58 protein-coding genes and 1 riboswitch (1 of these 59 cut by a window edge) are annotated in these 55543 nt (G+C 66.5%); of the genes, 35 read left to right on the top strand and 23 right to left on the bottom strand.

Features of this window, described 5'->3' with window-relative positions:
* The 3 genes from B2585_RS00550 to B2585_RS00540 all read right to left on the bottom strand — a co-directional run.
* Window positions 1-856: the beginning of a TRAP transporter permease gene (locus B2585_RS00550; RefSeq protein ID WP_292019047.1), read on the bottom strand. 1760 nt of this gene lie to the left of the window's left edge; 856 of the gene's 2616 nt are visible here — the first part of the coding sequence; it begins with the start codon at window positions 854-856; its stop codon lies off the left edge, out of view.
* 99 nt (window positions 857-955) lie between these two features.
* Window positions 956-1921: a TAXI family TRAP transporter solute-binding subunit gene (locus B2585_RS00545; RefSeq protein WP_414674023.1), complete on the bottom strand. Its 966-nt coding sequence runs from the start codon at window positions 1919-1921 to the stop codon at window positions 956-958.
* 34 nt (window positions 1922-1955) lie between these two features.
* Window positions 1956-2819 (bottom strand): MurR/RpiR family transcriptional regulator, encoded by an 864-nt coding sequence (locus B2585_RS00540; protein ID WP_292019045.1) that lies wholly within the window; start codon window positions 2817-2819, stop codon window positions 1956-1958.
* Between the two features lie 132 nt (window positions 2820-2951).
* On the opposite strand from B2585_RS00540, the gene B2585_RS00535 reads away from it, so the two are divergent.
* Together B2585_RS00535 and B2585_RS00530 are read left to right on the top strand one after the other, a co-directional pair.
* A complete protein-coding gene (locus tag B2585_RS00535; RefSeq protein WP_292019847.1) occupies window positions 2952-4271 on the top strand; it encodes an aspartate aminotransferase family protein in 1320 nt (439 codons plus the stop codon).
* The gene (locus B2585_RS00530) at window positions 4271-5020 is read left to right on the top strand and encodes a 3-keto-5-aminohexanoate cleavage protein (RefSeq protein ID WP_292019044.1); all 750 of its coding nucleotides are present in this window, start codon (window positions 4271-4273) and stop codon (window positions 5018-5020) included. The genes B2585_RS00535 and B2585_RS00530 overlap by 1 nt, the downstream gene beginning before the upstream one ends.
* Here the strand turns inward: B2585_RS00530 and B2585_RS00525 are convergent.
* Window positions 5017-5406 carry a response regulator gene (locus tag B2585_RS00525; protein WP_292019043.1) on the bottom strand — a complete coding sequence of 130 codons (390 nt, stop codon included), beginning with the start codon at window positions 5404-5406 and terminating at the stop codon, window positions 5017-5019. The two genes, B2585_RS00530 and B2585_RS00525, sit on opposite strands and share 4 nt — an antisense overlap.
* Window positions 5407-5572: 166 nt before the next feature.
* On the opposite strand from B2585_RS00525, the gene B2585_RS00520 reads away from it, so the two are divergent.
* The 4 genes from B2585_RS00520 to B2585_RS00505 are packed head-to-tail and all read left to right on the top strand — an operon-like array spanning window position 5573 to window position 9037.
* Window positions 5573-5947 (top strand): DUF1636 domain-containing protein, encoded by a 375-nt coding sequence (locus B2585_RS00520; RefSeq protein WP_292019042.1) that lies wholly within the window; start codon window positions 5573-5575, stop codon window positions 5945-5947.
* A complete protein-coding gene (locus B2585_RS00515) occupies window positions 5944-6888 on the top strand; it encodes a threonine-phosphate decarboxylase (protein ID WP_292019041.1) in 945 nt (314 codons plus the stop codon). Before B2585_RS00520 ends, B2585_RS00515 begins: the two co-directional genes overlap by 4 nt.
* A complete protein-coding gene (gene cbiB / locus B2585_RS00510) occupies window positions 6885-7796 on the top strand; it encodes an adenosylcobinamide-phosphate synthase CbiB (protein WP_292019040.1) in 912 nt (303 codons plus the stop codon). Before B2585_RS00515 ends, cbiB begins: the two co-directional genes overlap by 4 nt.
* Window positions 7797-7843: 47 nt before the next feature.
* Window positions 7844-9037, top strand: coding sequence for a lytic murein transglycosylase (locus B2585_RS00505; protein ID WP_292019039.1), 1194 nt, complete (start codon window positions 7844-7846; stop codon window positions 9035-9037).
* A gap of 300 nt (window positions 9038-9337) precedes the next feature.
* Here the strand turns inward: B2585_RS00505 and B2585_RS00500 are convergent, their stop codons facing one another.
* Together B2585_RS00500 and smc are read right to left on the bottom strand one after the other, a co-directional pair.
* Window positions 9338-9835, bottom strand: coding sequence for a YbjN domain-containing protein (locus tag B2585_RS00500; protein ID WP_292019038.1), 498 nt, complete (start codon window positions 9833-9835; stop codon window positions 9338-9340).
* Between the two features lie 59 nt (window positions 9836-9894).
* Window positions 9895-13350, bottom strand: coding sequence for a chromosome segregation protein SMC (gene smc / locus B2585_RS00495; protein ID WP_292019037.1), 3456 nt, complete (start codon window positions 13348-13350; stop codon window positions 9895-9897).
* Between the two features lie 271 nt (window positions 13351-13621).
* Window positions 13622-13838: riboswitch (cobalamin riboswitch) on the top strand.
* 34 nt (window positions 13839-13872) lie between these two features.
* Between smc and B2585_RS00490 the strand changes: the two genes are divergently transcribed.
* Both B2585_RS00490 and B2585_RS00485 read left to right on the top strand, forming a co-directional pair.
* Window positions 13873-14049 (top strand): CbtB domain-containing protein, encoded by a 177-nt coding sequence (locus B2585_RS00490; protein ID WP_292019036.1) that lies wholly within the window; start codon window positions 13873-13875, stop codon window positions 14047-14049.
* A 15-nt stretch (window positions 14050-14064) separates the two neighbouring features.
* Window positions 14065-14742 (top strand): CbtA family protein, encoded by a 678-nt coding sequence (locus B2585_RS00485; protein WP_292019035.1) that lies wholly within the window; start codon window positions 14065-14067, stop codon window positions 14740-14742.
* Here B2585_RS00485 and B2585_RS00480 read toward each other — a convergent pair.
* Window positions 14739-15038, bottom strand: a complete 300-nt coding sequence (locus B2585_RS00480) for a DUF1636 family protein (RefSeq protein ID WP_292019034.1) — start codon at window positions 15036-15038, stop codon at window positions 14739-14741. The genes B2585_RS00485 and B2585_RS00480 overlap by 4 nt on opposite strands.
* 61 nt (window positions 15039-15099) lie before the next feature.
* Here B2585_RS00480 and cobW point away from each other — a divergent pair, with 61 nt between their 5' ends.
* The 4 genes from cobW to B2585_RS20655 are packed head-to-tail and all read left to right on the top strand — an operon-like array spanning window position 15100 to window position 21210.
* Entirely contained in the window at window positions 15100-16167 is a 1068-nt protein-coding gene (gene cobW, locus B2585_RS00475; protein WP_292019033.1) for a cobalamin biosynthesis protein CobW, read from the top strand.
* Window positions 16167-16619 (top strand): GNAT family N-acetyltransferase, encoded by a 453-nt coding sequence (locus B2585_RS00470; RefSeq protein ID WP_292019032.1) that lies wholly within the window; start codon window positions 16167-16169, stop codon window positions 16617-16619. Before cobW ends, B2585_RS00470 begins: the two co-directional genes overlap by 1 nt.
* The gene (gene cobN, locus B2585_RS00465) at window positions 16619-20308 is read left to right on the top strand and encodes a cobaltochelatase subunit CobN (protein WP_292019031.1); all 3690 of its coding nucleotides are present in this window, start codon (window positions 16619-16621) and stop codon (window positions 20306-20308) included. The genes B2585_RS00470 and cobN overlap by 1 nt, the downstream gene beginning before the upstream one ends.
* Window positions 20305-21210 (top strand): GNAT family N-acetyltransferase, encoded by a 906-nt coding sequence (locus tag B2585_RS20655; RefSeq protein WP_339718146.1) that lies wholly within the window; start codon window positions 20305-20307, stop codon window positions 21208-21210. Before cobN ends, B2585_RS20655 begins: the two co-directional genes overlap by 4 nt.
* A 108-nt stretch (window positions 21211-21318) precedes the next feature.
* On the opposite strand, the gene B2585_RS00450 is transcribed toward B2585_RS20655, so the two are convergent.
* Window positions 21319-21612, bottom strand: a complete 294-nt coding sequence (locus tag B2585_RS00450) for a hypothetical protein (RefSeq protein ID WP_292019030.1) — start codon at window positions 21610-21612, stop codon at window positions 21319-21321.
* Between the two features lie 129 nt (window positions 21613-21741).
* Between B2585_RS00450 and B2585_RS00445 the strand changes: the two genes are divergently transcribed.
* From B2585_RS00445 to B2585_RS00425, 5 genes are all read left to right on the top strand, one after another.
* Window positions 21742-22947, top strand: coding sequence for a TsoY family (seleno)protein (locus B2585_RS00445; protein WP_292019029.1), 1206 nt, complete (start codon window positions 21742-21744; stop codon window positions 22945-22947).
* A gap of 113 nt (window positions 22948-23060) precedes the next feature.
* Window positions 23061-23405 carry a CidA/LrgA family protein gene (locus tag B2585_RS00440; RefSeq protein WP_292019028.1) on the top strand — a complete coding sequence of 115 codons (345 nt, stop codon included), beginning with the start codon at window positions 23061-23063 and terminating at the stop codon, window positions 23403-23405.
* Entirely contained in the window at window positions 23402-24118 is a 717-nt protein-coding gene (locus B2585_RS00435) for an LrgB family protein (RefSeq protein WP_292019027.1), read from the top strand. The genes B2585_RS00440 and B2585_RS00435 overlap by 4 nt, the downstream gene beginning before the upstream one ends.
* Window positions 24119-24129: 11 nt before the next feature.
* The gene (gene cobO, locus B2585_RS00430; protein WP_292019026.1) at window positions 24130-24738 is read left to right on the top strand and encodes a cob(I)yrinic acid a,c-diamide adenosyltransferase; all 609 of its coding nucleotides are present in this window, start codon (window positions 24130-24132) and stop codon (window positions 24736-24738) included.
* 315 nt (window positions 24739-25053) lie between these two features.
* Window positions 25054-27081 (top strand): NADPH-dependent 2,4-dienoyl-CoA reductase, encoded by a 2028-nt coding sequence (locus B2585_RS00425; RefSeq protein ID WP_292019025.1) that lies wholly within the window; start codon window positions 25054-25056, stop codon window positions 27079-27081.
* Here the strand turns inward: B2585_RS00425 and B2585_RS00420 are convergent.
* Complete coding sequence (locus tag B2585_RS00420) at window positions 27078-27392, bottom strand: DUF2834 domain-containing protein (RefSeq protein ID WP_292019024.1); 315 nt, start codon at window positions 27390-27392, stop codon at window positions 27078-27080. The genes B2585_RS00425 and B2585_RS00420 overlap by 4 nt on opposite strands.
* A gap of 57 nt (window positions 27393-27449) precedes the next feature.
* Window positions 27450-28850 (bottom strand): argininosuccinate lyase, encoded by a 1401-nt coding sequence (gene argH, locus B2585_RS00415; protein ID WP_292019023.1) that lies wholly within the window; start codon window positions 28848-28850, stop codon window positions 27450-27452.
* 23 nt (window positions 28851-28873) lie between these two features.
* Between argH and B2585_RS00410 the strand changes: the two genes are divergently transcribed.
* The 3 genes from B2585_RS00410 (at window position 28874) to B2585_RS00400 (ending at window position 30836) form a co-directional block, all read left to right on the top strand.
* On the top strand, window positions 28874-29434 hold the full coding sequence (locus B2585_RS00410; protein WP_292019022.1) for a TlpA disulfide reductase family protein: 561 nt from the start codon (window positions 28874-28876) through the stop codon (window positions 29432-29434).
* A 74-nt stretch (window positions 29435-29508) separates the two neighbouring features.
* Window positions 29509-29898: a hypothetical protein gene (locus B2585_RS00405; RefSeq protein ID WP_292019021.1), complete on the top strand. Its 390-nt coding sequence runs from the start codon at window positions 29509-29511 to the stop codon at window positions 29896-29898.
* Window positions 29898-30836 carry a sterol desaturase family protein gene (locus tag B2585_RS00400; protein ID WP_292019020.1) on the top strand — a complete coding sequence of 313 codons (939 nt, stop codon included), beginning with the start codon at window positions 29898-29900 and terminating at the stop codon, window positions 30834-30836. Before B2585_RS00405 ends, B2585_RS00400 begins: the two co-directional genes overlap by 1 nt.
* A gap of 7 nt (window positions 30837-30843) precedes the next feature.
* On the opposite strand, the gene B2585_RS00395 is transcribed toward B2585_RS00400, so the two are convergent.
* Complete coding sequence (locus tag B2585_RS00395; protein WP_292019019.1) at window positions 30844-31236, bottom strand: DUF6326 family protein; 393 nt, start codon at window positions 31234-31236, stop codon at window positions 30844-30846.
* Between the two features lie 114 nt (window positions 31237-31350).
* Between B2585_RS00395 and B2585_RS00390 the strand changes: the two genes are divergently transcribed.
* Entirely contained in the window at window positions 31351-32013 is a 663-nt protein-coding gene (locus tag B2585_RS00390; protein WP_292019018.1) for a TetR/AcrR family transcriptional regulator C-terminal domain-containing protein, read from the top strand.
* Between the two features lie 6 nt (window positions 32014-32019).
* Here B2585_RS00390 and B2585_RS00385 read toward each other — a convergent pair whose 3' ends face one another.
* The 4 genes from B2585_RS00385 to B2585_RS00370 all read right to left on the bottom strand — a co-directional run bounded on the left by B2585_RS00385 (window position 32020) and on the right by B2585_RS00370 (window position 34611).
* A complete protein-coding gene (locus B2585_RS00385; RefSeq protein ID WP_292019017.1) occupies window positions 32020-32562 on the bottom strand; it encodes an NADPH-dependent FMN reductase in 543 nt (180 codons plus the stop codon).
* A gap of 181 nt (window positions 32563-32743) precedes the next feature.
* On the bottom strand, window positions 32744-33115 hold the full coding sequence (locus tag B2585_RS00380) for a hypothetical protein (RefSeq protein ID WP_292019016.1): 372 nt from the start codon (window positions 33113-33115) through the stop codon (window positions 32744-32746).
* A 1-nt stretch (window position 33116) separates the two neighbouring features.
* Window positions 33117-33890, bottom strand: coding sequence for a DUF6478 family protein (locus B2585_RS00375; protein WP_292019015.1), 774 nt, complete (start codon window positions 33888-33890; stop codon window positions 33117-33119).
* 55 nt (window positions 33891-33945) lie between these two features.
* Window positions 33946-34611 carry a cation transport ATPase gene (locus B2585_RS00370; RefSeq protein ID WP_292019014.1) on the bottom strand — a complete coding sequence of 222 codons (666 nt, stop codon included), beginning with the start codon at window positions 34609-34611 and terminating at the stop codon, window positions 33946-33948.
* A gap of 120 nt (window positions 34612-34731) precedes the next feature.
* On the opposite strand from B2585_RS00370, the gene B2585_RS00365 reads away from it, so the two are divergent.
* The 5 genes from B2585_RS00365 to B2585_RS00345 all read left to right on the top strand — a co-directional run bounded on the left by B2585_RS00365 (window position 34732) and on the right by B2585_RS00345 (window position 39693).
* Window positions 34732-35646, top strand: coding sequence for a CPBP family intramembrane glutamic endopeptidase (locus tag B2585_RS00365; RefSeq protein WP_292019013.1), 915 nt, complete (start codon window positions 34732-34734; stop codon window positions 35644-35646).
* 30 nt (window positions 35647-35676) lie between these two features.
* The gene (gene accD, locus B2585_RS00360) at window positions 35677-36720 is read left to right on the top strand and encodes an acetyl-CoA carboxylase, carboxyltransferase subunit beta (RefSeq protein WP_292019012.1); all 1044 of its coding nucleotides are present in this window, start codon (window positions 35677-35679) and stop codon (window positions 36718-36720) included.
* A 32-nt stretch (window positions 36721-36752) separates the two neighbouring features.
* A complete protein-coding gene (locus tag B2585_RS00355; RefSeq protein ID WP_414674030.1) occupies window positions 36753-37988 on the top strand; it encodes a bifunctional folylpolyglutamate synthase/dihydrofolate synthase in 1236 nt (411 codons plus the stop codon).
* A 246-nt stretch (window positions 37989-38234) separates the two neighbouring features.
* Window positions 38235-38864 (top strand): rhodanese-like domain-containing protein, encoded by a 630-nt coding sequence (locus tag B2585_RS00350; RefSeq protein WP_292019010.1) that lies wholly within the window; start codon window positions 38235-38237, stop codon window positions 38862-38864.
* A 10-nt stretch (window positions 38865-38874) separates the two neighbouring features.
* Window positions 38875-39693 (top strand): LysM peptidoglycan-binding domain-containing protein, encoded by an 819-nt coding sequence (locus B2585_RS00345; protein WP_292019009.1) that lies wholly within the window; start codon window positions 38875-38877, stop codon window positions 39691-39693.
* 55 nt (window positions 39694-39748) lie between these two features.
* Here B2585_RS00345 and B2585_RS00340 read toward each other — a convergent pair whose 3' ends face one another.
* Entirely contained in the window at window positions 39749-40924 is a 1176-nt protein-coding gene (locus B2585_RS00340) for a MalY/PatB family protein (RefSeq protein WP_292019008.1), read from the bottom strand.
* A gap of 94 nt (window positions 40925-41018) precedes the next feature.
* Between B2585_RS00340 and def (B2585_RS00335) the strand changes: the two genes are divergently transcribed.
* Genes def (B2585_RS00335) through fmt form a run of 3 tightly spaced genes read left to right on the top strand, consistent with a single transcriptional unit; the run spans window position 41019 to window position 42930 of the window.
* Window positions 41019-41540, top strand: coding sequence for a peptide deformylase (gene def / locus B2585_RS00335; protein ID WP_292019007.1), 522 nt, complete (start codon window positions 41019-41021; stop codon window positions 41538-41540).
* Window positions 41540-42034 (top strand): peptide deformylase, encoded by a 495-nt coding sequence (def, locus tag B2585_RS00330; protein ID WP_292019006.1) that lies wholly within the window; start codon window positions 41540-41542, stop codon window positions 42032-42034. Before def (B2585_RS00335) ends, def (B2585_RS00330) begins: the two co-directional genes overlap by 1 nt.
* Window positions 42031-42930 (top strand): methionyl-tRNA formyltransferase, encoded by a 900-nt coding sequence (gene fmt, locus B2585_RS00325; RefSeq protein ID WP_292019005.1) that lies wholly within the window; start codon window positions 42031-42033, stop codon window positions 42928-42930. The genes def (B2585_RS00330) and fmt overlap by 4 nt, the downstream gene beginning before the upstream one ends.
* Here fmt and B2585_RS00320 read toward each other — a convergent pair.
* The 6 genes from B2585_RS00320 to B2585_RS00295 all read right to left on the bottom strand — a co-directional run bounded on the left by B2585_RS00320 (window position 42927) and on the right by B2585_RS00295 (window position 46954).
* Window positions 42927-43676 (bottom strand): molybdopterin-binding protein, encoded by a 750-nt coding sequence (locus tag B2585_RS00320; protein ID WP_292019004.1) that lies wholly within the window; start codon window positions 43674-43676, stop codon window positions 42927-42929. The two genes, fmt and B2585_RS00320, sit on opposite strands and share 4 nt — an antisense overlap.
* Window positions 43673-44506 carry a cytochrome b/b6 domain-containing protein gene (locus B2585_RS00315; RefSeq protein ID WP_292019003.1) on the bottom strand — a complete coding sequence of 278 codons (834 nt, stop codon included), beginning with the start codon at window positions 44504-44506 and terminating at the stop codon, window positions 43673-43675. The genes B2585_RS00320 and B2585_RS00315 overlap by 4 nt, the downstream gene beginning before the upstream one ends.
* A gap of 192 nt (window positions 44507-44698) precedes the next feature.
* Window positions 44699-45271 carry a cob(I)yrinic acid a,c-diamide adenosyltransferase gene (locus tag B2585_RS00310; RefSeq protein WP_292019002.1) on the bottom strand — a complete coding sequence of 191 codons (573 nt, stop codon included), beginning with the start codon at window positions 45269-45271 and terminating at the stop codon, window positions 44699-44701.
* Window position 45272: 1 nt separating this feature from the next.
* Window positions 45273-45479 carry a twin transmembrane helix small protein gene (locus B2585_RS00305; RefSeq protein ID WP_292019001.1) on the bottom strand — a complete coding sequence of 69 codons (207 nt, stop codon included), beginning with the start codon at window positions 45477-45479 and terminating at the stop codon, window positions 45273-45275.
* Window positions 45480-45542: 63 nt separating this feature from the next.
* Window positions 45543-46379, bottom strand: a complete 837-nt coding sequence (locus B2585_RS00300; RefSeq protein ID WP_292019000.1) for an SDR family NAD(P)-dependent oxidoreductase — start codon at window positions 46377-46379, stop codon at window positions 45543-45545.
* Window positions 46376-46954: an SH3 domain-containing protein gene (locus B2585_RS00295; RefSeq protein WP_292018999.1), complete on the bottom strand. Its 579-nt coding sequence runs from the start codon at window positions 46952-46954 to the stop codon at window positions 46376-46378. Before B2585_RS00295 ends, B2585_RS00300 begins: the two co-directional genes overlap by 4 nt.
* A gap of 174 nt (window positions 46955-47128) precedes the next feature.
* On the opposite strand from B2585_RS00295, the gene B2585_RS00290 reads away from it, so the two are divergent.
* The 4 genes from B2585_RS00290 (at window position 47129) to B2585_RS00275 (ending at window position 52974) form a co-directional block, all read left to right on the top strand.
* The gene (locus B2585_RS00290; protein ID WP_292018998.1) at window positions 47129-49582 is read left to right on the top strand and encodes a DNA topoisomerase IV subunit A; all 2454 of its coding nucleotides are present in this window, start codon (window positions 47129-47131) and stop codon (window positions 49580-49582) included.
* Window positions 49583-49639: 57 nt separating this feature from the next.
* Window positions 49640-50425 (top strand): hypothetical protein, encoded by a 786-nt coding sequence (locus B2585_RS00285; protein WP_292018997.1) that lies wholly within the window; start codon window positions 49640-49642, stop codon window positions 50423-50425.
* A gap of 141 nt (window positions 50426-50566) precedes the next feature.
* Window positions 50567-51760: a DUF898 family protein gene (locus tag B2585_RS00280; RefSeq protein ID WP_292018996.1), complete on the top strand. Its 1194-nt coding sequence runs from the start codon at window positions 50567-50569 to the stop codon at window positions 51758-51760.
* A complete protein-coding gene (locus B2585_RS00275; RefSeq protein WP_292018995.1) occupies window positions 51757-52974 on the top strand; it encodes a M48 family metallopeptidase in 1218 nt (405 codons plus the stop codon). Before B2585_RS00280 ends, B2585_RS00275 begins: the two co-directional genes overlap by 4 nt.
* Window positions 52975-52989: 15 nt before the next feature.
* Here the strand turns inward: B2585_RS00275 and B2585_RS00270 are convergent, their stop codons facing one another.
* On the bottom strand, window positions 52990-54357 hold the full coding sequence (locus B2585_RS00270) for a cytochrome P450 (protein WP_292018994.1): 1368 nt from the start codon (window positions 54355-54357) through the stop codon (window positions 52990-52992).
* Window positions 54358-54455: 98 nt separating this feature from the next.
* Here B2585_RS00270 and B2585_RS00265 point away from each other — a divergent pair, with 98 nt between their 5' ends.
* On the top strand, window positions 54456-55208 hold the full coding sequence (locus tag B2585_RS00265; protein WP_292018993.1) for a hypothetical protein: 753 nt from the start codon (window positions 54456-54458) through the stop codon (window positions 55206-55208).
* 222 nt (window positions 55209-55430) lie between these two features.
* The coding region (locus B2585_RS00260) for a GTP-binding protein (protein ID WP_292019843.1) at window positions 55431-55543 on the top strand (113 nt) is incomplete at its 3' end.

Genomic DNA, 55543 nt, shown 5'->3' with positions numbered 1-55543 from the left:
CTTTTTCCGACGAGAACCCGACCCGCTTCATCAGCGGGATGGTGAAGGTGCCGGTGGTCACGACGTTGGCGATGGACGAGCCGGAGATAAGGCCGGTGGCCGCAGACCCGACGACAGCCGCCTTGGCCGGGCCGCCGCGCAGGTGGCCAAGCGCGCCGAACGCCATCTTGATGAAGTAGTTGCCAGCGCCTGCCTTATCGAGCAGCGCGCCGAAGAGGACGAAAAGGAACACGAACTTGGTCGACACGCCCAGCGCGATGCCGAACACGCCCTCGGACGTGATCCACATATGCGACATGGCCTTGCGCAGCGATGCGCCCGCCCAGCGGATCGTGTCGGGCACCACTTCGGACGCGCCGAAGAAGACATAGCCCAGAAAGACCAGCGCGAGCACGACCATGACCGGGCCGAGCGTGCGGTAGGCGGCGATGAAGAGGAGCGTGAGACCGGCGAGCGCGGCATAGGCGTCCGTCTGGTCGGCCAGCCCGCCGGCCTGCACGATCTTTTCATAGAAGAAGTAGCCGTACAGCGCGAGGATCGCGCCGCCCACGGCAAGTATCCAGTCATACCACGGCACCCTGTCCTTGGGCGCCGAGCGGAACAAAGGATAGGCCATCGCGGACAGGAAGATCGCGAAGGCGAGGTGAATCTGGCGCGAGTTGTTGATCGCGTCGGACGGCAGGATATAGGGCGCCCAGGGCGAAGCGAGCAGCACCTGGAAGATCGACCAGATCAGCGCGACGGCGGCGATGAAAAGCCCGAGGCCCCCCGGAACGCTGCGCGCGCCACTGTCGGAGGCGGCGACAAGCTCCTGAAGTTCGTCTTCGTTCAGGCTGCGTTTCTCACTGTCGGACATTGTCCCTCCGTCCCGGCCGTTCTGGCGCGATGAAATCTGTGTTTCTTATGGGGAGGGGAGGGCGGCGGACCGCCCTCCTGATTGGTGTCTGGTCGGAGATTACTCTAGCCAGCCCTGTTCCTGGTAATACTTCTCGGCACCGGCATGGAGCGGCGCGGACAGACCGGCGGACGCCATCTCTTCCGGCACGAGGTTCGCAAAGGCCGGGTGCAGACCCGTGAAGTCTTCGAAGTTCTCGAACACCGACGAGACGACGGTGTAGACCGCGTCTTCGGACACGTTCGACGAGGTGACGAAGGTCGCGCCGACACCGAAGGTCATCGTGTCCTCGTCATTGCCGCGATACATGCCGCCGGGGATGGTGGCCGTCCGGTAGAACGAGTTTTCGTCGATCAGGCCCTGAACGGCGTCACCCGCCACTTCGACCAGCACGGAATCGCAGGCGGTGGTCGCCTCCTGGATCGAGCCGGAGGGGTGACCGACGGTATAGACCATCGCGTCGATCTGGTTGTCGCAGAGCGCGGCGGATTGTTCGGCGGCCTTGAGCTCGGTCGCGAGCGCGAAGTCGTCCATGGTCCAGCCTTTGGCTTCCATCAGCACTTCCATCGTGCCGCGCTGACCGGAACCGGGGTTGCCGATGTTCACGCGCTTGCCTTGCAGGTCGTCGAAGGTGGTGATGCCGGAATCGGCGCGGGCGACCACGGTGAAGGGCTCCGGGTGGACCGAGAAAACCGCGCGAAGCTCTTCGAACGGCCCGGCCTCTTCGAAGCGCGAGGTGCCGTTGTAGGCGTGGTACTGCCAGTCCGACTGGGCGACGCCGAATTCAAGCTCGCCCTCGCGGATCGTGTTGATGTTGTAGACCGAGCCGCCGGTGGATTCGACTGAGCAGCGGATGCCGTGGTCGCGGCGTCCCTTGTTGACGAGCCGGCAGATCGCGCCGCCGGTCGGGTAATAGACGCCCGTGACGCCGCCGGTCCCGATGGTGATGAACTCTTCCTGCGCCATCGCGGGCGCCGTGAAGGCCACCGTCGCGAGGGCGGCAAAGCCCAGTTTGATGTGTTTCATCATATTTTCTCCCGTTGCTTCTGGTTGGTTGACTTCAAAGACCGATCACCTCGCCAAGGGCCAGGTTGGCGGTCTCGATATCCGCGATCCGTTCGGTCGCGGCGGGTCCTGCGCGTTTCGCGACCATGGCCATCAGTGTCTCCACGAAGAACATGGTCGCCACGTAGGACGAAAAGAAATTGGGGCTGTCGGTGGGCACCACCACCCGCGCCGAGGCATGGCGCAGCGCGGGGCAGGTGTGCGTGTCGGTGACGACGAGGACGAAAGCGCCCCGCGTATGGGCGAATTCGGCAGCGCGGATCGAGGTGGTCGAAAATGGCGGCTTCGTGATGACGAACAGCGCATCACGGGAATCGAGGTCTGTGACCGCGCTCCCGATGGAGCCGCCCATTCGCCCGGCGGGCGTCCAGGCGTCACCCAGGAAGTTGCCCATATAGGCCGCGTATTCCGCGATGGCGGTGGAGCCGAGCCCGCCCAGCACGACGACGCGCCGTGCCTCGTGCAGGTATTTCGCGATTTCCTCGAACCGGCTCGTGTCGAGGGCGTCCACCAGCCCGTCGATATTGGCGACACAGGCATCCCGGCTGCGCGCGACAAGGCTGCGGCCCTCGGTGTCGCTTTCGACCTGCAACGCCCCGGCGCGGTCGGCAAAGCTCGAGTGTCGCCGCTCAAGCCGCTTGCGCATACTCTCGCGCAGCTCCTCGAAGTTCTGGTAGTCGAGCGCCTTGGCGAGCCGGGTGAAGGTGGCGGGCGCGAGGCCCGAATGGTCCGCGACGGCGCGCAGCGAGCGGGTGGCGGTGTCGAGGGGATTGGCCGCGATGTAATCGCCAGCTTCACGCAGACGGGCGCTGAGGCTGTCATAGGACGTCGCAAGTCGTTCCTCGAAGCTGGTCAGCACACGCCCCCCGTAACCGTCAAAAGCAGAACCGAGTCGGAGCGTTTCATCTGTTTCATATCTTGTCAACGGTTGAACCATCTGTTTCATGCTGAAACATGTTGAATGACCGAGTCGGTCCGGGAGCCTACGGCCATGAGCCACGTTTTTCATCGTTCCGCCACATCTTCACCCCCTGTCGCAACACGCGGGGATGGCGCCTATCTTTTTGATAAGGCGGGAAAACCCTACCTCGACGGGTCCGGGGGAGCGGCGGTGTCCTGCCTTGGTCATTCCGACCCGGACGTCATCGGGGCGATCAAGGCGCAGGCCGATGCCCTGCCCTTCGCCCACACCGGGTTCTTCACCTCGGAACCGGCGGAACGGCTGGCCGACCGGCTGATCGCCCATGCGCCCGAGGGGTTGGACAAGGTCTATTTCGTCTCCGGCGGGTCCGAGGCGGTGGAGGCCGCGCTCAAAATGGCGCGGCAGTATTTCGTGGAAACGGGTGAGCCGCAGCGGTCGCGCTTCATCGCGCGGCGGCAAAGCTACCACGGCAACACGCTGGGCGCGCTGGGCACTGGCGGCAATGCATGGCGGCGGGCGCAGTTCCAGCCGCTGATGGTCGAAACCAGCCACATCGCCCCTTGCTACGCCTATCGCGGGCAGGAGGAGGGCGAGGATGCGGTGGCCTATGGTCGCCGTGTCGCGGACGAGTTGGAGGCGGAACTCCTGCGCGTCGGGCCCGAGACGGTCATCGGCTTCATCGCTGAACCCGTGGTCGGCGCGACGATGGGCGCGGTGCCCGCCGTGCCGGGCTATTTCAAGCGCATCCGCGAAATCTGCGACCGCTACGGCATCCTGATGATCCTCGACGAGGTGATGTGCGGCATGGGCCGGACCGGCACGCTGTTCGCCTGCGAGCAGGACGGGGTGACGCCCGACATCGTGACCATCGCCAAGGGGTTGGGCGCGGGATACCAGCCGATCGGCGCGACGCTGTGCACGGCGCGTATCTTCGAGGCGTTCGCGCAGGGGTCGGGCTTCTTCCAGCACGGCCACACTTACATCGGCCACCCGATGGCGACCGCGGCGGCGGACGTCGTCGTGACCAAGCTGACCGAGGGCGGCATGGCCGCGCGGGCGGCGGATATGGGCGAAAAGCTGGGCGCGGCGCTGACCGACGCCTTCGGCCAGCATCCCCATATCGGTGACATTCGCGGACGGGGCATGTTCCGGGGGCTCGAGATCGTCGCGGACCGCGAGACCAAGGCCTCCTTCGACCCCGCGTTGGGCATCCACAAGAAGGTCAAGGCCGCGGCCTTCGAGGCCGGGCTCATCTGCTACCCGATGGGCGGAACCATCGACGGGGTGCAGGGCGACCACGTCCTGCTCGCCCCGCCCTTCATCCTGACCGACGACCAGCTGGGCGAATTGATCGACAAGCTCGGTACGGCCTTCGGGGCGGTGCTGTGATGCTGCCCTCGCTCATGGTCGCCCCGAACGGTGCCTCGAAAACCCGCGCCGATCATCCCGCGCTGCCGGTCACGCTGGACGAGGTGACGGAGGCCGCGCGGGCCTGCCGTGCCGCCGGGGCCGACGGGCTTCACCTCCACCTGCGCGATGGCGGCGGGGGCCACCTGCTCGACACCGGTGCGTATCGCGAGGCGTTGACGCATCTGGGCGAGGCGCTTCCCGATATGCCGGTGCAGATCACGACCGAGGCGGCGGGGCGCTATGGTCCGGGCCATCAGAAATTCGTGGCGCTCAATTCCGGTGGCACCCTCGTCTCGGCCGCATGGCGTGAGATCACGGGGGAGCCGGGGGCAACCGCGTTTTATGAACAGGCGGCGGATGCGGGGATTGCCGTGCAGCATATCCTTTACGACGTGAGCGACGCCGAAGGCCTCGCGCAAACGCTGCCCAAGAGCCTCCTGCGCGACTCGCGGCTCCAGCTCATCTTCGTGCTCGGGCGTTATGTCGACGGACAGGTCTCGACGCCGGACATGCTGCATCCTTTCACGGACTGGATGCGCGCCACGGACATCAACCCGGACTGGATGCTCTGCGCCTTCGGGCAGGGAGAGACCGCGTGCCTCGCCGAGGCGCATCGCGCCGGGGGCAAGTGCCGGGTTGGGTTCGAAAACTCGCTCGTCAACGCCGACGGAACCACCGCTCCGGACAATGCGGCCCGTGTCGCCGAGGTGCGCGCGGCGCTGGGCTAGTGCTTGGCCACCCGGTCGCCATGATGGGTAACGACCGCCACGAGATCTTCGGGCGGGGTGCGGGACGGCAGGAAGGCGCAGGCATTGGGGCTCATCGAAAACACGGACCCGTCCGAGAAGAAGGACGATGCCGTCACAAAGACCACCTTGGCCGCCGGATGCCGGTAGGCCGCGTAATCCGCCACGGCCATCGCGCCGGAGCCGGGCAGGTCCAGATCGGCCACGATCATGTCCACATGCCCGTCGCGCAGCCGGTCGAACGCCGTCTCGGTCGTGCGGACGAGAGTCGCGCGCGCGCCCTGCCGTTCCAGGTGCCTTTGCCAAAGGCGACCGAGGTCGGCATCTGTTTCGACGATCAGGACGTCCACAGAATCACTCGAATCCAATCTGTAGGTGCACTTGCCGGATGGCTCATTCTACACCAAGCGCCCCAGGAACAAAATCTACCGAATCCTACACCAATGAAAGAGGTGACGGAGATATAGGATAACCAGCCCTTCACCATTGCTTTCGTGGCGGTTTTCCGTTTCAAGCAGCGAAAAAAGGAACACCATGACACCGACCTGGATCACCATTTGCGACACCTGCAAGCGCGACGACTGGGCCGCCAAGGGCATTGAGCGGACCGATGGGCAGGTTCTGGCCGATCTGGTGGAAGCTGCGGCGGCCGACACGGGCCTGAACGTGCGCCGGACCTCCTGCCTCATGGGCTGCGACCATTCCTGCAACGTCGCGGTGCAGGCGTCGGGCAAACTTTGCTACACGCTGGGCCGGTTCGAGCCGACCGAAGAGGCCGCGCAGGGCATCGTGGACTGGGCCGTTCTCCATGCCGACAGCGCGACGGGGCAAGTGCCCTACCGGACCTGGCCGGTGGCGGTGAAGGGGCATTTCGTGACCCGGCATCCGCCCTTGCCCGGGGCCGAATGACCACCCCGCGCGACCACGGCGGCGGCCTCGACGCCGCGATGCCGCATTGGGGCGGGACGCGCGCCGACTGGATCGACCTGTCGACGGGCATCAACCCGAGCCCCTTTCCGCTCCCCCAAATACCGTCCCAAGCGTGGGCGGCCCTGCCTGACACCGGCGCGATGGCCGCACTGGAAACGGCGGCGCGCGACTTCTGGATGGTGCCCGATGGGGCGGGTGTGGTCGCCGCGCCCGGCGCCTCGGCCCTCATCGCGCGCATTCCCGCGCTCTTCGCCCCGGGGCGGGTGCGGATCGAGGAACGGACCTACAACGAACATGCCGCCGCCTTTTCACAATCCGGGTGGGAGGTCGTGCGCGACGGTCCCGCCGAGGCGCGTGTCGTGGTGCATCCGAACAATCCCACCGGGCGCATGTGGTCGGGCGAGGACGACCATCCCCGAGGCCTCACCATCATCGACGAAAGCTTTTGCGACATCGCGCCGGACGATACGCATGTACCGGCGCGCGGGGCGGAGCCGGGGGTCGTCATCCTCAAGTCGCTGGGCAAGTTCTGGGGCCTTGCGGGACTGCGCCTTGGCTTCGCGATCGGGGACGCGGCCCTGATCGACGCGTTGCGCGAGATGCTCGGCCCCTGGCCGGTCTCCGGCCCCGCGCTGACGGTCGGGCACGCGGCGCTGACCGACATCGACTGGGCCAACCGGACGCGCCAGCGCCTCAGCGCCGATGCCGCGCGGCTCGACGAGTTGATGCAGGCGAAGGGGGCCGAGGTGGCGGGCGGCACGGCGCTCTTCCGGCTCTACGACGTGGGCGATGCGGCGGCGTGGCAGGACCGGCTCGCCCGTGGCCGGGTCTGGAGCCGGGTGTTTCCCTATGAGCCACGCTGGCTGCGCCTCGGCCTGCCGCCTGAGGATCGCTGGGATCAGCTGGAGGCCGCGCTGTGAGCTTTGCCGCCGTTCTCGTCATCGCCCTCCTGATCGACGCGGTGGCCGGAGAGCCGGAGCGGCTCTGGTCGCGCGTGCCGCACCCGGCGGTCATCATGGGGCGCGCCGTCGGCTGGGCGGACGAGATGCTGAACCACGGGCGCGGGCGGGTCGTGACCGGGGGCGTGACCATCGCGGCGCTCACCGCGCTCGCCGCGAGCGTCGGCTGGGCGCTCGCGCAACTGGGCTGGGTGGTCGAGGCGCTTGCGGCCGCGATCCTGATCGCCCACCGCTCGCTCGTCGATCATGTGGAGGCGGTGGCGGACGCCCTGTCGCTGTCGCTCGCCGACGGACGCGCGGCGGTGGCCCGGATCGTGGGGCGCGACACCACCGACATGGACGACGGCGACGTGGCGCGCGCGGCGATCGAGAGCGGGGCCGAGAACTTCTCGGACGGGGTCGTGGCCCCCGCCTTCTGGTTCCTCGTCGCGGGGCTGCCGGGGATCATGGCCTACAAGATGGTCAATACCGCCGACAGCATGATCGGCTACCGAACACCGCGGCATGAGGCGTTCGGCAAGGCGGCCGCGCGGCTCGACGACGTCCTCAACTGGATTCCCGCGCGGATTTCCGCCGTGCTGATGTTCCTCGTGAACCACCGCCCCGGCGGCTGGGCGACGGTCGCCGGCGACGCCCCCCTCCATCGCTCGCCGAACGCTGGCTGGCCCGAGGCGGCGATGGCGGTGAGCCTTGACGTCGCTCTATCCGGCCCGCGCAGCTACGAGGGCGAGGTTCGCGACTACCCATTCGTGAACGAGACCGGCGAGCGCGACATCGGCGCGACCGAGGTCGACCGTTCCGTATCGGTGCTCTGGCGGGCGTGGATCGCGCTTCTCGTGGTCGTGTTCATCATCGCGGTTGTCTGGTGAGCGGGGCCTGATAGGCTCTCTTTCGACCATTTGAACCGGAGTGCCCGATGAAGAAACTGATCGCAGCCGTGGCCCTGAGCCTCGCCACCGCCAGCCCCAGCGCAGCGCAGGACATCCCCGCGCCGCTTGTCGAATGCGGCGGCTCGTTCTCGTCCTTCGTCGGACGGATGAAGGACCTCGCCCTCAGCCGGGGCCATGACGCGGGCACGGTGAACAACTTTTTCGCCTCGGTGCGGCAGGACGGCGCGACGCTGAACGCTGACCGGGGGCAGGGGTTCTTTCAAAAACCCTTCATCGAGTTCTCCCGCTCGCTCATTTCGCAAAACCGCATCGACAACGGGCGTGCGAACCTCAACCGCTACTCCAGCGTCTTCGACCGGATGGAGCGCGAGTACGGTGTGAGCCGGGGCGTCCTCACCGCCTTCTGGGCGTTCGAGACGGATTACGGCGGGTTCCAGGGCAACTTCAACACGCTCAATTCTCTGATGACACTCAGCCACGACTGCCGCCGTCCGGGGCTGTTCCAGCCACAGGTTCTGGCTGCGCTGGAGCTTTACAAGAGCGGAGACTTCTCCCCCACCGGCACCACCGGCGCATGGGCGGGTGAGATCGGTATGGTCCAGATGCTCCCCAGTGACATCATCGAGGCGGGCGTGGACGGCGACGGGGACGGGCATGTGCGGCTCAAGACCTCGGCCCCCGATGCGTTGCTCTCCGGCGCGAACATGCTGCGCGAACTGGGCTGGCGGGCGAACGAGCCGTGGTTGCAGGAGGTCGTGGTGCCCCAGAACCTCGACTGGACCAAGACCGGGACGGACAACAGCCTGCCGACAAGCCAGTGGGCCAGCATGGGCGTGCAGGCACGCAACGGCCAGCTGCGCACCGACCTGCCCGGCAAGATCATCCTGCCGCAGGGGCACAAGGGCCCGGCGTTCATCGCCTATCCGAACTTCGACATCTATTTCGAGTGGAACCAGAGCTTCACATATGTCCTGACGGCGGCCTATTTCGCCACGCGGCTGGAAGGCGGGCCGATCTATGACGCGGGCAACCCGGACCCGGGCCTGTCGGGCGGCCAGATGAAGGCGCTGCAACAGAAGCTTCAGGCGCGCGGGCATGACGTGGGCAAGATCGACGGAATTCTCGGCGCAGGCACGCGGGCGGCGGCGCAGGCGGAACAGGCGCGGCTTGGTCTGCCGGCGGATGCCTGGCCGACAGCGGCGCTGCTGAACGCGCTTTAACCACGTTAGCGGGCGCGCGTTTACAGGAAATTAGGGAATGTGATAAACACTGAACCTACGAAATGTATTTCAGTGTCATCACCGAAAAACGACCCCGCAGAGTTGCAGCTCTGCGGGGTCTCTCTTTCCCGGCCTAGTGGCCGATCCAGAGTCGGATGATTGCCATGAGCAGCGTTGCCGCTCCGAGTGTCACCATCCATTTCCGAAATGTATGTTCGTCCAGTGTCATCACCTCCAATCACCGCGAAGGGTCGCGGCGACCGGAGAATTGACCGGGAATCGTTCAGATGGCGTTAACCGTCACCAGTTGATGTGTTCCTCGTAGAGCACGATGCTGTCGAGCCAGAGATCCAGCAGCGCCTCGAAGTCGCGATGGGTCAGGCCGTCGAGGCTCGTCGCAACGTCCATCTCGATCCGCGCCACGCCTTCATCCGTCTTGTACGATCGCACGAAACGCCGTTCGGTGTTCCATGCGTTGATGGAGTCGAGCGGCAGATCGGGGGCGCGGTAGCCCGCGTAGAACTGCACCGCCTGACAATCGGTGTTGTCGGTGCAGTCGTAGAAAAACAGGCTAAGCTTGTCGCCGTTGGAGCGGTATTCGACAAGCGGATCGCCCACGCTGTCCTCGGTCAACCGGGCCGGGAACCCTTTGGCCTCAAAGAAATCCACGAAGCTCTGCGGGTCGGTGGCGATCACCATGTCCGCTGACGCCCCCGTACCTTCGAGCGATTTCTGCTCCTGCGCGATGGCCGGTGCGGCGAGGATGGCCAGCGCGGCCGCGACGAGTTTGGGTGACATGACGCTCTCCCTTGATGCCCAGTGACAGCTTAGCCGGGAATCGCCACGGGGCAACAGGGTCAGGCGACGAGCGCCTCGGCTTTCTTCAGATCGACCGAGACGAGCTGGCTCACCCCCTGCTCCTGCATCGTCACGCCGAAGAGCCTGTCCATCCGGCTCATCGTCACCGCGTGGTGGGTGATGATGAGGAACCGGGTGTCGGTGCGGCGCGTCATCTCGTCCAGCAGATCACAGAACCGCGTGACGTTCGCATCGTCCAGCGGCGCATCCACCTCGTCCAGCACGCAGATCGGTGCGGGGTTGGCGAGGAAGACGGCGAAGATCAGGGCGAGCGCGGTCAGCGTCTGCTCGCCGCCCGACAGGAGCGACAGGGTCGACAGCTTCTTGCCCGGCGGCTGGCACATGATCTCAAGCCCCGCTTCCAGCGGGTCGTCGGATTCGACCAGAACGAGGTTCGCCTCGCCGCCGCCGAAGAGGTGACTGAAGAGCGTGCCGAAATTCGCGTTCACCTGTTCGAAAGCGGTCAGCAGCCGCTCGCGCCCCTCGCGGTTCAGCGCGGCGATGCCGTGGCGCAGCTTTGAGATGGCTTCCTCGAGGTCAGACTTCTCGCGCGTCAGGGTGTCGTATTCCTCCTGCACCTCGCGGGCGTCTTCTTCCGCGCGCAGGTTCACCGCGCCGAGCGCGTCGCGCTGGCGTTTGAGCCGGTTCACGTCGGCCTCGATCTGTTCCGACGCGGGCATCTGGTCGGGCACGACGTCGAGCGATTCGAGAAGGTTGTCCGGCGTCGTCTCCATATCCTCCTGGATACGCTCCACGGCATAGGCGGTGGTTTCGCGGGCGGCGTCCAGCCGGGCTTCGGCGCGGGCGCGGGCCTCGCGCGCCTCGCCCGCTTCGCGCTCTGAGTCCCGCTCGGCCATCTGCGCCTCACGCAACACGCCTTCGGCAGCAGACAGCGCATCCTGCGCCGTGGCGCGTCGCGCTTCCGCCTCGGCGATCTGGCGGGCAAGTTCGTCGCGCTTCGCGGCCAGTTCCTCGGGCGCGGCCTTGGCATCCTTCAGTTCGGCTTCCGAGGCGGTCTTGCGCTCGGCCAGTTCCGCGATCCGCTTCCCGGCTGTTTCGAGCCGGTGCTTCCAGCCGGAGATTTCCTTGGTCACTTCCTGCGAGCGGCGCAGCCGGGCTTCGCCCTCGCGCTTGACCTCATCATGGGCCGACCGGCGCGCCATCATGGTCATGCGCGCGGCCTCGACCGTCATCTTGGTATCTTCGACTTCGGCCCGCGCCTCGTCGAGATCGGGGAGGGTTTTGACCGCCTTTTCCGCCTCGACCAGACGGGCGCGCGCTCCGGCGGCCTCTTCCTCGTGCCGGGTGACGGCCAGCCCGAGGTTCTCCAGCTTGCCCTCGGAAATGTTGCGATCCGCCTCGGCCCGCGACTGGGCCCGGTTGGCCTCGGACACGGCGCGGTCGGCGTCACGCCGGGCCTCGCGCGCGGCCTTGTCGGCCTCGGTCGCGCGGGTCAGTTCCTCGCGCAGCGCCTCATGCGCCCGCATCGCGCCATCGGCTTTGGACTGGGCGCGTTCGAGATCCTGCTTGAGCTCTTCCAGACGGTTGAGCTGTTCCAGGCGCAGCGCGGCGGCGGAGGGCGCGTCCTCGGCGGCGACCCGGTAGCCGTCCCAGCGCCACAGGTCGCCCTCGGCCGTGACGAGCCGCTGGCCGGGGCGCAGGAGCGGCTGGAGCCGCGCGGCGTCCTCCGCCGAGACCAGCCCGACCTGCGACATGCGCCGGCCCAGAACCTCGGGCACGGTGACGTAGTTGGTCAGCGCCGCGACACCATCGGGCAGCGTCTGGGCATCGGAGTAGCCGGGCAGGGTGAGCCAGCCGGAGGTGTCAGGATCGTCCACGGCGGGCGCGCGCAGATCGTCGGCCAGCGCGGCCCCGAGCGCGGCCTCATAGCCCTTCTGCACCCGCACGAGGTCGAGCACCTGGCCCCCCTCGGCGGTGTCGCGTTCGAGCAGCTTAGCGAGCGCCATGACCTCGGCGCGCAGTGCGTTCACTTCGCCCTCGGCCTCGGAGCGGGCGGCCCGTGCTTCGGCCTCGCGCGACTGCGCGTCAGCCCGCGCCTCGTCGGCGGCGACCAGCGCGGCTTCGGCGGCTTCGGCGGCCTCGGCCGCCTGTTTCTGCGCGTAATCCGCTTCGGAATAGGCGAGCTTGGCGGCATCGAGCGAGGTCTTGGCCTGAACGGCAGCCGCCCGCGCGCGCTCGGCTTCGCCTTCGGATTTTTCCAGCGTTTTCTTGGAATCGTCCAGCAGGCGGTGCGCCGACTGGTGGCGGGCGGCGAGGCGGGCGACATCCTCGGTCAACTGGCTCAGCGCATCCTCACGCTCGCCCAGCACGCGCTTGGCCTCGCGCGCGTCTTCGGAGGCGGCCTCCAGCCGGGCCTCGTGGCCCTCGGACGCCTTGGCGAGTTCCGTACGCTCCCACTCCAGCCGTTCGATGGTCTCGCCCGCGTCGCGGTTCAGCGCCTCTTCGCGCTCCATGTCGCGGGTAAGCTGGTCGATCCGGTTCGTCAGCGTTTCGATCCGGGCGACCGCCTGCTCCTCCTGCTCGGCAAGCTGGTCACGCGAGACGGTAAGGCGCTGAAGCACGGCGGCGGCAATCGCCTCCTCCTCGCGCCGGGGTGGCAGCTTGTCCTCGGCCTCGGTACGGGCCTTGCCGGCGGCGCGCGCGGCACTTTCGGCGGCGGCGGCGGCACGCACGCGGTCCGTGAGAACCTCCTGCGCCTTGGCCCGCGCTTCGTCCGCCTCTTTCCAGCGGCGATAGAGGAGCATCCCCTCGGAATTGCGCAACTGCGCCCCGATCTCGCGATACCGCTGCGCCTGCCGGGCCTGACGCGCAAGCTGGGCCAACTGGCTGGCGAGCTGTTCGGTCACGTCCTCGACCCGCGCAAGGTTCGTCTCGGTCCCCTTGAGCTTCAGCTCCGCTTCGTGACGCCGCTGATAGAGGCCCGAGATTCCGGCGGCTTCCTCGAGGATGCGGCGCCTGTTCTTGGGCTTGGCGTTGATGAGTTCGGAAATCTGCCCCTGCCGCACGAGGGCGGGGGAATGCGCGCCGGTGGAGGCATCGGCGAAGAGCATCTGCACATCGCGCGCCCGCACGTCCTTGGCGCCCACCTTGTAGGCCGAGCCCGCGTCGCGCGTGATCCGGCGCACGATCTCCAGAAGGTCCGAATCGTTGAACCCCGAGGGCGCGAGCCGTTCGGAGTTGTCGATCTGAAGCACCACCTCGGCAAAGTTGCGCGCCCCGCGTGACGAGGTGCCTGCGAAGATCACGTCCTCCATCCCGTCGCCGCGCATCGCCTTGGCGCGGTTTTCACCCATCACCCAGCGCAGCGCTTCGAGCAGGTTCGACTTGCCGCAGCCGTTCGGCCCGACGACCCCCGTCAGCCCGTCCGCGATGATAAGATCGGTCGGGTCAACGAAGCTTTTGAAGCCGTTGAGGCGCAGGCGGGTGAATCGCACGGGGGGTGTTCCTGATTCCGTCGTATCGGCACATGATCCCGATGCTGCGGCGCGGAGTCAACGCGCCTGCGCTGCATATGGCGGTCCGTTGCGGGTTATCCACAAGATATTGCGCAGCTCGGGGTTTCGCCCCGGCAAAGCCGGGCCGACCCGCTGGAGGGGCGCTGCCCCTCCAGACCTCCCCGAGGTATTTGTGGACCAGAGAAGGGGGCAGGGTCGGTGGAAACGCGCGACGTGTCGCAATCCGCCTTGACCGGGCGCCACGCTCTGCGTCACAAGGATGGGACATGGTTCCCGAGACGGCGCAAAGCGCCACGGGAGAATAGGGAATGCGGAGGGGTGATCCAAACCGGAGCCTTCAGCCGCAGCCGCCCCCGCGACTGTAATGCGGCGAGCGACCGTCAGATGCCACTGGGTGCCACACCCGGGAAGGCGGCGGAAGCGACGACCCGCGGAGCCAGGAGACCTGCCATGTGGACTGAAACCCACCCGTCGGGGAGACGGGCCAAGGAGGGACAACACATGACGACCAAGACCATCCGCACCACAGCCGTGGCCGCCGACAGCAAACTGGGCGCGATCTTCGCCGTTCTCGCGTTCGGCGCGGTTCTGCTCTTCGCCGCCGGTTACGCGCAGGCGACCGTTCTGCACGACGCGGCCCACGATCAGCGTCACGCGATGGCGTTCCCCTGCCACTGAGGCAGGCCTGATCCCATGCTGAAAAATTTGCTGACCGGCGCGCTCGTCGCCGGTGTGGCGTCCGGCCTCGTGGCCGCGGCGCTTCAATTCGCATTCGTGATTCCACTGATCCTGGAAGGCGAACTCTATGAAACCGGTGCCCGCATCCACTTCGGCGCGGGCAGTCCGCAAAGCCCGGCGGGATCGCCGGGGCTCGGGGGCGACTGGGGCCGTCACCTGATGACCGTCACCTTCGACGTGGTGAGTTACACCGCCTATGCGCTGATTCTGTCGGGCCTCATGGCGCTGGCGGTGCGGCAGGGGCACGCGGTCGGCGCCCGGCGCGGGGCCGTCTGGGGCCTTGCCGGGTTCTTCGCCGTGCAGCTGGCCCCGGCGGCGGGTCTGCCCCCGGAACTGCCCGGCACCATCGCCGCCGAGGTCGGGCCGCGCCAGGCATGGTGGAGCTTCGCGATCCTCGCGACCGCGGCCGCGCTCTGGCTCTTCGCCTTCGTGCCGCAGTGGTGGGCCGTGGCTGTCGGCGTGGTCCTCGTCCTCGCCCCGCATCTGGTCGGCGCGCCGCATCTCGACACCTATTTCGGGGTGGCCGCACCTGAGCTGGCGGCGGAGTTCGCGGCCCGCTCGCTCGCCTTCGCGGCCATCGGCTGGGTCGTACTGGGCGCCATCGCCGGCGCCATGATGGTGCGGGACGATTAGGCGGGGATGCGCCCGATGAGCTTGAACCGCAGCCGTTCCAGCACCCGCGCGTCGGTGATGAGGCCCTTTGGCGCGGCGTCGTACAGGGCGAGGAACGTCTCGACCTCATCCGCGAGGGTGGGGTCGACGTCTCCGAACAGATACGCGGCCTTGCCCTCCTCGCGCACCGACAGGCACACGGGACGGGCGCAGGCGTTCATGCAATGCGCCCGCTCCACCTTCATCCGCGCGGCAAGCGCATCGGCCAGAGCCGTGCCCCCTTCGCATCCGATGCAGACGGCCACGCGCCCTGCCATACCCTTTCCTTCCACACCGTTTCGGGCGACAAGCCCCTAACGCCCCATATCGGAGACCGTCATGCGTGCCAAGATTCCCGCCACCGTCGTCACCGGCTTCCTCGGCGCTGGTAAGACCACGCTGATCCGCAACATGCTCCAGAACGCCAACGGCAAGCGGATCGCGCTCATCATCAACGAATTCGGCGACCTCGGCGTCGACGGTGACATCCTCAAGGGCTGCGGGGATGAGACCTGCACCGAGGACGACGTGATGGAGCTGTCGAACGGCTGCATCTGCTGCACCGTTGCCGAGGATTTCGTGCCGACACTGGAAAAGCTATTGAACCGCGAGACGCCCCCCGATCACATCGTAATCGAGACGTCCGGGCTGGCCCTGCCGCAACCGCTGGTGCGCGCGTTCCAGTGGCCCGAGATTTCGACCCGCGTGACCGTGGATGGTGTCGTCACCGTCGTGGACGGCAAGGCCGTGTCCGAGGGCGTCTTTGCCTCCAACCTCGAAGCCGTCGAGGCGCAGCGCCGGGCCGACGACAACCTCGACCACGAAACGCCGCTGTCGGAGCTGTTCGAAGATCAGATCGCCTGCGCCGACATGATCGTCGTGAACAAGATCGACCTTCTGGGCGAGGACGAGGCCACCGCGCTCACCGGCAAGCTGTCGGGCGAGGCGCGCAAGGGCGTGCAGGTGGTCAAGACGTCGATGGGCCTGCTCCCGATCGAGGTGTTGCTGGGTCAGGGCGCATCGGCTGAGACCAGCATGGAGCACCGGCACGAGGTGCATCACCACCACCACCACGATGACGACGACCATGACGATCACCACGATCACGAGCATGAGCACGGCCACGACGAGTTCGAGTCGTTCGTCGTGGAGCGTGGTGAGATCGCCGACCCCAAGGCCTTCGCCGAACAGGTGGCCGACGTGATCCGTCAGAACGGCATCCTGCGGCTCAAGGGCTTCGCAGCGGTCGAGGGCAAGCCCATGCGCCTGACGCTGCAAGCCGTCGGCCCCCGCGTGGACACCTATTTCGACCAGCCCTTCGGTGCGAACCCGCGCCAGACCCGGCTTGTCGTGATCGGCCAGACCGGGCTCGACCGCGCGCGGATCGAGGCCGCGCTGATCGCCTGATGCTGGTCGTCGAAGCGGCAAACCCGCTCGACCCTGTGCCCTCGGCCCTGCTGGCCCGGGCGCAGGCGTTGCAGGCGGAGACCTATGCGCCCGAGAATAACCACGCGCTCCCGACCGAGGCGCTGGCGGCCCCCGACATCCGCTTTTTCGCCGCCCGCGAGGGGGACGAGGTGCTGGGTGTCGGCGCGCTGGCTGTGCGCGACGGTTATGGAGAAGTGAAGGCAATGTTCACGACCGACGCCGCGCGTGGCAAAGGCGTCGGCGCTGCGCTTCTCCGTATGATCGAAGACACGGCACGCGAAGAAAAGCTGCCCGTCCTGCACCTTGAAACCGGCGAAGAACTCGCCGCCGCCGTGCGCCTGTATGAACGCCACGGGTTCAAACGCTCAGGCGCATTCGGCGACTATCAGGACGACGGGATCAGCCTGTTCATGACCAAGGTTCTCGACTGATGCACCTGCTCGCCGCGACCCCCGGCCAGATCGACGACGGGAAAGAGGCTGTCGACCTGGGCCAGACCCCCGCCGATGTGGTGTTCATCTCGGCCGCGGATACCGAGCTTGCGGCGCTGTCCGAAGCGCGGGGCGAGATGGCCGCGCCGCCCGCCCTGCGGCTTGCGAACCTGACCCATCTCAATCACCCGATGTCGGTGGACCTGCATATCGACGATTGCGCAAAGCAGTCCCGTCTGGTGATCGCCCGCGTCCTTGGCGGCACCGGCTATTGGCGTTACGGGGCCGAGCAATACGCGGCCCATATGGCCGAGGCGGGCGTGCCCCTTGCGCTCCTGCCCGGCGACGACAAGCCCGACGCGGAACTCGCGGCGCTTTCGACGGTCTCGGATGAGGATTACGCCGCGCTCTGGGCCTATCTCGTCGAGGGCGGGCCGCAGAACGCGGCCAATTTCCTGAGTTACGCCGCAGCCATGCTCGACGGTGGCGAGAAACCTGCCCCTGCCAGCCCGCTCCTGCGCGCGGGCGTCTACTGGCCCGGCGCGGGGGTCTCGGACCTCGCCACCATCCGCGAGATGTGGACCCCGGACGCGCCCGTCGTGCCGATGGTGTTCTACCGCGCGCTGGTGCAGGGCGCGGGACTGAACCCGATCAACCGGATGGTCAAGGCGCTCCTGCGTCAGGGCCTCAACCCGCTCCCCGTCTTCGTCGCCTCGCTGAAAGACCCGGTGTCCACGGCGACGCTCGAACACCTGTTCGGGGAAGCCTCGCCCAGCGTCATCCTGAACGCCACCTCGTTCGCGGTCGGCAGCCCGCATCAAGGTGACGACAGCCCCGAGAACCCGCTCGCCATGCCAGCGGCCAACGCGGCCCCCGTGTTCCAGGTCGTCCTGTCCGCCAGCTCCGAGGAGGCATGGGCCGAGGGGCTCAACGGCCTCTCCGCTCGCGACATCGCGATGAACGTGGCCTTGCCCGAGGTCGACGGGCGGGTGCTGACGCGCGCGATCAGCTTCAAGGGCGAGGCGTATTACGACGACGCCACCCAATGCGCCATCGCCACCTACCGCGCACAGGGCGACCGGATCGACTTCGTCGCGCGCCTCGCCGCCAACTGGGCGACCCTGCGCACTACGCCCACGCCCAAGCGCCGCGTCGCGCTGGTGCTGGCCAACTACCCCAACAAGGACGGGCGGCTGGCGAACGGCGTCGGCCTCGACACCCCCGCCGCCACCGTCCACACGCTGAGCCTGCTCGCTGACGCTGGCTACCACGTCCAAAACGCCCCTGCCGACAGCGACACCCTCATGCAGGCGATCATGGCCGGCCCGACCAACTGGCTCACCGACCGCCACGACCGCGCCGGTGGCGTCGACCTGAGCATGGCCGACTACCAGATCGCCTATGGCCAGCTTCCGTGGGAGGTCCGCCAGAGGATCGAAGAGCGTTGGGGCAAACCCGAGGCGGACCCGTTCTTCGAACCCGGCGCGGTCGATTGCGGGCGGTTCAAGCTGTCGGTCCTGACCTTCGGCAACGTGGTCGTCGGCCTGCAACCGGCGCGCGGCTACAACATCGACCCGACCGAAAGCTACCATTCGCCCGATCTGGTCCCGCCGCACAATTACCTCGCGTTCTACATCTGGCTGCGCGATGTCCACCGGGCGAACGCGATCGTCCACATGGGCAAGCACGGCAACCTCGAATGGCTCCCGGGCAAGGCGCTGGCCCTGTCCGAGACCTGCCTGCCCGAGGCGGTCCTCGGCCCCATGCCCCACATCTACCCGTTCATCGTGAACGATCCCGGCGAAGGCACGCAGGCCAAGCGGCGCACACAGGCGGTCATTATCGACCACCTGACCCCGCCGCTCATCCGCGCCGACACCTATGGCCCGCTCAAGGATCTCGAAGCGCTCGTGGACGAGTATTACGAGGCCGCGGGCGTCGACCCGCGCCGCATCGACCACCTGCGCCGCGAGATCCTGTCGCTCACCGCCGCCACCGGGCTCGATGCCGACGTCGGCATGGCGGGCGAGGATGAGGACACCGACCTCGCCAAGCTCGACGCCTATCTTTGCGAGTTGAAAGAGGCGCAGATCCGCGACGGCCTGCATGTCTTCGGCCAGTCGCCAGAGGGCCGCCTCCAGCGCGACCTCGTCCAAGCCCTCGTCCGTGTCCCGCGCGGAGACGGCAAAGGCCCCAACGCCTCGCTCATCCGTGCGCTCGCCGCAGACTTCGCCATGCGTTTCGACCCGCTCGACTGCGACATGGCGGCCGTGTGGGACGGCCCCCGCCCCGAGGCGCTGACCGGCGGCACATGGCGCACGAACGGCGACACGGTGGAGCGGCTGGAGGACTTCGCCGCCCGCCTCATCAACGGCGAAGAGGTCCCGCCGGGACCGATGAGCGGCGCCGTGATGGACGAGATCGCCACCACCGTCCGCCCCGCCGTCGCCACCTGCGGCCCGAACGAGGGCGCGGGTCTCCTCACCGCCCTGGACGGCCGGTTCGTCGCCCCCAAACCCTCCGGCGCGCCCACGCGCGGGCGGCTCGACACGCTGCCCACGGGGGGCAACTTCTTCTCCGTCGACAGCCGCTCGGTTCCCACCCCCACCGCCTGGGCGCTGGGATGGAAATCCGCGAGCCTGCTCATCGATAAATACCTGCAAACGAACGGCGACTGGCCTCGCACCATGCTGGTCACGGCCTGGGGCACGGCGAACATGCGCACCGGCGGCGACGACATCGCTCAAGCGCTGGCTCTCATGGGCGTGAAACCGACGTGGGACACCGCGAACCGCCGCGTCACCGGCTTCGAGATCATCCCATCGACCGCCTTGGGCCGCCCGCGCGTGGACGTCACGCTGCGCGTCTCCGGCTTCTTCCGCGACGCTTTCCCCTCGCTCATCGCTCTGGTCGACAGCGCGGCCCGGGCCGTCCAAAAGCTCGACGAACCGGACGAGGACAACCCCGCCGCCGCCCGCGCACGCTCAGGCGAAGCCCAATCCCGCGTCTACGGCTCGAAACCGGGCGCCTATGGCGCTGGTCTGCAAGCCATGATCGACGAGAAGCTGTGGGAGCGGAAAGCCGACCTCGCCGCCGCCTATCTCGACTGGGGCGGCTACGCCTATGGCGCCGACGCCACCGGCACCCGCGACCGCGAAGGGCTGGAGCAACGCCTGAGCCAGACCGAGGCAATCATCCAGAACCAGGACAACCGCGAACACGACCTCTTGGACAGCGACGACTACTACCAGTTCGAAGGGGGTGCCGCGGCGGCCGTCTCGACCCTTCAGGGCCGCGACCGCCCGATCTATCACAACGACCACTCGCGCCCCGAACGCCCGGTGATCCGCACGCTGGACGAGGAAATCGGCCGCGTCGTCCGCTCGCGTGTCGTGAACCCCAAGTGGATCGAGGGGGTCAAACGCCACGGCTACAAGGGCGCGTTCGAAATCGCGGCCACGGTCGATTACCTCTTTGCCTTCGCCGCCACCACGGGCGCTGTGAAAAGCCACCACTTCGACCTCGTCCACGCGGCCTTTCTCGAAGACGAAGACACCCGCGCCTTCATCGAACGCCACAACGCGCCGGCCTTGGCCGAGATCGCGCAACGTCTGGCCGAGGCGATGGAGCGCGGCCTCTGGACCCCGCGCGCCAACTCCGCCCGCGCGCTGATCGAGGCGCTTGCGTGATCCGCAACCTCGCGTCCGACGACGCGGCGCTGCCTGCGGTCCTGACCCTGATCCATGATGCCTTCGCCGACGTCCCGGACTCCCCGGCCGCGACCCTGACCCCGGCGGGACTGGCCGACAAGATCGCCCAGGGCCCGGCACTGGTGGTGGAACAGAACGGCGCCCCCGTCGCCTGCGTCTTCGCCCGGCCGTCCCGCGACGTGCCCGGCGCGCTCTATTTCGGAACCCTCGCCGTGGCGTCGACCGCACGACGTCACGGTCTCGCCCGTCGTCTTGTCGAGGCGCTCGACACCCATGCGAAAACCGAGGGCTTCTCCGGCCTCACGCTGGAAACATGGGCGGGCCACGACCACCTGATCCGCCTCTATGATGCGTTGGGGTTCGACCTGTCCCCCGGCACTGGCGAGACCGTCATCATGACACGGCTCTTCGGCAGCACCAGACCGCGCCGGTTCTCGCAGGCCGACAATCCGGACCCGCTCATGACCCTCATCCGCGAAAGCTTTGCCTATATGGAGGGCCTGATCGACCCGCCATCCTCGATGACCCGGCTCACGCCCGACAGCATCCGCGCGCATCTCGCCACAGGCGAGATCTGGATCATCGGCCCGGCAACCGCGCCTGAGGCCTGCGTCTTCCTCACCCCGGACACCCCCGCGCTGTATCTCGGCAAACTCGCCGTGACGTCCCGGGCCAGAAACCGGGGCCTTGCCCGCGCACTCGTCACGCACGCCGCGACCCGCGCGCGCACACTTGGCTTCGACCGCCTGAGGCTCCAGTCCCGGATCGAACTGACCGAAAACCACGCCACCTTTCGCCACCTCGGCTTCACCAAGACGGCGGCCACTGCCCATCCGGGTTACAGCCGCGCAACCTCGATCACCTTCGAGAAACGGCTCTAGGGCTTCTTCGGTCCGAAAATACCTCCGCCGGAGGCACCCGCTCATATCTGCCAAAGGCGGATATGAGCTGACAAAGCGCCGCGCCTCGCGCGGCCCCTGTCGGACACGTCAGCCACAGGCGAGCCGCGCGGTCACGACGGCCTGATCGCCCTTGAGTGTGCCCTGCCACACGCGGCACCCCGTGGCCCGCTCGATCGCCACCTCGGCGCGCGCGAGCACGACCGACAGCCGGGGCAGCGCCTCGGGCGAGATGCGGATCACCTCGACCCGGTCGCCATTGCGCCAGACCGAAAACCGGCTGGTTTCGACCGTCACCTCGACATGGGGCGAATCCATGAACCGGGGGCTCGGGCTGTTGCAGGCCGCGAGGGCCGCACAGGCCAGGAAAACAAATGATCTCATGGCCCGACCAAAACCGAACCCGGTTAACAGAAGGTTAACCTTGGCCCTGCAACACCTTGTCGCACTGCAAGCCCGCGATCGTTTCGATTACAACGTATGCGGAAAATCGAATATGAAAGGAAGCGAACCATGCACTCCAACCGTCCGGCGGACAGCTACTCGCCGCTCTACTTCCTTGCCTCCGTCGGCGCCGGTGGCCTGTCGGTCACGTTCTTCATGTACCTGATGTTCTGGGTGCCCCATCCGGGCCGCCCGGTCCCGATTTTCGAGGATATCGCGGCTGCCTGGTCCACCGGCGGGGCCGGGCTCAGAACCGCCATCGTCATCGCGATGGCCGGCATTGCGGTCTTTGCGTTCATCAATCTTCAAAAGCTGCTGTGGAACATCGCGGCCTTCACCCGTTTCAAGACGACGGAAGGGTATGAGACACTGCGCAACTCCAATGCCGAGACCACGCTCCTCGCCTATCCGCTGGCCCTCGCCATGTCCGTGAACGGGCTCTTCATCGTGGGCCTCGTCTTCATCCCCGGCCTCTGGAGCGTGGTCGAATATCTCTTCCCCTTCGCCATGGCCGCCTTCCTCGCCATCGGGATCTTCGCGCTCTCGACCATCGGCGACTTCCTCGGGCGCGTGCTGACCAAGGGCGGGCTGTTCGACGTGACCGCCCACAATTCCTTCGCCCAGCTCCTGCCGACCTTCGCGCTGGCGATGGTGGCCGTGGGCCTCGCCGCCCCTGCCGCCATGTCGGGCAACAGCCTGGTTGTCGGCGTTTCGCTCGTCGGCTCGACCTTCTTTTCGACCGTGGCGATCGTCTATGCCGCCGTGGCACTGGTCACGGCCTTCAACTCGATGCTGCACTACGGCACGGCCCGGGAAAGCGCCCCGACGCTGATGATCCTGATCCCGCTGATGACCATCCTCGGCATCATGTTCCTGCGTCAGGATCACGGCCTCCACACCACGTTCGAGGCGCACAAGACGCCCGCCGAGACCATGATGTTTCTCGCCCGCCTCGTGTCGGTGCAGGTGATGTTCCTCGGCCTTGGTCTCGTCGTGCTCAAGCGTGAGGCGTATTTCAAGGATTTCGTCTTCGGCACCAAGACCTCCCCCGGCTCCTATGCGCTGGTCTGTCCGGGTGTGGCGCTGTCGGTGCTGACCCAGTTCTTCCTGCACAAGGGGCTGGTCGCGGCCGGGATCGTGGACAAGTTCTCGGTTGCCTACTGGGTCATCGTGGCCATCGCGCTTGCCTTCCAGTGGTCGATGGTCTGGCTGGTGTTCCGCCTGAACCGTCAGCATTTCGCCAAGGCCCCGGGCGCGGCCGTGCCTGCCGAGTGATACGACCCGACGTCCCTGAGGCGGGGTGGGCCGCTGGCCTGTCCCGCCTCGCATGAGCGGTTGCGCTCGCCCCCGCCGCCGCTACCATCGCCGGACGCGCGAACGGGGACCCGATGATCCGAGCCATTGCCATCCTTCTGGGCTTTCAACTCGCCGGTGAGGTCACCGCGCGGGCGCTGGGCCTCAGTCTGCCGGGCCCGGTCCTCGGCTTCGCCGCGCTGTTCGTCGCCTTCCTCGTCTGGCCGCCGCTCCATGCGATGCTGGCGGAGACCGCACGCGGCCTGCTGGCCCATCTGTCGCTCCTTTTCGTGCCGGCGGGTGTGGGGGTGGTGGGCCATATCTCCAGCCTTGGCGCGCAAAGCGCCGCCGTCCTCGCCGCCATCATCGCCTCGACCGCGCTGGCCATCGCCGTGGGCGCGGGCACCTTCGTTCTCGTGGACCGGGCCACGCGGCGATGACCGATTTCGCCGATATCTGGTCCTACCTCGCGCAGGGTCCGCTCCTGTGGCTGACCGCGACGCTGATCGCCTACCTCGTCGGCGCTTGGCTGCAAAAGGTGTCCGGCACGAAACCCTGGGTGAACCCGGTGCTGATCGCCGTCGCGCTCCTCGCGGGCGTGCTGACCGTGAGCGGCACGGCGTATGAGACCTATTTCGAGGGCGCGCAGTTCGTCCACTTCATGCTCGGCCCCGCGACCGTCGCGCTGGCGATCCCGCTTTACGACAACCGCGCGCTGATCCGCGCCTCGGCGCTCCCGATGCTGGCTGCCCTCGTGGCCGGATCACTTACCGCGATCCTGTCGGCGCTCGCCATCGCCCGCGCGCTGGGGGTGAGCGGCGATGTCCTGATCTCGCTGGCCCCGAAATCCGCGACCGCCCCCGTGGCGCTGGGCGTGGCCGAGGCGATCGGCGGCTCGCCCACCCTGACCGCCGTGCTCGTCATCCTCACCGGCATTACCGGGGCTGTCATCGCCGCGCCCATCCTGAACCTGCTTCGCATCCGCGACGACCGGGCGCGCGGCTTCGCGCTCGGCACGGCCAGCCACGGCATCGGCACCGCCCGCGCGTTTCAGGAAAGCCAGACCTCGGGCGCCTTTTCCGGCGTCGCGATGGGGCTCAACGCCATCCTGACGGCGCTGATCGCGCCCGTCATCATCCGCCTGTTCACCTGAAGGAGGTCCACATGACCGACGACACCGACCGCCACGCCCAGAAAATGGCCAAGAAGAAGGCCGCGCGGGACAAGATCATGGCCACCAAGACCGAGGAAAAGGGGCTCATCATCGTCCATACCGGCAAGGGCAAGGGGAAATCCTCCTCCGCCTTCGGCATGGTCTTTCGCGCCATCGCGCACAAGATGCCCTCGGCCGTCGTCCAGTTCATCAAGGGCGGCATGGGCACCGGCGAGCGTGACCTGATCGAAGGCCACTTCTCGGACCTGTGCCAGTTCTACACCATGGGCGAGGGCTTTACCTGGGAAACGCAGGACAAGTCGCGCGACATCGAAATGGCGCAGGCCGCGTGGGAGAAATCGAAAGAGCTGATCCGTGACCCGAACATCCGCCTCGTCCTGCTCGACGAGATCAACATCGCGCTGCGCTACGACTACATCGACATCGACGAGGTGGTGACCTTCCTTGTCGAGGAAAAGCCGGACATGACACATGTGATCCTGACGGGTCGCAACGCCAAGGACGACCTGATCGAGATCGCGGACCTCGTGACCGAGATGGAACTCATCAAGCACCCGTTCCGCTCGGGCGTGAAAGCACAGGCGGGCGTCGAATACTGAAGAACCGGCGCTCGCCGTAGGTTTCGCCGCGAAACCAATGGGTTACAGGAAATCCGGTTAAGCCGGCGCGCGCGCCGCTCACCTCTCGACCAACGTGGGCTCTTCTCTGTTCTTGAAATACTTTCGGGGGGAACGCGGCGCAGCCGCGTGGGGGGCAGACGGCCCCCCTCCGCCCCCGCCATCCGGCGCCACGCAGGTCATGGGCGCCACCGCGACGGGGCGCAGCCCCGGCGCAAACCCTCTGCTGACGCAGCGTTGGGGAGTGACAGGGCAACCTCCCGCCCTATCCTCACGCGGATCAAAGGGAGGCCCCACATGACCCAGTATCCGCACCTGCTCGCCCCGCTCGACCTCGGCTTCACGACGCTGAAGAACCGCGTGCTCATGGGCTCCATGCACACCGGGCTCGAGGAGCGCGGGGACTGGAACCGGGTCGCGGAATACTACGCGGCGCGGGCGCGCGGCGGGGCCGCGCTGATGGTCACGGGCGGCATCGCGCCATCGGACGAGGGCGGCGTGTTTCCGGGGGCGGCGGGGCTCTACACGCCCGAGGATATCGCCAACCACAAGGTCGTCACCGACCGGGTGCATGACGCGGGCGGCAAGATCGCCATGCAGATCCTCCATGCCGGCCGCTATGCTTACGGGCCGAACTGCGTCTCGGCCAGCCCGGTCAAATCCCCGATCTCGCCCTTTCCGCCCAAGGAGCTGGACGAGGAGGGGATCGAGAAACAGATCGCCGATTTCGTGACCTCCGCCACCCGCGCCCGCGAGGCGGGCTATGACGGGGTCGAGATCATGGGGTCCGAAGGCTATTTCATAAACCAGTTCATCGTTACCCACACCAACAAGCGCGAGGATCGCTGGGGCGGGTCGTACGAGAACCGCATCCGCCTGCCCATCGAGATCGTGCGCCGCGTGCGCGAGGCCGTGGGCGAGGATTTCATCATCATCTACCGCCTGTCGATGATCGACCTCGTCCCCGAGGGCTCCACCTTCGACGAGGTGGTCCAACTGGCGCAGGAGATCGAGAAAGCGGGCGCGACGATCATCAACACCGGCATCGGCTGGCACGAGGCGCGGGTGCCGACCATCGCGACCAGCGTGCCGCGCGCGGGCTGGGCCTGGGTGACGCAAAAGCTGATGGGCAAGGTGTCGATCCCGGTCATCACCTCGAACCGGATCAACACGCCGGAGGTGGCCGAGGAGCTGTTGTCCGAGGGCGCCGCCGACATTGTGTCGATGGCGCGCCCCTTCCTTGCGGACGCCGATTTCGTGGTGAAGGCGGCCGAGGACCGGGCGGACGAGATCGCGCCCTGCATCGCTTGCAACCAGGCCTGTCTCGACCATACCTTCTCGGGCAAGATGACCTCCTGCCTCGTGAACCCGCGCGCCTGTCATGAAACCGAACTGGTGGTGGAGCCTGCGAGCACGCTGAAGTCCATCGCCGTCGTGGGCGCGGGGCCTGCGGGTCTGTCGGCCGCCCTGACCGCTGCCGAACGGGGCCACAAGGTCACGCTTTTTGACAAGGCCGACCGGATCGGCGGGCAGCTTCACATGGCCGCCGCGATCCCCGGCAAGGAAGAATTCATCGGGCTGATCGAGTGGTTCAAGACGATGGTTGCCAAATGGCAGATCGAGACGCGGCTGGGGGCCGTGGCGACCGCCGATGACCTTGCGGATTTCGACGAAGTGATCGTCGCGACGGGCGTGATCCCGCGCGATCCGGAGATCGTGGGGCAGGACGGCGAGAACGTGCTGTCCTATATCGACGTGCTCCTGAACAAGGCCCCGGTGGGCGACCGGGTCGCGATCGTCGGCGCGGGGGGCATCGGCTTCGACGTGGCCGAGTTCCTGACCCATCAGGGTGAGAGCCCGACCCTGAACCTCGACCTCTGGCGCGAGGAATGGGGCGTGGCCGATCCGGCCGAGGCGGTCGGCGGGCTCGACCCCGAGGGGCCGAACCCCGCGCCGTCACCGCGACAGGTCACGCTGATGCAGCGCAAGGCCAAGGCGCTGGGCAAGGGGTTGGGCAAGACGACCGGCTGGATCCACCGTGCGAGCCTCAAGATGAAGGGGGTCGAGATGGTGGGCGGCGTGAATTACGAGCGTATCGACGCCGAGGGGCTTCATGTCTCAAGCGGCGAAACCCGCGAAGACCCGCGCGTGGTCGCGGCGGATACCATCGTGCTGTGCGCCGGGCAGGTGAGTGAACGCAGCCTTGCCGATGCGCTCGCTGAACGCGGCGTGACTGCGCATGTCATCGGCGGGGCTGACGTGGCCGCCGAGCTTGACGCCAAGCGCGCCATCGATCAGGGCACCCGGCTGGCCGCGTCGCTTTAGACCGGGCGGGTGCGCAGGAACAGGTAGAGCGGGAAGCCGCAGCTCACACCGATGAACAGCGCGGCGGGGATCGCGAGGAGCGCGGACCAGTTCCGGCGCACAGCGGTTTCCGCGATGATCCAGATGGTGAGCGTGAGCCCGGCGATCATCAGGTCGATGGCCATGCCGGTCACCGCCGGGCCGCGCGTCCACTCCGCGAAGAGACCGCCGAAGCTGGCCCCCTCGCTCGTGAGGTATGTCAGGAAATGCCACATCGGCCAGATGGCTCCGACGATGGCGAGGGCGAGGTATGTGAGGCGCAATACAGACATGACCCGATTACGGCACCGGGACGCGTCTGGATGCAAGAGATTTGGCCGGGGCCGCCCTTATCCGAGCGCGGAGCGCCACCGGGCGATCTGTTCGCGCACCCGGACCGGGGCCGTGCCACCGTAGGAGGTGCGCGAGGCGACCGAGGCATCGACGGTCAGCACGTCGAACACGCCCTCGGTAATCCCCTCATGGACGCTGCGCATATCGTCGAGCGTCAGGTCCGGCAGGTCGCAGCCCTTGCCCTCGGCCATCGCGACGAGGGAGCCCGTGACATGGTGGGCATCGCGGAAGGGCAGGCCCAGCTCGCGCACCAGCCAGTCGGCGAGGTCGGTGGCGGTCGAGAAGCCGGAGGACGCGGCGGCGGCGAGCGCGTCACGGTTCGCGGTCAGGTCGGACACCATCCCGGTCATCGCCGCGAGCGAGAGCATGAGCGTGTCGGCGGCGTCGAACACCTGTTCCTTGTCTTCCTGCATGTCCTTGGAATAGGCGAGCGGCAGGCCCTTCATCACCGTGAACAGCGCGACCATCGCGCCCATGATCCGCCCGATCTTGGCGCGGATCAGTTCGGCGGCGTCGGGGTTCTTCTTCTGCGGCATGATCGAGGAGCCGGTGGAGAAGCGGTCGCTCATCGTCACGAAGCGGAACTGGGCGGAGGACCAGATCACCAGCTCTTCGGAAAAGCGCGACAGGTGCATGGCGCAGATCGTGGCGCAGGACAGGAATTCCAGCGCGTGATCGCGGTCCGACACGGCGTCGAGCGAGTTGGCCATCGGGCGGTCGAAGCCGAGCGCCTCGGCGGTCATGTGGCGGTCGATGGCAAACCCGGTCCCGGCGAGCGCGGCGGCCCCGAGGGGGGATTCGTTCATCCGGCGGCGGGCATCCTCGAACCGGGACTTGTCGCGCCCGAACATCTCGACATAGGCCATCATGTGATGACCCCATGTCACCGGTTGCGCGGTTTGCAGGTGGGTAAAGCCGGGCATGACCCAGTCGGCCCCCGCCTCGGCCTGATCGAGAAAGGCGCGGATGAGGGCGTCGAGGCCGTCGATGGCCGCGTCGAGCTGATCGCGCACCCAGAGGCGGAAATCCGTCGCCACCTGATCGTTGCGCGAGCGCGCGGTATGCAGACGCCCGGCGGGTTCCCCGATCAGCTCTTTCAGCCGGGCTTCCACGTTCATGTGGATGTCCTCCAGCGCGGTCGAGTAGGCGAACGCGCCGTTCTCGATTTCTGACAGAACCGTGAGGAGGCCTTCCCGGATCGCTTCCGCATCGTTATCCGTAATGATGCCCGTGGTCGCGAGCATCGCGGCATGGGCACGAGAGCCGGTGATGTCCTGGGGGGCCAGCCGCTTGTCGTAGCCGATCGACGCATTGATCGCTTCCATGATCGCGTCAGGGCCTGCGGCAAAGCGTCCGCCCCACATGGCGTTAGCGGTTTTTTTGTTGTTGTCTGTCATGGCCGGGAGCCTCGGAGAACCTGATGAATATTCGCAAGCTGCTATACGCGGCCCTCCTTCTGGGTGCAAACGCCGCCTTCGCCGACATGGCCGAGATCGAGGCGCTTAAGGACGGCGACATGAAAAAGCTCATGTTCTCGTCCGAACCGTCACCGGCGGGGCAGGCGACGTTCACCGATACCGAGGGCAACGAGGTGTCGCTCGCCGATTATCGCGGGAAGGTCGTTCTGTTGAACTTCTGGGCGACTTGGTGCGCGCCCTGTCGGCATGAAATGCCCATGCTCGATGCGTTGCAGGCGGAATACGGCGGCGACGATTTCGCGGTCGTGACCGTGGCCACGGGTCGCAACAAGGAAATGGCGATCAAGAAGTTTTTCGAGGAGGTCGGGGTCGAGAACCTGCCGATCCTCATGGACCCGAAACAGGGGCTTGCGCGCGAGATGGGGGTCATGGGCCTTCCGGTCACGGTGCTGCTCGACCGCGAGGGCAACGAGATCGCGCGCCTCATGGGGGATGCCGACTGGTCGTCTGAAAGTGCAATGGCCATCGTTTCGGCCCTGATCGCGGAGGATGGCGGCGCCTGAGGGCGCGGTTTCCGTCGCGCCAAGATTGACAGCGGCGCGCGCCCCGGCTTCCCTGTGATCCGGAGGAGACCCCCATGCCGCTCTGGCTTCTAGGCATCATCGTCGTTGTCGGGCTGACCGCCATCTGGCTGGTCATGCGGGTCTATGGTTTCGACCGCCCGCTCACGCTGACCCATGAGGTCGTGGCGCAGGAATTCGCCGTCGACAACCCCGGCCTGACGCCCGAGGACATACACCTCGCCAAATCCGGACAATCGGCGCTCGTCCATGCCGGTGGATCGACCTATGTGCTCTGGGTCATGGGGCAGGACGTGGCGACCCATGACCTTGCCAAGGCGCGCGTCAGCGACGCGGAGAGCGGGCTGACCCTGCGCCTGCCGGACTTCGCCGCGCCGCGGGTGACGCTGACCCTGACCGAGGACGAGAAGGCCCGGTGGAAACCGATGATCGAGGAGGCCGTCTGATGGATCTGTCGCAGCTCACCTATCCGGACGTGATCTCGCTCGCCGTGCCATTCTTTGTCGCTGCGATCCTGATCGAGGTGACGTGGATCTTCGTCAAGCACAGGGGCGGGCGCTATGAGGCGCGCGACGCGATGACGAGCCTTGCGATGGGCGTGGGCAACGTGGCCTCGGGCATCCTTCTGGGCTTCATCACCTTCGGCTTCTTCATGTGGTTGTGGGAAATCACGCCGGTCGACCTTGGCACCGCCTGGTGGGTCGTGGCGCTGTGCTTCGTGCTGGATGACCTGCGCTACTACTGGGTTCATCGCTTCGGCCACCGGGTGCGCTGGGTCTGGGCGAGCCATGTGAACCATCATTCGAGCCAGCACTACAACCTCACCACGGCGCTCAGGCAGACGTGGACGGGCACCTTCACCTTCATGATGATTGTGCGCGCGCCGCTGGTCCTGCTTGGGTTTCACCCGGCAATGATCCTGTTCGTGGGCGGTCTGAACCTGATCTATCAGTTCTGGATTCACACCGAAGCGATCAACAAGATGCCGCGCTGGTTCGAGGCGGTGATGAACACGCCATCGCATCACCGGGTGCATCACGGGCGCAATCCGCGCTATCTCGACGCCAATTACGCCGGTGTCTTCATCATCTGGGACAAGCTCTTCGGCACCTTCGTGCCGGAGCTGGAGGAGGACCGGCCCGACTATGGCCTCGTCCACAATATCGGGACGTTCAATCCGCTCCGGGTGGCATTCCATGAATGGGTCGCCATTTTCCGCGATTGGCGTCAGCCGGGTCTGACGCTCTGGGACCGCCTGCGCTATGCCGTTATGCCGCCGGGCTGGCGCCATGACGGGAGCGGGGGCGGGTCCGAGCGGCTCAAGGCCGAGTATGTCGAGGCGCATCCCGAAGCCCGGGGCACGCCGGGCTTCGAGCGGTTCTAAGGGCGCATCAGGCGAAGGCTGCGTCCTCCGCCTCCCGCCACGTCCAGGCGAGATAGCCGATGTAGAGCAGCGCCAGCACCTCGATCGAGGCGAGGAAGATGTAGTGGGGCGAGAGCGATCCGCCGCCCACCACGAACAGGATCGTCACCACCACCGCGGCGAGGTTGGCGATCCGGCTTGCCCGTGGGGCGAGAGCGCGGGTCAGGAAAATCATCGCGATGCCGACCTCGATGAACACGGCGGCGAGCACGAGGAACATCGGGGTGATCGTAACGCCCTCGATCGTGCCGGTGGAAAGCTGCGCGACGGTGCCGGGATAGAAGATCGAAAGGATGTCGGCGAAAATCATGTTCAGGAGGACGACGACCCAGAGGGTCGAAATCTTGGCGGGCAGGGTCATGGGATGGGTCCGTTCTGTGGTTCAAGGAAAAACATACGGTGTATGTTTGTGCGGAAAGACGTAAATATACACTGTATGTTTGTCAAGCCGTGTGACGATGCCTAAAGGTGTGCCATGAGCCCCGCGTCAAAACCCCCGCAACGCCGGACCCTCACGACCGACAAGGTCGTGGCAGAGGCGATGCGGCTTGCGGATGCCGAGGGGCTGGAGGGACTGTCGATGCGCCGTCTTGCGGGGGCGCTGGGGGTCACGCCCATGTCGCTTTACAACCATGTCGCGGGCAAGGAAGAGCTGCTCGACGCAATGGTGGACGCGGTCGTGGCGCAGATCGACAGCCCTGAGATCGACGGGGACTGGCGCGCGATGATGCGCCGTCGGGCACTGTCGATGCGGGAGGTGCTGATGCGCCACCGCTGGGCGTCGATCCCACTGATCAGCCGGATGACCTCGGGCGCGGCGATCCTGCGCGACACGAACGCGACGCTTGGCTGCCTTGTCACGGCGGGGTTCACCTATCCCCAGGCGGACTGGGCGCGCAACGCGATCGACAATCATGTCTATGGCTATGCGTTCCAGGAGGTGAATTACCCGGTAGACCCCGAGGGCTACAAGGCCGCCGCGTCACGATTCCTGCCGCGCATTCCGGCGAGCGAGTATCCGTTCCTTCACGAAGCAGCCCGGCAGATCGCGGAAGCGCGGTATGACGGGATCACCCGGTTCGAGTTCGGGCTGGACCTGATCCTCGACGGGCTGGAGGCGTGGAAGGACGCCGAGTGACCCGGCTTACGCGCCGGACGCCGTCCGCAGGTTTCCCATCAACTCGCCCAGGAACCTGACCGACGCCTCGTTCTTCAACCGCCCGTCGTCGTCGAAGGCGTCCTTGGAGTTGCCGATGAACACTTCGGGTCCATAGACGAGGTGGGGGCGGAAGGGCATCATGCACAGGATCAGGTTGTGCATCGCGCGCGCGCCGCCGGAAATGCCGGACGACGCGGCGATAAGCGACACGGGCTTGTCGCGCCAGACGTTGCCGTCGCAGCGCGACACCCAGTCGAGCGCGTTCTTGAGCACGCCGGGGATGTTCTTGTTGTACTCGGGCGTGGAGATCACCACAGCATCCGCTGCCGCGATCTGGTCGTTCAGCCGGAGCACCGCCTCGGGGATGCCGGGGCCATCCTGGATGTCCTGGTTGAAGGCCGGGAAGTCGATGTCGGCCTCGACATAATCGCAGGGGCCGAAGGTCCGCGCGGCCTCTTTCAGCAGCAGGCGGTTGGTCGAGGCTTTGCGTAGGGCACCGGCGATGCCGAGCAGGATGGGATCGGACATGGAAACTCCTATGACTGCCGTCTTGGTAGAAAACGTCGCGCCCGGTGGGAAGGATCAATCGCCGGGCCGAAGAGGTTGCGGACCGCTCGGTGTGATCCGCCGGGAAGCCGAGGCGCGTCCATCTTCTTCGGTCCGGAAATACCTCGGAGGTGCGGGGGCAGAGCCCCCCGCGGGGCAGGCCTCAGGTCGTCTCGACACAGTGACGCCGGAATGCCCGCTTTAGCATATCCAGTTCGGCGCGCAAAAGCTCCATCTCGGCGCGGAAATCCTCATCCAGCGGCTGACCGGTGACGACCGTGAAGCTTGCGAGCCGGTCGCCTGTTGCGGCGTGGGCGATGATGAAAGTCTGCACCCCTTCCGACAGAAGCTCGGGCGGGATCGGGACCGAGACGCGGAACTGCCCCTCGACCTGGGGGTCTTCACGCAGGGTGGCCCCTTCGATGTCCTGCCCGTTGTGGGTGACGGTGATGTCCGGCGGCGTCGCGGCGCCCGTGAGCACGCCTTCCCAGATGCCAGCTTGAATCCGTGTCTTGGTCAGCACGAGTTCGGCCATGTCACACCTCCGAGCGTGGGCGGCGCGAGAAGTTCACGTCGCGCAGCATCACCTGATTCATTTCCGGCCCCTCGAAGATCAGATCGACCCACGCCCGCTCCACCCGCTTTTCGTTGAGCTTGGTGTAGGCGAGGTCGAAGTCCACCGAAAGCTCGGTGTCCGACAGCGGCAGCTCGCGCACCATCTGTTCGGTGTTGGGGCCGTGCTGGATGTTGAGCCGGGCGAAGATTTCCAGCGGCTTCTCGGTCTCGACCACAGCGTTCATGCGGATCAGATGTTTGCGACCCAGCCCGCGCATGGCGCTGTCGGGCATTTCGACGACGAGCGACAGGAACGATCCGTCGAACTGGAACACATCCATGCGCAGGCCGAAGGGGGCGAGGTCGTCCTCGTGCGTGTTGCGCAGCTGGCGCACCGTCAGTTCGGAGATCCGGCAGTCATGGAAGATCGTCACCTCGTCCCCGAAGGTCGTCTTGCTCTCGACCTCGGCCTGTCCGGGCGGGAAGATCGGGCCGCGCCAAAGCTGCGGTCGCCACGACCAGTCGGAGTGGAGCGGCTTGGGAAACGAGTTGGAGCCGATGAGGGGCAGCGCCAGGCGACCATTGGAGACGAAGAGGAGCCGGTCGGTGACCTGCCGCAGCTCCAGCGCGCGCAGGCGCAGGCGGCGCAGCCCGTCCAGCCCCATCTGATCGGCGGCAGCGGCGATCCGGCGCCAGCGGCGCATCACCAGCCGGTGAAGCAGCGCGTCGAGAGGGCCAAAGGCGCGGTCAGGCATCGGTTATTGTTTACCCATTGTAAATAATCTCATCATCTACACCAGAATTATTGACCTAAAGCAAACGGTTGAGGAGGCCGCGCAGGCCTGGTGATGCCGCGCGCGGGGTGTCGTCCTGCCCGGCATCCGGGGCCGTTCCTGCCGGATTGGCCTCCCGCACCGCTTTGACGAAGGCGAGGGTGAGCGCCTTGCCCGTCGCCGCCGCGAGAGGGGCCTGTGCCGTGCCTGCGGCGGTGATCGTCACCAGCGCGCCGGACTGGACGAAGATCGCGCGCCAGTAGTCCTCGGACAGGTCGATGGTGCCGTCGTCGCGCACCCGCATGAGGATGAGGTTCGCGTCCCGCTCAAGCGACAGGATCTGCGCCCTGCCGGAGCCGCCGGACCGCGCGAGAGCGGCCTTGCCCGCATCCGACGACAGATGCGCCGCGAGGGCGGCGAGGTCGTCGCGACCCAACGCGCCGGCACCCGGAGCGACGGCGGCGGTCAGAACGGCCGGGGCTGCCGGGGCGGGGCCGCGCCCTTCGATGCCCTGACAGGTGCCGTAAAGGACGAAGGCGCCGCTGGGGGACTCGCGCCGCTGTGCCGGATCGGGGCAGAAACCGGAGGGCGCGACGAGCGTGAAGGTGCCGTTCAGCACGCGAAGCGCGCCACCGGATGACAGCCCACCCGCGCATCCCGCGAGCAGCGCCACCACGCAAATCACCCCGTATATCCGTTGCATCGCCTTGTCCCGAAAGCCCGCTGTCCCTTCCGGGATAGGGGCCGCCACAGGGCGATGCAAGCCATGCTTGTGACCCGGCGCACGTCCTTTATGCTCCGGTCCGAGAACGCGGAGCGAATGATGCAGGATTTCTGGGCCCCGGCCTTTCCCAAGGTGCAGATCTGGCGCACGACGCTGGGCCTGATCCTGTTGTTCGGGGCCTTTTTCGCCGGAACGGCGGGGGTGTTCCTGCTTGCGGCCCGGCTGATCGGGACAGATCCGGGCGCGATGCTCGGCGGCGGATCGCCCGCGGATGCATCGGTCTTTTTCGCGACGTTCATCGGCTTCCATGTGGGTCTGCTGATCGTTCTGCCGCTGTTGCACCGGCGGGGGTATTTCAGCTTGTTCGGCCCCACCCGCCGGCTCAACCTGCGCCACTTCGCCATCGGCACGGCCACGACCCTGTCGCTCGCCGCGCTGCTCTATGGCGTGATGTTCGTGGAGCGGGTCTTTCTGCCGGACGGGATGGAGCCGACGGTGCGCCAGATCCGTCCGGTGAGCGAGTGGGTCGTGTGGCTGTTGCCCGCCATCGCGCTGATCTTTTTCCAGACCTTCGCGGAGGAGGCGCTGTTTCGCGGCTACCTGCTCCAACAACTGCGCGCGCGGTTCCGGTCGGTGTTCATCTGGGCGGTGCTGCCGTCGCTGATCTTCGGGTTCCTGCATTTCGACGTCGCGACCTACGGCACGGTGAACGCGCTGGCCTATGTGGTGAACACGACGACGACGGGTATCCTGCTGTGCCTCATCACCATCCGCACCGGCAATCTCGGCGCGGCGGCGGGGCTGCACTTCGGCAACAACGCGGCGCTGATCGCCATCGGGATCGACGGCAACCTCGACGGCTTCTCTCTCTTCGTCGTGGGGATGGAACTGGGGTCCGGCTATACCGCCTGGTCGATCCTCAGCCAGACCGCCTTTACGCTCGTGCTGTTCACGCTCTGGTGGCTCTGGATGAACCGGCGGGACAAGATTGCAAAGGCGGGCGTGGCGGCATAGGTAGTGCCCGAATGAGCCAAGGATGACGCGATGAACTGGATCTCGAACTACGTCCGGCCCCGGATCAACTCGCTGTTTTCGCGGCGGGAGGTGCCCGAGAACCTGTGGATCAAGTGCCCGGAGTGCGGTTCCATGCTGTTCCACCGGGAGCTGTCGGACAACCTCAACGTCTGCACCAATTGCGATCACCACATGGCGATCACCCCGCGCGAGCGGTTCTCCAAGCTGTTCGATGGCGGCACCTTTACCGAAGTGAGCGTGCCCGCGCCGATCGAGGACCCGCTGAAGTTCAAGGATCAGAAGAAATATCCCGACCGAATGAAGATCGCCCAGAAGACCACGGGCGAGAAGGAAGCGATGCTCGTCGCCGAGGGCGAGATGGGGCGCACGCCCATCGTCGCGGCCTGTCAGGACTTCTCGTTCATGGGTGGGTCGATGGGCATGTATGTCGGCAATGCGATCATCGCGGCGGCCGAACGCGCGGTGGAGCTCAAGCGCCCGCTGATCCTGTTCTCCGCAGCCGGCGGCGCGCGGATGCAGGAGGGCATTCTGAGCCTCATGCAGATGCCGCGCACGACCGTGGCCGTCGACATGGTGAAGGAGGCGGGGCTTCCCTACATCGTGGTCCTGACGCACCCGACGACCGGGGGCGTGACCGCGTCTTACGCCATGCTGGGTGACGTGCAGATTTCCGAGCCCAACGCGCTTATCTGTTTTGCCGGGCCGCGCGTCATCGAACAGACCATCCGCGAGAAGCTGCCGGAGGGGTTCCAGCGGGCCGAATACCTGCTCGACCACGGGATGCTCGACCGGGTGACGCATCGCAACGACATGCGCGACGAGTTGATCACCATCGTTCGCATGATGCTGGGTCTCGGCCCGGCGGTGCGTGGCGACCTGCCCGCGCCGGAAAAGAAGCCGGCGCCCAAGCCCGACGCGACGCCTGACGCGAAACCCGAGGCGAAGCAGGACGCCAAGGCCGACGCGCCCAAGCCCGAGGCGAAGCCGAAGCCGGATGCGCCCAAGCCGGATGCGCAGAAGAAGACGCCCCCGCAGGAGGCCAAGAAAGCGTGAGCGAGGCAGGCTCGGACATCATCCTCGACCGGATGATGTCACTCCACCCCAAGATCATCGACCTGACGCTGGACCGCGTGTGGCGGCTTCTGGAGGCGCTGGACCATCCCGAGCGGCGTCTGCCGCCAGTGATCCATGTGGCCGGGACCAACGGCAAGGGCTCTACCCTAGCCATGATCCGCGCCGGGCTGGAGGGCGCGGGCAAGCGGGTCCATGTCTACACCTCGCCGCATCTTGCCCGGTTCCACGAACGCATCCGCCTTGCCGGGACGCTGATCACCGAGGATCACCTGACCGATGTGCTCGACCGCTGCTATGCGGCCAATGGCGGCGAGAGCATCACCTACTTCGAGATCACAACCGTCGCCGCGCTGCTCGCGTTTTCGGAAACGGACGCGGATTACACATTGCTCGAAGTCGGGCTTGGCGGCCGGCTGGACGCGACCAACGTGGTCGATCCGGTGCTGACCGCGATCACGCCCGTCTCCATCGACCATACGCAGTTTCTGGGCGATACGCTCGCCGCCATCGCAGGCGAGAAGGCCGGGATCATCAAGCGGGGCGTGCCCTGCGTGGTGGGGCCGCAGCCGGACGAGGCGCTGGAGGTGATCGAGGCCAAGGCCGCGCGTCTGGGCGCGCCGCTTCTGGCGCATGGACAGCAGTGGCAGGTGTCGCAGGAGCGCGGGCGGCTGATCTTTCAGGACGAAACCGGCCTGCTGGATCTGCCGCGCCCGGCGCTCATCGGTGCGCATCAGGTCGAGAACGCGGGCGCGGCGCTGGCCGGTCTGCGCGCGCTGGGCTTCGGCGAGGATGCCTGCGAGGCGGCGATGACGGACGCCAGTTGGCCCGCGCGGATGCAGCGGCTGCGCGAAGGACCTTTGGTCGAGGCGGCCGGGGCGGCGGAGCTGTGGCTCGACGGGGGGCATAACCCGTCGGCGGGCGCGGCGCTGGCCAGTGTGTTGGCGGAGCTGCCCCGGCGGCCCCTGCGGCTCGTCTGCGGGATGCTCAACACCAAGGACGTGAGCGGCTTCATGCGCCCGCTGGCCGATCTCGCTCAGGATCTGACCGCAGTGTCCATTCCCGGCGAGGCCGCGACACTCACCGCCCGCGAGACGGCAAAGGTTGCGCGGTCGGTCGGGTTGCAGGCCGGGACGGCGGAAAGCCTCGACGCCGCGATCCGCGACATCGTGGCCGAAACACCGGAGGCGCGCATCCTGATCTGCGGCTCGCTTTACCTCGCCGGACATGTGCTGCGCGCGAACGGCTGACCCGAATGGGTGTGGCGCGAAAGACTCTCTGACGAGAATAATGTCACGCGATCCGACCCGCTCCGGGGTCTCCCGCGACTCAAGCCATTGGCCCGACTCGCTTTTTCCGCGGATTGCCGAATCGCCTGCGAATCATACGAAATATTGACCGTCCGAGGTGATTCGCCCAAGATGTGGCCTATTGAATACCGGGCTGCCACCCGGGAAGAATTACCTGTCGAGCAGGACAGGACAGGGGGACAGTAGATGTTTCGGCTGATCTTGGTCGCCGCACTGGCGTGTGTCATCACAAGCAAAGACGTTCTGGCGCAAGAGGTCCGGATCACTCCGGATACCGCATCGTTCTCGGTGGAAGTGAATGGGAAACTGATCACCATCGAGCGCAACCAGGACACAAATCACAAGATCACCAACGAGTTCACCAAGACATCGCGCCCCTGCCCACCGTTTTGTATCCACCCGATTTCGGCAGCGCCGGGTGTGACGACGGTGGGCGAACTCGAGGTTATCGACTTCATCGAGACGTCGGTGGCCAAGGGCAACGGGCTGTTGATCGACAGCCGGCTTCCCGAATGGTTCGCGAAGGGGACGATCCCAGGTGCGGTGAACGTGCCCTTCGCGACCCTCGAGCCCTCCAACCCCTATCGCGACCAGATCCTTCAGGCACTTGGCGGGGTCCAGTCTGGCGCGGGCTGGAGCTTTGCCGCCGCGCGCGACCTTACGCTGTTCTGCAACGGACCGTGGTGCGACCAGAGCCCGCGCGCGATCCGCAACCTCGTGGACGCCGGGTATCCGGCGGACAAGATCAGGTATTACCGGGGCGGGATGCAGCTTTGGCTGTTGCTCGGCCTGACCGTCGAATCCCCGAACGCTTAAGGAGGGGCCGATGTATCGTATCGTCGTCCTGATCGCGGGGTTCCTCATCGCCGTTTCGGGTATGCTGTTTCTCCAGGGCGGGCAGCGCGACCCGGCCGATTTCGCCCTCGCCGAGGACATCGTGATCGAGGACGTCGCGCAGATGTCCGCGCGCACGTCGCAGGCCCCGGCGACCGATCTGTCGGGTCTGACCTCCGCCGTGCGCGCCTCGCTCTCCCCCGAGACGGTGGCGGCCCCTGAGGAGGCGGACGACATGGCCGCGATGACCTCCGGCGTGCTGGCAGGTCTCGGCGCGCCCGCCCCCGCGCCGGGCGGTGACGACGCGATGCAGCAGGCGACCGCGGCGGTGCTGGCGAGCCTGAACGGCGCCACGGCCCCCACCAACCCGGCCCCGCAGAGCCTTGAGGCGATCATTTCGCAATCCATGCAGGCGGGGGAGAGCGACGCCTATATCGACGCGCTCCTGAACGAGGCGGTCACGTCGGGGTCCGTGCAGGTGCCCGAGGCGCTGATGACCGTGGATGGGCGCGTGGATACCCGCACGCTCATTGCCGCCATCGTGCAGCAGTCGATGGGCAGCGCGGACGCTGCCGAGATTCAGGCCATCGCCGCCGAGGCGAACGCGGGCACGACGCCCCGCGCGCCGGCAGTGCAGGAGGTGGCGGGCGAGCGGCTCTATACCGTCGAGCAGGGCGACAGCCTCGCCTATATCGCATTGATTTTTTACAAGGATTCCGGGCAGTTCGAGCGGATCTTCGAGGCCAATCGCGACGTCATCGCAAGCCCGGACAAGATCCGGGTGGGCCAGCAGCTCCGCATTCCCGGCTAAGACGACCTCGTACCGAAGAAGGTGCTCCTGCCCCGGCCTCGTGCCGGGGCTTTTTTTATTGCAGGTCCGAGAAGGCCGCCTGCATCCGCTCCACCGCTTCAGTGACCAGCGCGCGGCGGGTGCCGAAGTTGAACCGCAGGTGGCCGCTGCCGCCGTCGCCGAAGGTGGTGCCGTGGTTCACCGCGATCTTCGCCTCGTCCTGCACGCGCCGGATCGCCTCGGCGTCGTCCATGCCGGTGCCGGAGAAGTCGACCCATGACAGGTAGGTGGCCTCAAGCGGCATCGAGCGCACGCCCGGGATCGCGTTGAAACCGTCGTCGAGGATGCGCCGGTTCTCGTCGAGATAATCCACCAGCGCATCGACCCAGTCCGCGCCTTCGGGAGAGTAGGCGGCTTCGACCATGTTGAGGCCGAAGGCGTTGGGCGACAGGGAGAGGCCGGTCTGAACCGCCGCGAACTTCGCGCGCAGGGCCTTGTCCGCGATGATGGCGTTGCCCGTATCGCAGCCGGCGATGTTGAAGGTCTTGGAGGTGGCCGACAGGGTGATAAGCCGGTCCTCGATCCCGCCGATGTTGGCCATCGGGAGGTGCGTCGCGCCGGGGAACACGATGTCCTGATGGACCTCGTCCGAGACGAGGATCAGGTCGTGGCGTTTCGCGAAAGCCGCGACGCCCTCCAGCTCCGCCCGCGTCCAGACGCGGCCGCCGGGGTTGTGCGGGGAACAGAGGATGAGCATCCGCTCGGACCCGGTCATTTGCGCGTCCCAGGCGTCGAAATCCATCTCGTGCCGCCCGTCGGTCACGGCGAGCGGACATTCCACGACCGCGCGCCCGGCGGCTTTGATGATGCGGTGGAAGGCATGGTAAACGGGCGTCATCAGCACGATGCCGTCGCCGGGATCGGTGTTGGCTTCCATCGCCAGCGCCACGGCGTTCACAAGGCCATGCGTGGTGAGAATCCAATCGGATTCGATGTCCCAGCCGTGGCGGTTGGCCATCCACCATTGAATCGCCGCGCGATAGCCGCTGTCGTCGGCGTAATAGCCGTAGACGCCGACTTCGCGCATCCGGTCGAGCGCGGCCTGAATCGGCGGGGCGGCGGCGAAATCCATGTCCGCCACCCACATCGGGATACCGTCCTCGGGCGAGACCCCGTAAATCGGCTCCATCTTGTCCCACTTGGCGGAATGGGTGCCCACGCGGTCGATGATGCGGTCGAAATCGTAACTCATACTGCCTCCGAAATTTGGCGGACAAGCTAGCTGCGACATCGGTGAGTGCAAGGGGCCGTTGCGAAATGCGCGTGCGTGTCATAATTGAAACGTCATGCCGATACGTCCGATCCTGATACACCCCGACCCGCGCCTCAAAAAGGAGGCCGAAAAGGTCCACGACCTCGACGACGAGCTGATCGCGCTCGCCGACGATATGCTCGAGACCATGTACGACGCGCCGGGCATTGGCCTTGCCGCGCCGCAGGTGGGCGTGCTTCAGCGCCTCATCGTGCTGGACTGCGTGAAGGACGAAAGCGAGCCGCCCCAGCCGCTCGTCATGTTCAACCCCGAGGTGGTGCTGTCGTCCGACGACACCAGCGTCTACGAGGAGGGGTGCCTGTCCATCCCCGAGCAATATGCCGAAGTGACGCGGCCCGCCGAGGTCAAGGTCCGCTGGATCGACCGTGCGGGCAACGAGCAGGAGCGGGATTTCGAAGGGCTCTGGTCGACCTGTGTGCAGCACGAGATCGACCATCTGAACGGCAAGCTGTTCATCGACTACCTGTCGCCGATGAAGCGCCAGATGATGACGCGCAAATCCCAGAAGCTGAAACGCGAGCGGGCGCGGGTCTGATGCCGCGCCCTTTCGTGATGTGGCCGGACAAGCGGCTGCGGACAGCCGCCCAGCCGGTCGAGGCTGTGACCGACGAGGTGCGCGCGATCTGGGACGAGATGATCGAGGCGATGGAGACGATGCCGGGGGTCGGTCTGGCCGCCGTGCAGCTTGGCGTGATGCAACGTCTGGCGGTCGTCGATGCGTCCGAGGAGCGCGGCAAGGCCGTGCGCATGGCGAACCCCGAAGTGCTCCATGCCAGCGTGAAGCTGCGCGAGCATGACGAAGCCTCGCCCAACCTGCCCGGCGTCTGGGCGACCATCAGCCGCCCGCGTGCGGTGACGGTCAGGTTCATGGACGAGACGGGCGAGGTGCGCGAGCAGGATTTCGTCGGGCTCTGGGCCACGAGCGTGCAGCACCAGATCGACCACCTGAACGGCAGGATGTATTTCGACCACCTGTCGAAGCTCAAGCGCGACCGTCTGATCGCCAAGGCGCGAAAGGCGAAATCATGAAACTGATCTTCATGGGCAGCCCCGACTTTTCCGTCCCGGTGCTCGACGCGCTGGTCGCGGCGGGCCACGAGATTGTCTGCGTCTATTGCCAGCCGCCGCGCCCGGCGGGCCGGGGCAAAAAGGACCGCCCGACGCCCGTGCAGGCGCGGGCCGAGGCGCTGGGCCTGCCGGTGCGTCATCCGAAATCGCTCAAGGGCGCGGACGAGCAGGCTGCGTTCGCGGCGCTCGGGGCGGATGCCGCCGTGGTCGTCGCCTATGGCCTGATCCTGCCGCAGCCGGTGCTGGATGCGCCCGCCCATGGGTGCCTGAACATTCACGCCTCGCTCCTGCCGCGCTGGCGTGGGGCCGCGCCGATCCACCGGGCGATCATGGCCGGGGATGCGCGAACCGGCGTGTGCATCATGCAGATGGAGGCAGGTCTGGACACCGGGCCGGTGCTGTTGCGGCGGGAGACGGAGATTGGCGCAGAGGAGACCACCGGCGAACTGCATGACCGGCTGTCAGCGCTGGGGGCTGATGCGATTGTCGAGGCGCTGGGACAGTTGGATACGCTGACGCCCGAGGTGCAGCCGGAGGACGGCGTGACCTATGCCGCCAAGATTGACAAGGCCGAGGCGCGGGTGGATTGGACCCGGCCCGCCGCAGAGGTCGACCAGGTGATCCGGGGGCTGTCGCCCTTTCCGGGTGCATGGTGCGAGATGGACGGGGTGCGGGTGAAGCTCCTCGGCTCACGCCTCGTCGCCGGGAGCGGTGCGCCGGGTGAGGTGATCGGGCCGCTGACCATCGCCTGTGGCGACGGTGCTGTGGAAATCACGCGGGCGCAGAAGCCCGGCGGGCGCGGGATGGACGCCGATGAGTTCCTGCGCGGGTTCCAGATGCCCGCGCGCGTGGATTAGATCCCGGCATACCATTCGTATCCGCGATCTTCCCAATAGCCACCCTTGCCCCCGGCGATTCCGTCGAGGCTTTCCACCAGTTCGATCTGCATGATGTACTTGGCGTTCTTGTAGCCCAACTGCCGCTCGACCCGCAGGCGGATCGGGGCGCCGTGGCCGACGGGGAGCGTCTGGTCGTTCATGCCATAGGCGAGGATGGTCTGCGGGTGATAGGCGTCGACCATGTCGATGCTCTCATAGTAGAGCGACAGGCCCATCCGGTCTGCGCAGCGGAATACCACGTAATTCGCGTTGGGCTTCGGCTGGACGCGTTCCAGCACTTCGGACAGGGGCACGCCGGTCCATTTGCCGATGGCGCTCCACCCCTCGACGCAGTCGTGTCGCGTGATCTGGGTGCGCGCGGGCATGGAGCGCAGGGCGTCGAGGCTGAACTGCGCGGGCTGGGCGACAAGGCCGGAGACGCCGAGCTGCCAGTTTGCGAAGCCATTGTCGCGACCCGCGAGCCATTCGTCGGTGCTGCCTGCCGTGCTGCCGTTGGTGCGGAAATCCGGTGACATCTCGGCCTCGGAATATTCGCGCACGAGCGCGTCGCGGCCCACCAGACGGTGCGTGTTGTAAGACAGCGTCTCGCCGCCCTTGAGCACGAGATCGCGGAAGGCGGGGCTGACGGCCAGCCCGCCCGCGGTGCCCGCAAGGGCGGTGTAGCCAAGCCCGGTAATGAGGCGGCGGCGGGTGATAAGGCTCATTGGTCTTTCTCCTTCGGCAGGCGGAACCAGCCGGTCAGCATGGAGCGCACTTCGTTGATCGGGCCTGCGAGCACCACCATGACGAGGTGGATGACCACGAAGCCCACCAGCCCGAAGGCGAAGATGAAGTGGAGCGAGCGCGCCGATTGCCGCCCGCCGAAAAGGTCGAGCAGGAACGGAAGTTTCGCGTTCAGGTTCGGCGACATGGTGAGGCCGGTCAGGATCATGCCGGGGAAGAGGACGAGCAGCACGGTCAGGTAGGTCAGCTTTTGCAGGATGTTGTAGCGCGCCGCCGCCTCGCCTCGCGGGAACCGCAGGCGGGCGTGGTCCTTGATGTCGCGCCAGATGTGGCCGGGACGCGCCTCGCCCTTCGCAGGCAGGAGGTCGCGGCGGTGACGGCCGAAGAGGGTGCCGATGAGGTAGGCGGTCATGGTGAGCGCCAGCACCCAGGCGAAGGTCAGGTGCCAGAGCCGGGCGCGGGCGAGGTTGTAGTTGGAGGGGATCGTGGACCACCATGGGAAGGCCCGCGCGGTCAGTTCGCCGTCCTGCGTGTTGTTTATGCCGAGGACGCCGGTGGTCGTGACGTCGATATTGCCCACACGCAGGTAACCGCGCCGGTCGTCATTGCCGATCTCCATCCAGGCGTAGTCGGGGTTCGCGCCATACTGGCCCCAGTAGAGCCGGGGGTGGGCGTTGAAGATCATAAGGCCGGACATCAGCATGACGACGAAGGTCAGCACCGTCGTCCAGTGCCACAGCCGGGTGCCGGTCCGGTGGCGATAGACGCGGTCGCCGCCCGTTGCGGGGGTGTGCTCGGCGCTTGCGGTCATGGGGCCTCCCTGTCGGTTTTGGCCGCTTGTGATGCGGCCTTCACCAAGAACAAACGGCTCCAACGTCCAAATGGTTTCAGGTGGAGCGGGCTGGCGCCCGCGCTTTGGGAGCCCGTGATATCCTTGCGGATCTCACGGGCGGCTGGAGGCCAGCCTCCAGACCTCCGGGATATTTCGAGACCGGAAAGAGGGTCAGCGGTTCGCGCCGGGCACCCAGAGGACGTCGGATTTGCCGTCGTCATTGGCCATGCGGGCCGCGGTGAAGCACCAGTCGGAGAGGCGGTTGAGGTATTTGACCGCTGCCGGGTTCACGTCTTCGACCGTCGCGAGGTCTGTGGCGAGGCGTTCGGCGCGGCGCGAGACGGTGCGCGTGAGGTGCAGGAAGGCTGCGAGGGGCGAGCCGCCGGGCAGGATGAAGCTGCGGAGCGGTTCGAGCACCTTGGTCATGGCGTCGATCTCGGCCTCGAGCCGCTCGACCTGAGCGTCGGTCATGCGGAGCGGCGGATATTCCGCCTCGGCATCCTTGGCCATGTCGGGGCGGCACAGGTCCGCGCCCAGATCGAAGAGGTCGTTCTGGATGCGCGCCAGTGCGTCGTCGGTGTCGCCGGTCGCGTGGAGCCGGGCCATGCCGATCGTCGCGTTGGTTTCATCGACGGTGCCATACGCCTCGACCCGGGGGGAGTGTTTCGGTACGCGCGTGCCGTCGCCCAGAGCCGTGTCGCCCTTGTCGCCGGTGCGGGTGTAGATCTTGTTCAGAACGACCATGTCAGCCTCCCTGCCGTTTCAGCCAGACGTAGCCCAGGATCAGGACGATGGCGACCGCTTGCGCGTAGATGCGGTAGCGCATGATCTTGTTGGCGTTGCGTTTGTTGAATTCGCCGCCGCGCCCGAAGCTGCCGATGCCGGTGAGAAGGATGAGGGCGACGATCAGGACCGCGGCCAGCGGGATGATGATGAGGGGATCTTCGAACATGGGTCTATCCTTGGTTTGGCCCAGCGATAGCGCGTCTCGAAGCGGGATGCGAGCGGCGCGTCGTCACGCCTTGGCGAGGAACCAGTCGGCCAGCCGCGTGGGCAGGAGCCGGCGCGCCCAGTAGGACATATAGGTCGGCGTTGTGACGAGGTAGCGGGGCCGGGGGCGCCGGGCCTCGAGCGCGCGGATCAGTTTTGCGGTCACGGCGGAGGCGGGCAGTTCGAAGGGGTCCTTCGCGTCGATGTCGCGGGCGAAGCGGGGCAAAATCTTTGCCTCGTAGGCTGCGCGTTTCGCCGAGGATTCCCAGTCGATATGGGCCTCGAACTGCGCCTTGGCGTTCAGGCGGAAGTTGGAGGTGATCGGGCCGGGCTCGATCAGGATGGCGTGGATGTTGTCCGGTGCGAGCTCCAGCCGGAGGGTATCGGTATATCCCTCCAGAGCGAACTTCGACGCGACGTAGGGCGCGCGCCAGCGGATCGCCGAGAAGCCCAGCGTGGAGGAGCAGTTGATGATGCGGCCGTAGCCCTGCGCGCGCATGACGGGGATGACGCGGCGCACAATTTCATGGACGCCGAAGAAGTTGGTTTCCATCATGTCCTTCAGGACGAAGGCGGGAAGATCCTCGATCAGGACCGGGAGGCCGTAGCCCGCATTGCAGAACACCGCGTCGAGCGTGCCGCCGGTGCGTGTCGTGGCTTCCGTGATGGCGGTGCCGATGCTCGCCGGGTCCCGATGGTCAAGCACGAAGCTTTCGAGCCCGTCGTCACGCAGGCGTGCGCAATCCGCCTCTTTCCGGCAGGTGGCGAACACGCGCCAGCCGCGCGCGGTCAGCGTTCTGGCGGCATCGAGGCCGATGCCGGAGGAACACCCGGTCATGATGATCGATTTCGGTTGGTTCAAGGCTGCTGAGGCGACAGGAAACGTCCGGCCATGAAGCCGCGCTCGCCTGTGTCCGTCAACACCACTTGGCGCCAGCCGTTACCGGCATCCCCGATGTCTTCCACGCGCGTGCCCTGTCCGAGGGACGAGATGACGCCATAGGCCGTGGACGGGCCGCCCCGCACGTTCACGCGCGATCCGGTGACGTAGAGGTAGTCCGCTTCAGGCTCCGCCGCCGGTTTTTCGGTCCCGCTCAGGGGACGGTTGGCTTCGGGTTCGGAGGCCGTGCCGACGACCCCGGTTTCTCCGCCTTCGACAGTGGCGACGGCGGGTTGCGCCGCAGGTTTGTCCCGGTCGGCGCGGAAGGCCACGAGCGTCGCGGTCTCGGGGCTGGCGTCTGACGCGAGGGCGCGGGCGAGGCGTTCGTCTTCCTGCGACTCCTCGCCGCTTCCCGTGATGGCGGTGATGAAATCGTCGGAGATCAGCGCCGTTTCCCGACCGATGGGGTCATCCGGCACACCTGCGTCGCGCCCGAACCAATACATCGACGCGCCGAGACCGGCGAGCGTGAGAACGGAAAGACGAACGAGGCCCATGAGTCAGATTCTCCCCAAGAGAGTCAGAAGATACCGACCGCGCCCTGCGGCTGGCAATGATTCGGCAGGAAGATGGCGAATAAAGCCGTCCTTTTGGTGGCAGCTGTGTCACGTCCGTCTTCCACATATGAAACGCGCTTTACGCGATTCCGTTCCTTCAGTATTCCGGGTCCCATGACCGACCAGGTGGATGACCCCCAGAACCCGATCACCGAATTCGCCGAGCCGCTGCGCCGGGCGATCGGCGACCGCTACCTGACCTACGCCCTGTCCACGATCATGAACCGGGCGCTGCCCGACGCGCGCGACGGGCTGAAGCCGGTGCACCGGCGCATTCTCTATGCGATGCGGGAGCTGCGGCTGGCCTCTGGCGGGCGTTTCCGCAAGTCGTCGAAGATTTCGGGCGACGTGATGGGCAACTATCACCCCCACGGCGACACGGCGATCTACGACGCGATGGCGCGGCTCGCGCAGGACTTCAACGTGCGTTACCCGCTCGTCGACGGGCAGGGGAACTTCGGCAATATCGACGGGGATAACCCGGCGGCCTCGCGCTATACCGAAGCGCGGATGACCATCGTGGCCGAGGCGCTGCTCGAAGGACTGGACGAGGATTCGGTCGACTTTCGCGAGAATTATGACGGGACGCTGCGCGAGCCGGTGGTTCTGCCTGCCACCTTTCCGCACCTGCTGGCCAATGGCGCGGCGGGGATCGCGGTGGGGATGGCGACGAACATTCCGCCGCACAACATCGCGGAACTGGTGGATGCCTGCGTGCATCTCATCAAGACGCCGGATGCCCGCGATGACACGCTTCTGAACTACATCCCCGGTCCGGATTTTCCGACCGGCGGTATGATCGTGGAGCCGCGCGAGAATATCGCGGAAGCTTACCGCACCGGGCGCGGCTCGATCCGCCTGCGCTCGAAGTGGGAGGTCGAGGACCTTGGCCGGGGCCAGTGGCAGATCGTCGTTACCGAGATCCCGTTTCAGGTTCAGAAATCCAAGCTGATCGAAAAGCTGGCCGAGGTCATCCAGACCAAGAAGGTGCCGCTTCTGGCCGACGTGCGCGACGAGAGCGCGGATGACGTGCGGATCGTGCTTGAGCCGAAGTCGCGCAATGTCGAGCCCGACATGCTGATGGGGCTTTTGTTCCGGAACTCCGATCTGGAAGTGCGCTTTTCCCTCAACATGAACGTGCTGATCGACGGGCTGACGCCCAAGGTCTGTTCGCTCAAGGAAATCCTGCGCGCCTTCCTCGATTTCCGGCGCGAGGTTCTGATCCGCCGCTCGCAGCACCGGATGGCCAAGATCGATCACCGGCTGGAGGTGCTCGAAGGCTTCATCATCGCCTTCCTCAACCTCGACCGGGTGATCGACATCATCCGCTATGACGACGACCCCAAGGCCGGGCTGATGTACGAGGACTGGTCGCGCCCGCATCAGGACACGATTCGGCGTGCCACGTCCGAGGCCGACTACGTCTCGCCGCTCATCGGTGTGGATGTTGCGAGCCTTGAGTTGCGCGAGGATGTCGACGCGACCGCGCCCGAGATCATCACGGACAGCACCGGATCGGGCGCCAACCCGCGCCGGTTCGTGGGGCGGTCCGAGGGGCTGTCGGACGTGCAGGCCGATGCGATCCTCAACATGCGGCTGCGGTCGTTGCGGCGTCTCGAAGAGCTGGAGCTGATCCGGGAGCGTGATGCGCTGATGGAAGAGCGCGCCGGGCTCGAGGACCTGCTGGACAGCGAAGACCTGCAATGGACGCGCATCAGTGACGAGCTGAAGGACGCCAAGAAGAAGTTCGGCAGGGATTACGAGGGCGGCGCGCGGCGCACGCAGTTCGCGGAGGCCGCCGAAGTGCCGGACGTGCCGCTGGAGGCGATGATCGAGCGCGAACCTGTGACGGTCGTGTGCAGCCAGATGGGCTGGATTCGCGCCATGTCGGGCCATGTCGACCTGAGCCGCGAGTTCAAGTTCAAGGATGGCGACGGTCCGCGCTTTGCCTTCCATGCCGAGACGACGGACCGGGTGATCCTGTTCGGGGCGAACGGGCGGTTCTACACGCTGTCCGCCGCGAATCTGCCCGGCGGGCGGGGGATGGGCGAGCCCGTGCGGCTCATGATCGACCTGCCCAACGACGTCGAGATCGTGGACATGTTCGTCCATCAGCCCGACCGCAAGCTGATCGTCGCCTCCAAGGCCGGCAACGGGTTCATCGTGCCCGAGGCCGAAGTCGTGGCCCAGACCAAGAACGGCAAGCAGGTGCTGAATACCTCCGGCACCGTCGCGAAACTCGTGCGTCCGGTCGCGGGCGATCACGTCGCGGTGGTGAGCGAGAACCGCAAGCTGCTCGTCTTCCCGCTGGCCGAGCTTCCGGAGATGGGGCGCGGCAAGGGCGTCAGGCTTCAGAAATACGGCAGCGCGCGCGGGCGGCAGGGGACGCTCGACATCGATGGCGGGCTGTCGGACCTTACCACCTTCGACCTCGCCGCGGGCCTGAGCTGGGCCGCGACCGGGGACCGGACGCGCACAGAGGTGGACATGAGCCCGTGGATCGGCAAACGGGCCGGGGTGGGGAAAATGCCGCCCCACGGCTTCCCGAAGTCCAACACCTTTACCTGAATTTTGCCGGACGAACGATGTCGTGCAAGCTTCCCGCATAGCTTGTGGGAGATTTCATTGACCCGTCTGTCCGCCGCTCTCGTGCGTCTCGCCCTCGCCTTTGCCATCCTTCCGGGCGTCGCGTCGGGCGCGCCCAACGGGTTCGAGAACCATGTCTTCAACGGCCGCGCGCCCGTCACGCAGAACGGCGTCGTGACGCTCCACGTGGAGGAGGGCGATTGCAGCAGCCGCAAATACGGTGACGGGCGTGGCGAGAGCGATTGCTTCAACGGCAACCTCCGGTCGCGTATCGCCTACCGCAGCCACGCGAATCTGGGCCAAAGCCTCGAATACGCCTTCGAGGTCATGGTGCCCGCTGGTTTACGTTACGGCGGTGGACCGAACCGGCGCAGTCTTCTGGAAATCGCCGAGTGGCAGCGCCTCAACACGATCAAGAACCACATCCACACGCTCCACCTCGACAGCGTCAAGGGCATCTCCTTCGACGACACGCGCTGTATCCCGCCGGGCGCGTTCGGATCGTGGCGCAGTATCAAGGTGCAGGTGAAATGGGCTGCAGGCGAGGACGGGTTCCTCCAGGTGATCTGCGACGGCAAGCCGGTCATCGCCTATCGCGGCCAGACGGCGATCCCGCGGGACTGCGGACAACCCGGCGTCTTTCAGTGCGTGCCGGACCTTCAGCGCGTGAACCAACCGGTGCAGTTCCAGCTTGGCATCCTGTTTCGCGGGTACGGAGAACGGGCGCGGCGTGACGGTCTGAACCGGGCAGGACGGATGCCGCCTGCCGGCGGTTTCACGATCCAGATGCGCAATATCCGGGTCTCGCGCATAAAGGTGCGCTAGGGCGCGCTGTGTCTCCGCAGTGCCATGCGCGGGCACAGCGAGGACGCGTGATGGTGGACATGCGACCGCGGATCGGCAAACGTGCGGTCGGGGCCTCGCGCTCCGACTGGATTTCATCGCATCGAAACGCGGCCCTGACCCATGACCTTCGCCGACCTCTCGACGGACTACAAAGGCGCCAAGTCGCCAATCTTCCGTCTTGCGATGATCACGGGGATTTTCACGGTGATTACGGCGGGCATGTACCGCTTCTGGATGAAGACCCGGATGCGGCGCTATTACTGGAGCGCGATCCGCCCGGGGGGCATGCCTCTCGAATACGTCGGGCGGCCCACCGAGAAGCTTCTGGGGTTTCTCACCGCCGTCGTGATCCTCGCCTTCTACATCGGGATCGTGAACCTGATCCTGATGTTCTTTTCCTTCTCGCTCTTCAGCGGGAACGCCCCGGCCTATGTGGTGTCGGTCATTGGGATCACGCCGATGATCTTTTTCGCCCAGTACCGCGCGCGGCGCTACGTGCTGGGGCGCACGCGCTGGCGGGGCATCCGGTTCGGGCTGGAGCCCGGTGTCGCGGGCTTTGTCTGGCGCTCGATGCTGCATTGGGGGCTGACTGTGCTCACCGCCGGTCTCTACTGGCCGGTCATGACCTATTACCTTGAGAAGTATCGGGTGGATCGGACCTACTATGGCGATCACCGGATGCATCAGGGCGGGTCGTGGAAGATGCTCGTCCGGCCGATGCTGCATGTCTATCTGTCGGTCGCCCTGATGGGCGGGACCGGCGCCCTGATCGGAGTCACGGGCGAGCCGCGGTTCGGCCCGCTGATCCCGCTTGGCTTCGGCTGGTTCGTCTATGGCCTCGCCGCGTGGAAGGCGGGGAGCTTCAAGGCCCTGACCGAGACCAAGACGCTGGGTGACGCGAGCCTGCGCACCAGCCCGCGCACGGGGCGGATCATCGGGATCTATGCCGGTGGCTGGGCCGCGATGAGCGGGCTGTTCCTCGTCGGGATGATCGCTGGCGGGATCGTGGTCGGCATCCTCGCTGCCATCACCGGGTTCGACGGCGACGTTCTGGAGGAAGGCTATTTCACCACGCTGGGTGCGCTGCCCAAGATCATTCCGATCGTCGCGGGACTCATCGTCTATTTCGGGGTGTTCGTGTTCTGGAACGTGTTGAAAGAGACCTTCATTACCCTGCCACTGGCCCAGCACCTTGCCGAAGTGACCGAGGTGGTGAATCCCGGCGCGCTCATGGCTGTGCGCCAGCGTGACCGTGACGAATTCGCCGAGGCCGAGGGCTTTGCCGATGCCCTGCCGCTGGGGGATGCGTTTTGAGCGACGAGACGGGGATGGCGCCCACCGCGCCCGACACGCCGCCCGCGGACACCACCGTCTATGCCGATTACGTCGACGGGACGGATGCGGTCATGCACCGCGTGGCGCTCGAACTGTCGCGCACGCATCTCAACATCATCCTGCCGGACGGGAACCGGGTCTACTGGCCGCTCGACGCGCTGCGCGCCCTGCGCGATCAGGCCTATTCCGAAGGGATCGTGCTGACCGAGGGCTTCGACAACATGGCGCGGCTGGTGGTGGACAACCCCTATGTCGCCGCCGAACTGCGCTCGGTCGCGCCGAACCTTGGTCAGCGACAACCGGTGGGCAACTGGGGCCGGATCACCGCCTGGGCAGGTGGTGCGGTCGCGAGCGTGGCGCTCATCATCTTCGTCCTCGTGCCGATCATGGCCGACCAGCTTGCCACCTACCTTCCGCCGGATGGCGAGCGCGCGCTGGGCGATGCGACGTTCGAGCAGATCCGGGGCGCGCTGGGCCGGGCCAATTCGCCGGTGCAGCTGTGCGAGGACGGCGACGGGATGGCCGCCATCGACGCGATGATGGCGCGGCTCGACCCCTCGGACGACCTGCCGTACGAGGCACGGATCGCCGTTCTGGACCACGAGCTTGTCAATGCCTTCGCGCTGCCCGGCGGCCGGGTGATCCTGTTTCGCGGTCTGATCGAAGCGGCGGAGACGCCTGAAGAGGTCGCCTCGATCCTCGCCCACGAGATCGGCCATGTGGTGAACCGCGACCCGACCCGCGATGCCCTGCGGTCGGCCGGGTCCATTGGTGTGCTCGGTCTTCTGTTCGGCGATTTCGCGGGCGGCACAGTTGTGCTGATGCTCGCCAACCAGCTTATCAACGCGAAATATTCGCAGGCCGCCGAGGCCGGGGCGGACGATTATGCCCACGACCTCATGCGGGAAGCCGGGGTGGACCCGGCGGCGCTCGGCACGATCTTTCAGCGGCTGATGGACGAATACGGGGACGCCGAGGGCATCATGGCCCACTTCGCCAGCCACCCCCAGATGGTCTCGCGCATCGAGGCGGCGCAGCAGGCATCGGGGGGGCAGGACTATGGCCTGCCCATCATCACCCCGGCGCAATGGCGCGCGATGCAGACGATGTGCGGGCCGGCCCCGTCCGACCCGGCCGAGGATCTGCCTGCGGAAGAGGGAAATGGCGGCGGCGGGCTGGGCGGCCGGAACTGAGCCGGGCCGAAACCTTCAGGGACCGGCCGTCTCGCCCAGCGGCTGCACGTCCAGCCAGACGCCGCCCTTGGGCCTGAGCGACAGGATCATCACCGGCTCGGGATCGCGCCCCGGTATCGCGGTGAACCGGAACCGGGCGAGCAGCGTGGCCAGCACAATGATCGCCTCCTGCATCCCGAAATCCATTCCCAGGCACACCCGCGGCCCCGCGCCGAAGGGCAGGTAGGCGTAGCGGTCGACGGACTTGGGATCTGCGAAGCGGTCCGGGTCGAAGGCGTTGGGCTCGTCCCAGATGCATTCGTTGCGGTGGAGCGCGTAGAACGGAAGCAGCATGACATCGCCCCGCTTCACCTCGCGTTCACGCAGCATGTCGGGTTCCGTCGCCGTGCGCGACAGGATCGCGACGGGCGGATACAACCGCATGGTTTCCAGCACGATCTGGCGGATATAGGGCAGGCCGGCCACGTCGTCGGCCCCGGCGGCCCTGTCGCCCAGAACCGCCTGCGCCTCGGCCCGCGCCTTTTCCTGCACCTCCTCGTCGAAAGCCATGAGATAGAGCGCCCAGGACAGGGTGAGCGCCGTCGTCTCGTGCCCCGCCACGAGGAAGGTGAGGAGGTTGTCGCGCAATTCCCCGGCCGTCATGGTGCGCCCGGTCTCGGGGTCCGACGCGCCGATGAGCAGGTCGAGGAGCGGCGGCGGATCGGCCGGTTCGCGGCCCATGCGCGCCTCGATGGCCGCGTCCGTCGCCTTGATGAGGTCCGAAATGATGACCTTCGCCACCGCCCGCGATGGCCGGGGAACGAATGCCGGCACCCGCAGGATGTCGAGGAGCGAGGCCCGCCCCGCCGTTTCGAGGTAGCGGTCGATGGCCTTGTGCGCGACTTCGCGCGGAATCGCGGTGTCCGACGACATCGACACCGCCGCGATCACGTCGAAGGCAGTGCGCAGCATCTCGCCATACATGTCCTGCGGGCCGGGACGGGCGGCAATCCGCCGACTGGTCTCTTCCGCCGCCTCGGTCATTACCGGAGTGAGCGCGGTAAGGTTGCGTGGCGCGAAGATCGGCATGGCCGCGCGGCGCTGCCAGCGCCAGTGCGCGCCCTCGGCCAGGAAGAGCCCGTTGCCGAGCGCAGGGCGCAACATGGCCTGTGCTTCCTCGGATTTCGGGTAGTTCTCGGCCTTATCCTTCAGGATTCGGCGCAACGAGGGCGGGTCCATCACCATGTGGAACCGCCGCACCACATGGCCCGATACGATGGGCTGGGTGAAGGCGATCCGGGGCAGGAGCGCCAGCGCATTTTCCTGCATCGCCCTGACGGCGTTCAGGAACCTGCGGGGCTTTTCCGGAATCGGGACGGCGACGGGGGTGCGTTTGTTCGGCATGGCGCCACCTTTGCCGCCTTCACGCCCACAGGCAAGGACGTGAATTGAACTACCCGGTTTCAGCGGGTATGCACGAGTGAATCTTTCGAGGAGTGAGCATGTCCCGCCTGACGACCTTCGCAGCATTGGCCGCCGCAGCCGTTTCCCTGTCGGCCTGTGCCGTCACCAATGACCTTGCAAAAGTGCCTGAACCGATGGGGCGCTTCCTGCTGGGCCACTCGGTGACCGTCGTCGAGGAGCCGGAGATCGGCCCCTTCTCGCGCGAAGCGACCGACGAGGCTTGGGAAGAAGCCATCAACTTCGCGATGGAGGAACGCTTCGGCCGCTACGACGGCGACAAGTATTTCCACATCGCCACCAAGGTCGACGGCTACGCGCTCGCCATGATCGGCATTCCTGTCGTGTTCACGCCGAAATCGGTGCTCGTCGCCTCCGTCACCCTGTGGGATGACGAGAAAGGCGAGCCGATCAACGAACCCGAGATATTCACGGTTTCCGAAGAGCTTTCGCCCGAGGCGCTGATCGGCACCGGTCTGACCAAGACCGCCGACGAGCAGATGCTGTCGCTGGCGCGTTCGCTCGCCAAGTCGGTGCAGAAATACATGCTCGAGAACGTCGCATGGTTCGGTGACGCCTCGCTCATGGACCCGGCCACGACATCGGCCGGCAAGCCTGCGCCGACCGCCGGAACGGTCCCGCCGCAGTTCGCGCGGGTCAAGGCCGGCGAAGAGGGCGCGGTCCTCGAAGGCGGCCAGGAAGTGGGCGGCACATCCACTGGCGTCCGCAGCGAGACGCCGGGCGAGATGGAGACGACCACCTCCGGCGAGACCATCATCGAATCCTCGAGCTGACGGACCGATCCCCGTGGGACACCACGGGGACGCCGTTGGCCGAAGACGGGCGGACCGCGTGCACGCGCCGGTCCCGCTTGTGCAGGGGTGCAAACGCGCCACGGGTTGCACCCGTTCTGATGCCATCAGCGCTTGATTTTCCCCTGTGCATTGGCTACTTGCCCCCCCGTGCATGGAACCGGGCCCAGGGTGGGCCCCTCAGAGATATGAGGCGCATGGCCAATGGCTAAGGAAAAGTTTGAACGTAACAAACCGCACTGCAACATCGGCACCATTGGTCACGTTGACCACGGCAAGACGACGTTGACGGCTGCGATCACGAAGTACTTCGGTGA

This window comes from Maritimibacter sp. UBA3975, from assembly GCF_002384975.1.
In the GTDB taxonomy this organism is placed as follows: Bacteria; Pseudomonadota; Alphaproteobacteria; order Rhodobacterales; family Rhodobacteraceae; genus Maritimibacter.
The sequence above is the reverse complement of the archived record's forward strand: the minus strand, read 5'-3'. Positions and strand labels throughout refer to the sequence as shown.

Coding starts and splice junctions, on each gene's coding strand:
- B2585_RS00545 (WP_414674023.1), bottom strand. CDS start 1,921: ATGAAACACATCAAACTGGGCTTTGCCGCCCTCGCGACGGTGGCCTTC.
- B2585_RS00535 (WP_292019847.1), top strand. CDS start 2,952: ATGAGCCACGTTTTTCATCGTTCCGCCACATCTTCACCCCCTGTCGCA.
- B2585_RS00530 (WP_292019044.1), top strand. CDS start 4,271: ATGCTGCCCTCGCTCATGGTCGCCCCGAACGGTGCCTCGAAAACCCGC.
- B2585_RS00520 (WP_292019042.1), top strand. CDS start 5,573: ATGACACCGACCTGGATCACCATTTGCGACACCTGCAAGCGCGACGAC.
- B2585_RS00515 (WP_292019041.1), top strand. CDS start 5,944: ATGACCACCCCGCGCGACCACGGCGGCGGCCTCGACGCCGCGATGCCG.
- B2585_RS00505 (WP_292019039.1), top strand. CDS start 7,844: ATGAAGAAACTGATCGCAGCCGTGGCCCTGAGCCTCGCCACCGCCAGC.
- B2585_RS00500 (WP_292019038.1), bottom strand. CDS start 9,835: ATGTCACCCAAACTCGTCGCGGCCGCGCTGGCCATCCTCGCCGCACCG.
- B2585_RS00490 (WP_292019036.1), top strand. CDS start 13,873: ATGACGACCAAGACCATCCGCACCACAGCCGTGGCCGCCGACAGCAAA.
- B2585_RS00485 (WP_292019035.1), top strand. CDS start 14,065: ATGCTGAAAAATTTGCTGACCGGCGCGCTCGTCGCCGGTGTGGCGTCC.
- B2585_RS00480 (WP_292019034.1), bottom strand. CDS start 15,038: ATGGCAGGGCGCGTGGCCGTCTGCATCGGATGCGAAGGGGGCACGGCT.
- cobW (WP_292019033.1), top strand. CDS start 15,100: ATGCGTGCCAAGATTCCCGCCACCGTCGTCACCGGCTTCCTCGGCGCT.
- B2585_RS00470 (WP_292019032.1), top strand. CDS start 16,167: ATGCTGGTCGTCGAAGCGGCAAACCCGCTCGACCCTGTGCCCTCGGCC.
- cobN (WP_292019031.1), top strand. CDS start 16,619: ATGCACCTGCTCGCCGCGACCCCCGGCCAGATCGACGACGGGAAAGAG.
- B2585_RS00450 (WP_292019030.1), bottom strand. CDS start 21,612: ATGAGATCATTTGTTTTCCTGGCCTGTGCGGCCCTCGCGGCCTGCAAC.
- B2585_RS00445 (WP_292019029.1), top strand. CDS start 21,742: ATGCACTCCAACCGTCCGGCGGACAGCTACTCGCCGCTCTACTTCCTT.
- B2585_RS00440 (WP_292019028.1), top strand. CDS start 23,061: ATGATCCGAGCCATTGCCATCCTTCTGGGCTTTCAACTCGCCGGTGAG.
- B2585_RS00435 (WP_292019027.1), top strand. CDS start 23,402: ATGACCGATTTCGCCGATATCTGGTCCTACCTCGCGCAGGGTCCGCTC.
- cobO (WP_292019026.1), top strand. CDS start 24,130: ATGACCGACGACACCGACCGCCACGCCCAGAAAATGGCCAAGAAGAAG.
- B2585_RS00425 (WP_292019025.1), top strand. CDS start 25,054: ATGACCCAGTATCCGCACCTGCTCGCCCCGCTCGACCTCGGCTTCACG.
- B2585_RS00420 (WP_292019024.1), bottom strand. CDS start 27,392: ATGTCTGTATTGCGCCTCACATACCTCGCCCTCGCCATCGTCGGAGCC.
- argH (WP_292019023.1), bottom strand. CDS start 28,850: ATGACAGACAACAACAAAAAAACCGCTAACGCCATGTGGGGCGGACGC.
- B2585_RS00410 (WP_292019022.1), top strand. CDS start 28,874: ATGAATATTCGCAAGCTGCTATACGCGGCCCTCCTTCTGGGTGCAAAC.
- B2585_RS00405 (WP_292019021.1), top strand. CDS start 29,509: ATGCCGCTCTGGCTTCTAGGCATCATCGTCGTTGTCGGGCTGACCGCC.
- B2585_RS00400 (WP_292019020.1), top strand. CDS start 29,898: ATGGATCTGTCGCAGCTCACCTATCCGGACGTGATCTCGCTCGCCGTG.
- B2585_RS00395 (WP_292019019.1), bottom strand. CDS start 31,236: ATGACCCTGCCCGCCAAGATTTCGACCCTCTGGGTCGTCGTCCTCCTG.
- B2585_RS00390 (WP_292019018.1), top strand. CDS start 31,351: ATGAGCCCCGCGTCAAAACCCCCGCAACGCCGGACCCTCACGACCGAC.
- B2585_RS00385 (WP_292019017.1), bottom strand. CDS start 32,562: ATGTCCGATCCCATCCTGCTCGGCATCGCCGGTGCCCTACGCAAAGCC.
- B2585_RS00380 (WP_292019016.1), bottom strand. CDS start 33,115: ATGGCCGAACTCGTGCTGACCAAGACACGGATTCAAGCTGGCATCTGG.
- B2585_RS00375 (WP_292019015.1), bottom strand. CDS start 33,890: ATGCCTGACCGCGCCTTTGGCCCTCTCGACGCGCTGCTTCACCGGCTG.
- B2585_RS00370 (WP_292019014.1), bottom strand. CDS start 34,611: ATGCAACGGATATACGGGGTGATTTGCGTGGTGGCGCTGCTCGCGGGA.
- B2585_RS00365 (WP_292019013.1), top strand. CDS start 34,732: ATGCAGGATTTCTGGGCCCCGGCCTTTCCCAAGGTGCAGATCTGGCGC.
- accD (WP_292019012.1), top strand. CDS start 35,677: ATGAACTGGATCTCGAACTACGTCCGGCCCCGGATCAACTCGCTGTTT.
- B2585_RS00355 (WP_414674030.1), top strand. CDS start 36,753: ATGATGTCACTCCACCCCAAGATCATCGACCTGACGCTGGACCGCGTG.
- B2585_RS00350 (WP_292019010.1), top strand. CDS start 38,235: ATGTTTCGGCTGATCTTGGTCGCCGCACTGGCGTGTGTCATCACAAGC.
- B2585_RS00345 (WP_292019009.1), top strand. CDS start 38,875: ATGTATCGTATCGTCGTCCTGATCGCGGGGTTCCTCATCGCCGTTTCG.
- B2585_RS00340 (WP_292019008.1), bottom strand. CDS start 40,924: ATGAGTTACGATTTCGACCGCATCATCGACCGCGTGGGCACCCATTCC.
- def (WP_292019007.1), top strand. CDS start 41,019: ATGCCGATACGTCCGATCCTGATACACCCCGACCCGCGCCTCAAAAAG.
- def (WP_292019006.1), top strand. CDS start 41,540: ATGCCGCGCCCTTTCGTGATGTGGCCGGACAAGCGGCTGCGGACAGCC.
- fmt (WP_292019005.1), top strand. CDS start 42,031: ATGAAACTGATCTTCATGGGCAGCCCCGACTTTTCCGTCCCGGTGCTC.
- B2585_RS00320 (WP_292019004.1), bottom strand. CDS start 43,676: ATGAGCCTTATCACCCGCCGCCGCCTCATTACCGGGCTTGGCTACACC.
- B2585_RS00315 (WP_292019003.1), bottom strand. CDS start 44,506: ATGACCGCAAGCGCCGAGCACACCCCCGCAACGGGCGGCGACCGCGTC.
- B2585_RS00310 (WP_292019002.1), bottom strand. CDS start 45,271: ATGGTCGTTCTGAACAAGATCTACACCCGCACCGGCGACAAGGGCGAC.
- B2585_RS00305 (WP_292019001.1), bottom strand. CDS start 45,479: ATGTTCGAAGATCCCCTCATCATCATCCCGCTGGCCGCGGTCCTGATC.
- B2585_RS00295 (WP_292018999.1), bottom strand. CDS start 46,954: ATGGGCCTCGTTCGTCTTTCCGTTCTCACGCTCGCCGGTCTCGGCGCG.
- B2585_RS00290 (WP_292018998.1), top strand. CDS start 47,129: ATGACCGACCAGGTGGATGACCCCCAGAACCCGATCACCGAATTCGCC.
- B2585_RS00280 (WP_292018996.1), top strand. CDS start 50,567: ATGACCTTCGCCGACCTCTCGACGGACTACAAAGGCGCCAAGTCGCCA.
- B2585_RS00270 (WP_292018994.1), bottom strand. CDS start 54,357: ATGCCGAACAAACGCACCCCCGTCGCCGTCCCGATTCCGGAAAAGCCC.
- B2585_RS00265 (WP_292018993.1), top strand. CDS start 54,456: ATGTCCCGCCTGACGACCTTCGCAGCATTGGCCGCCGCAGCCGTTTCC.